The organism is Mesonia aquimarina (assembly GCF_003667275.1).
Lineage (GTDB): Bacteria > Bacteroidota > Bacteroidia > Flavobacteriales > Flavobacteriaceae > Mesonia > Mesonia aquimarina.
Genome location: NZ_RCNV01000011.1, coordinates 57,672 through 115,342, shown reverse-complemented (window position 1 = coordinate 115,342; position 57,671 = coordinate 57,672). Strand labels below are relative to the sequence as shown.

58 protein-coding genes (2 of these 58 cut by a window edge) are annotated in these 57,671 nt (G+C 33.9%); 39 read left to right on the top strand and 19 right to left on the bottom strand.

Going from position 1 to position 57,671, the window contains the following annotated elements:
* On the top strand, window positions 1-772 hold part of the coding region annotated (locus D9R05_RS13445; RefSeq protein ID WP_162984992.1) for a T9SS type B sorting domain-containing protein (this coding region is incomplete at its 5' end). The annotated region extends 1,344 nt beyond the left edge of the window; 772 of 2,116 annotated nt are visible.
* 381 nt (window positions 773-1,153) lie between these two features.
* Here D9R05_RS13445 and accD read toward each other — a convergent pair.
* From accD to tamL, 3 genes are read right to left on the bottom strand one after another with little or no spacing between them, the layout of a single operon-like run.
* Window positions 1,154-2,014 (bottom strand): acetyl-CoA carboxylase, carboxyltransferase subunit beta, encoded by an 861-nt coding sequence (gene accD, locus D9R05_RS13440; protein WP_121667746.1) that lies wholly within the window; start codon window positions 2,012-2,014, stop codon window positions 1,154-1,156.
* Window positions 2,015-2,061: 47 nt separating this feature from the next.
* Window positions 2,062-3,129, bottom strand: a complete 1,068-nt coding sequence (gene fbaA, locus D9R05_RS13435) for a class II fructose-bisphosphate aldolase (RefSeq protein WP_121667745.1) — start codon at window positions 3,127-3,129, stop codon at window positions 2,062-2,064.
* A gap of 47 nt (window positions 3,130-3,176) precedes the next feature.
* Window positions 3,177-5,747, bottom strand: a complete 2,571-nt coding sequence (gene tamL, locus D9R05_RS13430) for a translocation and assembly module lipoprotein TamL (RefSeq protein ID WP_121667744.1) — start codon at window positions 5,745-5,747, stop codon at window positions 3,177-3,179.
* Between the two features lie 35 nt (window positions 5,748-5,782).
* Here tamL and D9R05_RS13425 point away from each other — a divergent pair, with 35 nt between their 5' ends.
* Window positions 5,783-6,508 (top strand): TrmH family RNA methyltransferase, encoded by a 726-nt coding sequence (locus tag D9R05_RS13425; RefSeq protein ID WP_121667743.1) that lies wholly within the window; start codon window positions 5,783-5,785, stop codon window positions 6,506-6,508.
* A 2-nt stretch (window positions 6,509-6,510) separates the two neighbouring features.
* On the opposite strand, the gene porT is transcribed toward D9R05_RS13425, so the two are convergent.
* Both porT and ubiE read right to left on the bottom strand, forming a co-directional pair.
* On the bottom strand, window positions 6,511-7,206 hold the full coding sequence (gene porT, locus D9R05_RS13420) for a type IX secretion/gliding motility protein PorT/SprT (protein ID WP_121667742.1): 696 nt from the start codon (window positions 7,204-7,206) through the stop codon (window positions 6,511-6,513).
* 4 nt (window positions 7,207-7,210) lie between these two features.
* Complete coding sequence (gene ubiE, locus D9R05_RS13415) at window positions 7,211-7,939, bottom strand: bifunctional demethylmenaquinone methyltransferase/2-methoxy-6-polyprenyl-1,4-benzoquinol methylase UbiE (RefSeq protein ID WP_121667741.1); 729 nt, start codon at window positions 7,937-7,939, stop codon at window positions 7,211-7,213.
* A gap of 133 nt (window positions 7,940-8,072) precedes the next feature.
* On the opposite strand from ubiE, the gene trkA reads away from it, so the two are divergent.
* Window positions 8,073-9,422 (top strand): Trk system potassium transporter TrkA, encoded by a 1,350-nt coding sequence (gene trkA, locus D9R05_RS13410; RefSeq protein WP_121667740.1) that lies wholly within the window; start codon window positions 8,073-8,075, stop codon window positions 9,420-9,422.
* Window positions 9,422-10,918, top strand: coding sequence for a TrkH family potassium uptake protein (locus tag D9R05_RS13405; protein ID WP_121667739.1), 1,497 nt, complete (start codon window positions 9,422-9,424; stop codon window positions 10,916-10,918). Before trkA ends, D9R05_RS13405 begins: the two co-directional genes overlap by 1 nt.
* 180 nt (window positions 10,919-11,098) lie before the next feature.
* Here the strand turns inward: D9R05_RS13405 and D9R05_RS13400 are convergent, their stop codons facing one another.
* Window positions 11,099-11,476 (bottom strand): PH domain-containing protein, encoded by a 378-nt coding sequence (locus D9R05_RS13400; RefSeq protein WP_121667738.1) that lies wholly within the window; start codon window positions 11,474-11,476, stop codon window positions 11,099-11,101.
* A 126-nt stretch (window positions 11,477-11,602) separates the two neighbouring features.
* On the bottom strand, window positions 11,603-12,652 hold the full coding sequence (locus D9R05_RS13395; protein ID WP_121667737.1) for an NAD(P)-dependent alcohol dehydrogenase: 1,050 nt from the start codon (window positions 12,650-12,652) through the stop codon (window positions 11,603-11,605).
* Window positions 12,653-12,804: 152 nt separating this feature from the next.
* Here D9R05_RS13395 and D9R05_RS13390 point away from each other — a divergent pair, with 152 nt between their 5' ends.
* Window positions 12,805-13,488, top strand: a complete 684-nt coding sequence (locus D9R05_RS13390) for a hypothetical protein (RefSeq protein ID WP_162984991.1) — start codon at window positions 12,805-12,807, stop codon at window positions 13,486-13,488.
* Between the two features lie 72 nt (window positions 13,489-13,560).
* Here the strand turns inward: D9R05_RS13390 and D9R05_RS13385 are convergent, their stop codons facing one another.
* Together D9R05_RS13385 and D9R05_RS13380 are read right to left on the bottom strand one after the other, a co-directional pair.
* Entirely contained in the window at window positions 13,561-14,748 is a 1,188-nt protein-coding gene (locus tag D9R05_RS13385; protein WP_121667735.1) for a pyridoxal phosphate-dependent aminotransferase, read from the bottom strand.
* 20 nt (window positions 14,749-14,768) lie between these two features.
* Window positions 14,769-15,869 carry a fatty acid desaturase family protein gene (locus D9R05_RS13380; protein WP_121667734.1) on the bottom strand — a complete coding sequence of 367 codons (1,101 nt, stop codon included), beginning with the start codon at window positions 15,867-15,869 and terminating at the stop codon, window positions 14,769-14,771.
* Window positions 15,870-16,078: 209 nt separating this feature from the next.
* On the opposite strand from D9R05_RS13380, the gene D9R05_RS13375 reads away from it, so the two are divergent.
* Together D9R05_RS13375 and rsmG are read left to right on the top strand one after the other, a co-directional pair.
* Window positions 16,079-16,828 carry a TrkA C-terminal domain-containing protein gene (locus tag D9R05_RS13375; RefSeq protein ID WP_121667733.1) on the top strand — a complete coding sequence of 250 codons (750 nt, stop codon included), beginning with the start codon at window positions 16,079-16,081 and terminating at the stop codon, window positions 16,826-16,828.
* A gap of 62 nt (window positions 16,829-16,890) precedes the next feature.
* Window positions 16,891-17,520 carry a 16S rRNA (guanine(527)-N(7))-methyltransferase RsmG gene (gene rsmG / locus D9R05_RS13370; protein ID WP_121667732.1) on the top strand — a complete coding sequence of 210 codons (630 nt, stop codon included), beginning with the start codon at window positions 16,891-16,893 and terminating at the stop codon, window positions 17,518-17,520.
* A 47-nt stretch (window positions 17,521-17,567) separates the two neighbouring features.
* Here the strand turns inward: rsmG and pruA are convergent, their stop codons facing one another.
* A complete protein-coding gene (pruA, locus tag D9R05_RS13365) occupies window positions 17,568-19,196 on the bottom strand; it encodes an L-glutamate gamma-semialdehyde dehydrogenase (RefSeq protein ID WP_121667731.1) in 1,629 nt (542 codons plus the stop codon).
* Window positions 19,197-19,335: 139 nt separating this feature from the next.
* Here pruA and D9R05_RS13360 point away from each other — a divergent pair, with 139 nt between their 5' ends.
* Together D9R05_RS13360 and D9R05_RS13355 are read left to right on the top strand one after the other, a co-directional pair.
* Window positions 19,336-20,049, top strand: a complete 714-nt coding sequence (locus D9R05_RS13360; RefSeq protein WP_121667730.1) for an NRDE family protein — start codon at window positions 19,336-19,338, stop codon at window positions 20,047-20,049.
* Window positions 20,050-20,090: 41 nt separating this feature from the next.
* Window positions 20,091-20,969 carry a carboxypeptidase-like regulatory domain-containing protein gene (locus D9R05_RS13355; RefSeq protein ID WP_121667729.1) on the top strand — a complete coding sequence of 293 codons (879 nt, stop codon included), beginning with the start codon at window positions 20,091-20,093 and terminating at the stop codon, window positions 20,967-20,969.
* Between the two features lie 30 nt (window positions 20,970-20,999).
* Here D9R05_RS13355 and apaG read toward each other — a convergent pair whose 3' ends face one another.
* The 3 genes from apaG to D9R05_RS13340 are packed head-to-tail and all read right to left on the bottom strand — an operon-like array spanning window position 21,000 to window position 23,642.
* Window positions 21,000-21,386 (bottom strand): Co2+/Mg2+ efflux protein ApaG, encoded by a 387-nt coding sequence (gene apaG / locus D9R05_RS13350; protein WP_121667728.1) that lies wholly within the window; start codon window positions 21,384-21,386, stop codon window positions 21,000-21,002.
* 1 nt (window position 21,387) lies between these two features.
* Complete coding sequence (locus D9R05_RS13345; RefSeq protein WP_121667727.1) at window positions 21,388-22,392, bottom strand: DUF3667 domain-containing protein; 1,005 nt, start codon at window positions 22,390-22,392, stop codon at window positions 21,388-21,390.
* A gap of 2 nt (window positions 22,393-22,394) precedes the next feature.
* Window positions 22,395-23,642 carry a type IX secretion system plug protein gene (locus D9R05_RS13340; RefSeq protein ID WP_121667726.1) on the bottom strand — a complete coding sequence of 416 codons (1,248 nt, stop codon included), beginning with the start codon at window positions 23,640-23,642 and terminating at the stop codon, window positions 22,395-22,397.
* Window positions 23,643-23,825: 183 nt separating this feature from the next.
* Here D9R05_RS13340 and D9R05_RS13335 point away from each other — a divergent pair, with 183 nt between their 5' ends.
* From D9R05_RS13335 to D9R05_RS13265, 15 genes are all read left to right on the top strand, one after another.
* The gene (locus D9R05_RS13335; protein WP_121667725.1) at window positions 23,826-25,181 is read left to right on the top strand and encodes a Na(+)-translocating NADH-quinone reductase subunit A; all 1,356 of its coding nucleotides are present in this window, start codon (window positions 23,826-23,828) and stop codon (window positions 25,179-25,181) included.
* 15 nt (window positions 25,182-25,196) lie between these two features.
* On the top strand, window positions 25,197-26,363 hold the full coding sequence (locus D9R05_RS13330) for an NADH:ubiquinone reductase (Na(+)-transporting) subunit B (RefSeq protein WP_121667724.1): 1,167 nt from the start codon (window positions 25,197-25,199) through the stop codon (window positions 26,361-26,363).
* A gap of 3 nt (window positions 26,364-26,366) precedes the next feature.
* Complete coding sequence (locus D9R05_RS13325; protein ID WP_121667723.1) at window positions 26,367-27,122, top strand: Na(+)-translocating NADH-quinone reductase subunit C; 756 nt, start codon at window positions 26,367-26,369, stop codon at window positions 27,120-27,122.
* Between the two features lie 6 nt (window positions 27,123-27,128).
* Window positions 27,129-27,884 (top strand): NADH:ubiquinone reductase (Na(+)-transporting) subunit D, encoded by a 756-nt coding sequence (locus D9R05_RS13320; RefSeq protein WP_121667722.1) that lies wholly within the window; start codon window positions 27,129-27,131, stop codon window positions 27,882-27,884.
* Between the two features lie 22 nt (window positions 27,885-27,906).
* Window positions 27,907-28,524 carry an NADH:ubiquinone reductase (Na(+)-transporting) subunit E gene (gene nqrE, locus D9R05_RS13315; protein ID WP_121667721.1) on the top strand — a complete coding sequence of 206 codons (618 nt, stop codon included), beginning with the start codon at window positions 27,907-27,909 and terminating at the stop codon, window positions 28,522-28,524.
* A 16-nt stretch (window positions 28,525-28,540) separates the two neighbouring features.
* Window positions 28,541-29,833: an NADH:ubiquinone reductase (Na(+)-transporting) subunit F gene (gene nqrF / locus D9R05_RS13310; RefSeq protein ID WP_121667720.1), complete on the top strand. Its 1,293-nt coding sequence runs from the start codon at window positions 28,541-28,543 to the stop codon at window positions 29,831-29,833.
* Window positions 29,834-29,958: 125 nt separating this feature from the next.
* Complete coding sequence (locus D9R05_RS13305) at window positions 29,959-31,002, top strand: 3-oxoacyl-ACP synthase III family protein (RefSeq protein ID WP_121667719.1); 1,044 nt, start codon at window positions 29,959-29,961, stop codon at window positions 31,000-31,002.
* 7 nt (window positions 31,003-31,009) lie between these two features.
* Window positions 31,010-31,240 carry an acyl carrier protein gene (locus D9R05_RS13300; RefSeq protein WP_121667718.1) on the top strand — a complete coding sequence of 77 codons (231 nt, stop codon included), beginning with the start codon at window positions 31,010-31,012 and terminating at the stop codon, window positions 31,238-31,240.
* Window positions 31,240-32,295, top strand: a complete 1,056-nt coding sequence (locus tag D9R05_RS13295; protein WP_121667717.1) for a 3-oxoacyl-ACP synthase III family protein — start codon at window positions 31,240-31,242, stop codon at window positions 32,293-32,295. The genes D9R05_RS13300 and D9R05_RS13295 overlap by 1 nt, the downstream gene beginning before the upstream one ends.
* A complete protein-coding gene (locus D9R05_RS13290; protein WP_121667716.1) occupies window positions 32,292-33,038 on the top strand; it encodes an SDR family NAD(P)-dependent oxidoreductase in 747 nt (248 codons plus the stop codon). The genes D9R05_RS13295 and D9R05_RS13290 overlap by 4 nt, the downstream gene beginning before the upstream one ends.
* Before the next feature lie 9 nt (window positions 33,039-33,047).
* Window positions 33,048-33,965 (top strand): glycosyltransferase family 2 protein, encoded by a 918-nt coding sequence (locus D9R05_RS13285; protein WP_121667715.1) that lies wholly within the window; start codon window positions 33,048-33,050, stop codon window positions 33,963-33,965.
* Entirely contained in the window at window positions 33,962-34,618 is a 657-nt protein-coding gene (locus D9R05_RS13280) for a GNAT family N-acetyltransferase (protein ID WP_121667714.1), read from the top strand. Before D9R05_RS13285 ends, D9R05_RS13280 begins: the two co-directional genes overlap by 4 nt.
* The gene (locus D9R05_RS13275) at window positions 34,608-35,663 is read left to right on the top strand and encodes a cupin-like domain-containing protein (protein WP_121667713.1); all 1,056 of its coding nucleotides are present in this window, start codon (window positions 34,608-34,610) and stop codon (window positions 35,661-35,663) included. The genes D9R05_RS13280 and D9R05_RS13275 overlap by 11 nt, the downstream gene beginning before the upstream one ends.
* Complete coding sequence (locus tag D9R05_RS13270) at window positions 35,660-36,193, top strand: hypothetical protein (protein ID WP_121667712.1); 534 nt, start codon at window positions 35,660-35,662, stop codon at window positions 36,191-36,193. Before D9R05_RS13275 ends, D9R05_RS13270 begins: the two co-directional genes overlap by 4 nt.
* A gap of 22 nt (window positions 36,194-36,215) precedes the next feature.
* Window positions 36,216-37,271 carry a cupin-like domain-containing protein gene (locus D9R05_RS13265; RefSeq protein ID WP_121667711.1) on the top strand — a complete coding sequence of 352 codons (1,056 nt, stop codon included), beginning with the start codon at window positions 36,216-36,218 and terminating at the stop codon, window positions 37,269-37,271.
* Here D9R05_RS13265 and D9R05_RS13260 read toward each other — a convergent pair.
* Complete coding sequence (locus D9R05_RS13260; protein ID WP_162984990.1) at window positions 37,264-38,004, bottom strand: aspartyl/asparaginyl beta-hydroxylase domain-containing protein; 741 nt, start codon at window positions 38,002-38,004, stop codon at window positions 37,264-37,266. The genes D9R05_RS13265 and D9R05_RS13260 overlap by 8 nt on opposite strands.
* Before the next feature lie 155 nt (window positions 38,005-38,159).
* Here D9R05_RS13260 and era point away from each other — a divergent pair, with 155 nt between their 5' ends.
* The 3 genes from era (at window position 38,160) to D9R05_RS13245 (ending at window position 43,333) form a co-directional block, all read left to right on the top strand.
* Window positions 38,160-39,041, top strand: coding sequence for a GTPase Era (gene era / locus D9R05_RS13255; protein WP_121667709.1), 882 nt, complete (start codon window positions 38,160-38,162; stop codon window positions 39,039-39,041).
* A gap of 87 nt (window positions 39,042-39,128) precedes the next feature.
* A complete protein-coding gene (gene der / locus D9R05_RS13250; protein ID WP_121667708.1) occupies window positions 39,129-40,433 on the top strand; it encodes a ribosome biogenesis GTPase Der in 1,305 nt (434 codons plus the stop codon).
* Window positions 40,434-40,537: 104 nt separating this feature from the next.
* A complete protein-coding gene (locus D9R05_RS13245; RefSeq protein WP_121667707.1) occupies window positions 40,538-43,333 on the top strand; it encodes an outer membrane beta-barrel protein in 2,796 nt (931 codons plus the stop codon).
* Window positions 43,334-43,698: 365 nt separating this feature from the next.
* Here the strand turns inward: D9R05_RS13245 and D9R05_RS13240 are convergent, their stop codons facing one another.
* The 5 genes from D9R05_RS13240 to D9R05_RS13220 are packed head-to-tail and all read right to left on the bottom strand — an operon-like array spanning window position 43,699 to window position 46,880.
* On the bottom strand, window positions 43,699-44,526 hold the full coding sequence (locus tag D9R05_RS13240) for a TPM domain-containing protein (protein ID WP_121667706.1): 828 nt from the start codon (window positions 44,524-44,526) through the stop codon (window positions 43,699-43,701).
* A complete protein-coding gene (locus D9R05_RS13235) occupies window positions 44,526-44,963 on the bottom strand; it encodes a TPM domain-containing protein (protein WP_121667705.1) in 438 nt (145 codons plus the stop codon). The genes D9R05_RS13240 and D9R05_RS13235 overlap by 1 nt, the downstream gene beginning before the upstream one ends.
* 10 nt (window positions 44,964-44,973) lie before the next feature.
* Window positions 44,974-45,564, bottom strand: coding sequence for a LemA family protein (locus D9R05_RS13230; protein ID WP_121667704.1), 591 nt, complete (start codon window positions 45,562-45,564; stop codon window positions 44,974-44,976).
* A 12-nt stretch (window positions 45,565-45,576) separates the two neighbouring features.
* Window positions 45,577-45,906 carry a MerR family transcriptional regulator gene (locus D9R05_RS13225; RefSeq protein WP_121667703.1) on the bottom strand — a complete coding sequence of 110 codons (330 nt, stop codon included), beginning with the start codon at window positions 45,904-45,906 and terminating at the stop codon, window positions 45,577-45,579.
* Window positions 45,906-46,880: a M23 family metallopeptidase gene (locus tag D9R05_RS13220; protein ID WP_121667702.1), complete on the bottom strand. Its 975-nt coding sequence runs from the start codon at window positions 46,878-46,880 to the stop codon at window positions 45,906-45,908. The genes D9R05_RS13225 and D9R05_RS13220 overlap by 1 nt, the downstream gene beginning before the upstream one ends.
* Window positions 46,881-47,001: 121 nt before the next feature.
* On the opposite strand from D9R05_RS13220, the gene alaS reads away from it, so the two are divergent.
* The 12 genes from alaS to D9R05_RS13160 form a co-directional block, all read left to right on the top strand.
* The gene (alaS, locus tag D9R05_RS13215; RefSeq protein WP_121667701.1) at window positions 47,002-49,614 is read left to right on the top strand and encodes an alanine--tRNA ligase; all 2,613 of its coding nucleotides are present in this window, start codon (window positions 47,002-47,004) and stop codon (window positions 49,612-49,614) included.
* A gap of 195 nt (window positions 49,615-49,809) precedes the next feature.
* Window positions 49,810-50,760 (top strand): GSCFA domain-containing protein, encoded by a 951-nt coding sequence (locus D9R05_RS13210; protein ID WP_121667700.1) that lies wholly within the window; start codon window positions 49,810-49,812, stop codon window positions 50,758-50,760.
* Window positions 50,761-50,812: 52 nt separating this feature from the next.
* Window positions 50,813-51,427 (top strand): DUF4230 domain-containing protein, encoded by a 615-nt coding sequence (locus D9R05_RS13205; RefSeq protein WP_121667699.1) that lies wholly within the window; start codon window positions 50,813-50,815, stop codon window positions 51,425-51,427.
* A gap of 43 nt (window positions 51,428-51,470) precedes the next feature.
* Window positions 51,471-52,040 carry a TetR/AcrR family transcriptional regulator gene (locus tag D9R05_RS13200; protein WP_121667698.1) on the top strand — a complete coding sequence of 190 codons (570 nt, stop codon included), beginning with the start codon at window positions 51,471-51,473 and terminating at the stop codon, window positions 52,038-52,040.
* 69 nt (window positions 52,041-52,109) lie between these two features.
* Window positions 52,110-53,183, top strand: coding sequence for a 1,2-phenylacetyl-CoA epoxidase subunit PaaE (gene paaE / locus D9R05_RS13195; RefSeq protein ID WP_121667697.1), 1,074 nt, complete (start codon window positions 52,110-52,112; stop codon window positions 53,181-53,183).
* Between the two features lie 82 nt (window positions 53,184-53,265).
* Window positions 53,266-54,222, top strand: coding sequence for a 1,2-phenylacetyl-CoA epoxidase subunit PaaA (gene paaA, locus D9R05_RS13190; RefSeq protein WP_121667696.1), 957 nt, complete (start codon window positions 53,266-53,268; stop codon window positions 54,220-54,222).
* A gap of 107 nt (window positions 54,223-54,329) precedes the next feature.
* Window positions 54,330-54,632, top strand: coding sequence for a 1,2-phenylacetyl-CoA epoxidase subunit PaaB (gene paaB, locus D9R05_RS13185; protein ID WP_121667695.1), 303 nt, complete (start codon window positions 54,330-54,332; stop codon window positions 54,630-54,632).
* Window positions 54,633-54,746: 114 nt separating this feature from the next.
* Window positions 54,747-55,502: a 1,2-phenylacetyl-CoA epoxidase subunit PaaC gene (gene paaC, locus D9R05_RS13180; protein WP_121667694.1), complete on the top strand. Its 756-nt coding sequence runs from the start codon at window positions 54,747-54,749 to the stop codon at window positions 55,500-55,502.
* A gap of 193 nt (window positions 55,503-55,695) precedes the next feature.
* On the top strand, window positions 55,696-56,196 hold the full coding sequence (gene paaD / locus D9R05_RS13175; protein WP_121667693.1) for a 1,2-phenylacetyl-CoA epoxidase subunit PaaD: 501 nt from the start codon (window positions 55,696-55,698) through the stop codon (window positions 56,194-56,196).
* A 48-nt stretch (window positions 56,197-56,244) separates the two neighbouring features.
* Complete coding sequence (locus tag D9R05_RS13170) at window positions 56,245-56,616, top strand: four helix bundle protein (protein WP_240463079.1); 372 nt, start codon at window positions 56,245-56,247, stop codon at window positions 56,614-56,616.
* Window positions 56,617-56,689: 73 nt separating this feature from the next.
* On the top strand, window positions 56,690-57,472 hold the full coding sequence (locus D9R05_RS13165) for an enoyl-CoA hydratase-related protein (protein ID WP_121667692.1): 783 nt from the start codon (window positions 56,690-56,692) through the stop codon (window positions 57,470-57,472).
* A 52-nt stretch (window positions 57,473-57,524) separates the two neighbouring features.
* On the top strand, window positions 57,525-57,671 hold the beginning of the coding sequence (locus D9R05_RS13160) for a four helix bundle protein (RefSeq protein WP_121667691.1). It continues 222 nt past the right edge of the window; only the first 147 of its 369 coding nucleotides appear in the window; the start codon lies at window positions 57,525-57,527; the stop codon falls past the right edge of the window.

Genomic DNA, 57,671 nt, shown 5'->3' with positions numbered 1-57,671 from the left:
TTATGACGGTTTATATATTTGTGAAGACAGTAATCCACAAACTCCTGTAGAAGGCGGTAATTATGATCCTATTATAATAGATACCGGTTTAAATGAATCTGATTATAGCTTTGTATGGACCTTAGACGGGGTAACTTTAAATGAAGATGGTGCAAGTATAAGCGCAGATCAAGCCGGAACTTATGAGGTGACGGTAAGTGATCAAGATGGTAGTATTGTCTGTAGTACGAGCAGTAGTGCAACGATCACTGCCGGCAATCCACCAGAGTTTGAGGTGAGTCCGCTAACACTATCGTTTGAAGAAGATCATGCGATCTTGGTGAGTAATATCAGCGGTGAAGGAGATTATGAGTTTAGATTAGATAACGGACCTTGGCAGGCAGCTGCAGCAGACGGCACCTTGACTTTTACGGATGTGGAGCCAGGCGAACACTTGGTATATGGAAGAGATATTAATGGATGTGGAACTACGGTGAAGGTGATCTCTTTTATCGATTACCCAAAGTTCTTTACTCCTAACCAAGACGGGTATAATGATACGTGGAACATCATCGGATTGCAAGACCAGCCACAAGCGAAGGTGTATATCTTTGATCGCTACGGGAAATTGATCAAACAGATCAGTCCTGTAGGCGAAGGATGGGATGGAACCTATAATGGTAAGCCGATGCCATCGAATGATTACTGGTTCAGAGTAGAATACTCGGAAAGCTTACCCGATGGTAGTCAACAACCAAGAGAATTTAAAGCAAACTTTACACTAAAAAGATAAAAGAAGAATTATCAGCTTTACTACAAGGTCAAGGGATTATTTGGTATTGTACTTGTACTCTTCAATTAAGTAAAGTATATTTTGAATAGTTTAATTTTAAGGATTTATTTAAAAATAGAAAAAACAAACCCAAGTTATTAGCTAACTTGGGTTCTTGCATGAAAAAAGTAATATGATTGCGCTACATTATACGGTCTAAAATATAACAGTTAACAATCATGCTTTAAAAGCTATAATTATCTTATAACCTGTTTTTTAAAACAACTTATCGACAAAGTTATAAATAATTATGTTGAACTGCGTGTTTTTTAACGAAAAAGTAAGTTTTATTTACTGATGAGGGATTGAAATTGTAGTTTGTCGATTTAGAGAATTAAATTTTTAAACTCGAACCTCTTGATTTTGAATAAGGTCTAAATAAAGGTTTACTTTATTTTTCAGTTCCTTTCTTGGTGTTATAAAATCTAAGAATCCGTGTTCTTTTAAAAACTCTGCCGTTTGAAAGCCGTCCGGTAATTCTTTTCCGGTAGTGTCACGAACTACACGCGGACCCGCAAAACCGATTAAAGCACCTGGTTCAGAAATATTGATATCACCGAGCATCGCAAATGATGCGGTGGTTCCACCTGTTGTAGGATCTGTACAAAGTGAAATGTAAGGAATTCCGGCATCACTTAATTGCGCTAATTTTACTGAAGTTTTAGCCATTTGCATAAGCGAATAAACGGCTTCCATCATTCTTGCACCTCCAGATTTAGAAATAATCATAAAAGGAACTTTTTTCTTTAGCGAGTAATCTGCTGCCCTTGCAATTTTTTCTCCTACGACAGAGCCCATAGAACCTCCAATAAAACGAAAATCCATACAGGCGATAACCAATTCTTTACCTTTAGACTTACCTACGGCAGTTCTAATAGCGTCTTTTAAGTTTGTTTTGTCTTGCGCTTCTTTTAAGCGTTCAGGATACTTCTTTTTATCTTCAAACTTTAGCGGATCTTTTGCTGATAAATTTTTATCAAGTTCTTTATATTTATTATCGTCAAATAAAATACTGAAGTATTCGTGACTACCAATTCTTACGTGGTAACCATCTTCCGGACTTACGTAGAAGTTTTTTTCTAATTGCTCTGCATCAACAATTTTTCCTGTTGGTGATTTATACCATAAACCTTTTGGTACATCTTTTTTATCTTCTGTTGCAGTCTGTATTCCTTTTTTTGTTCTTTTAAACCAAGCAGCCATAATGTGTGGTGTTTAATAAATACTAATTGATAAGTAAATACGAGAAATTATAAAGTGTTTACGTTGTTAAGATCTTCAAAAGCTTTCTTTAATCTAGCTTTAAACGTTTTCTCACCTTCTCGTAACCATTTTCTTGGGTCGTAATATTTTTTGTTTGGTAAATCTTCTCCTTCAGGATTTCCTATTTGTGTTTTTAAATAGCCTTCGTATTCTTTCATATAATCACGAACACCTTCTAAAAATGCATATTGTAAATCAGTATCAATATTCATTTTTATCACGCCATATCCAATTGCTTCTCTGATTTCTTCTACGGTAGAACCGCTTCCACCGTGAAAAACAAAGTCGATATGATTATGTTCTACGCCATATTTCTTAGTAATATATTCTTGAGAATTCTTTAAGATTTTTGGTGTTAACTTTACATTTCCAGGTTTGTAAACCCCGTGAACATTTCCAAAAGCAGCGGCAATGGTAAATTGATCGCTTACTTTGCTCAATTCTTCATAAGCATAAGCAACTTCTTCTGGCTGAGTGTAAAGTTTAGAAGAATCTACATCTGTATTATCAACACCATCTTCCTCACCTCCGGTAATGCCTAATTCAATTTCCAGGGTCATTCCCATTTTGCTCATTCGAGCTAAATACTCTTTACAGATTTCAATGTTTTCCTCAAGTGGTTCTTCACTTAAATCAATCATGTGTGAGCTGTAAAGTGGTTTTCCGGTTTCCTTGAAAAACTTTTCTCCTTCAGTTAATAAACCGTCAATCCAAGGAAGTAATTTTTTCGCGCAATGATCAGTATGCAAAATTACGGTAGCACCATACGCTTCAGCTAGGGTGTGAATATGTTTTGCTCCGGCAACACCTCCTAAAATTGCTGCTTTCTGGTTTGTATTATCTAAGCCTTTTCCTGCATTAAAACCAGCGCCTCCGTTTGAAAATTGAATAATAACAGGCGAATTTAATTCTGCTGCAGTTTCCATAACAGCATTTATGCTATCTGAGCCAACTACATTTACAGCGGGTAAGGCATAGTTATTTTCTTTGGCGTGATTAAAAATTTCTTGAACTTCTTTTCCGGTTGCTACACCGGGTTTTATATTGTGACTCATGCTATTGATTTAAATTTAACGTTACAAAATTAATAAAATAAAACTGCTTAGAACGGATAATTAATACCAACATTATAAACAGCGTTTCCAAAATTATAATCTCTAAACCATTGTTGATCCGAAGCTGCAGGATTATAGGTCTTAAATCCTATATCTAAACGAATTACGAAAAAATCGAGATCGTATCGAAACCCGAAACCGGAACTGACAGAAAGTTCTTTTATGTCTGAAAGTGACGAAAAAACTGCTTTTTCATCTTCTACGCTGTCCCAAATATTCCAAATATTTCCTACATCTACAAATACCGCACTGTTTAATGCGCCAAACAAATTAAAGCGGTACTCAGTATTAAAAGTTAATTTCATGTTGGCTTCGTTAAACTCATTAACTCCCCCGGTACTTCCCGGGCCTAAATCATATGCTTGCCAACCCCTGTTATCATTAGCGCCACCGGCAAAAAAACTACGAGCAAAGGGAATGCTGTTAGAGTTACCGTAGGGAATAGCGATTCCTCCTAAAGCTCTAATGGCAAGAATATTTTTCTGTCCTAAATTCCAATGTTTTATAAAGTCTATTTCTGTTTTTACGTATTGTGAAAATTGAACACCGAATAAATCATACGTATTGTTATCGTTTTCTTTTAAATTTAAAACGGGGGCTAATAAAGAAAGTGTGTTACCTACGGCTTCTAACTTTACTCTAAATTGTGTAAACTCTTCATCATAAATATTTTCACGTGTATTTTTGATGAAATTGAAGTTGGATCCGATAATTAAATTGTCTTCTGTTAATCGGTCTTGACGTTCTATAATATTGCTGGCTTCTTGTTCTTCATCACTATTTAAACTTATAGCATTATTGTTGATATCATTAATAAAACCGCTTGTTCCATCGGGAATTATCAAATCTGGCGGATTGTTATCTGAAGGGTCAATAGGTTCAAAATAATCTGGATTTACTTGATCTATATTATTCTGTGCAATTTCATTTAATCGATTATAGGAATTTCGGTAAACATTAAAATAATTTCCGGTGTTTAGGTTTCTTACATATTGTAAATCTAGCAATTCAAAGCGGTGTGTTAGCTCTTCTGAAGGATACCAGCGATAGAAATATTTTCCGGTAACATTTTGTTTGTCTAGACCGATGTTGTTTTGCGTACTTACCCCAACGCTTAAAGTGGTAAAAGGCGACATAGATTTTGGGATAATTCCTTCAGTATTAAATAAAAATGCAATTTTAGGAAAGGTGAGTTTTACATCGGCACCAACTTCAGAGATATTAAAAAAACGATCTTCGCTATCTGCGGCATCTTTAGAAGAACCAATACTTGTTCTTCCGGCGACTTCAAAAATTTCGGCACCTCCAAAAACATTTCGTATTAAAAGCGAACCACCAAAACCAATTCCGAAATCTTGAATATTACTCTGAGAAACATCAAAATTAAAATCAACACCAAATTTTGGTTTGGGTGTTAAAAAAATATTGCTGATTAATTTTGTTCCGGTTGTATCTCTCGGGTCAGGCATATATTGAATATTCGGATATTTAAAAATCCGTAATTCATTCATTCGTTTATAGGTTAACGATCGATCTAAATCTCTATAAACTTCTCCTTTCTTGATAAAAACAGCATCGGTAATAGCTTCGGGTTTAAACTCCATTTCGTCAAAACTGTAGACATTGTAAGTTTCTACTTGTGCAGAATCTGTAATAGGAGAACCGCGTTTAGCATATTCATAATCAAGAAAAATATTGACTTCACTTATTTTATGAATTTTGTAAGGAACTCGATAAGTAGTGTCTTCTTTTTGAACTTCTCGATTGGCAACAACTAAATCTATATTGGCTTTATGATTGGTATTAATAGTATCGGCATCAAAAGAAACATAATCTTGTTCAAAATGAAAAAGTCCGTTGTTTCTAAATAGTCGTGTTATGCGTTCGCGTTCAGCTTCAAACTTTTGTGTATTAAATTGCTCGCCAGAAATAATAAGGCTTTCATCTTTATGGTTTTGATAAATAGAATCAGCAACCGGGGTTACAATTCTATTTTCAATAGAATCTAGAATGTAGGCTTGGTGTGTTTTTACATAATAATCTATACTGGCACGCTTATTTTTACTTTTAGTGATTTCAAAATCTGTTTCGGCATTAAACCAACCGTGATTCCAATACCAAGCGCGTAATTGATTAGCAGAATTTTCAGCTTTATTTTCATTTAAAATAACGGGTGCTTCTCCGGTTTCTTTTAAAAACTCATTAAAATTTACGTAGCTGTTTCCTAAACGTTCTACTTGTTTTTTCGATAAAAATTTAATGAGTCGTTCTTCTCGTTTTGGTTTTTTATAGAGCCAATTGTAAAAGGAAGAATCGGGTTCTGGTTTTGCTGTATTATAAATATGCAAGCGCAATGGCACACCAATTAATGGCAATTCTATATTTGGTCTCTGAGAAAGTTGTCCGTAAATTTCTTTGGTTGATATTTTTTCGCCGTCTTGATATATGCTATTTTCGGTCAGTAAATGTTCATTCTCATCAACTCTTTTTACCGCATTACAGCCTAGTATAATTCCTACTAAAAGAATTAATGATATTTTTGTAGCAACTGATCTCAAATAGGAAAATTTACAGGTCAAAAATACATCATTTTATGATTAGCAAAAGCCAAATAAAGTTAATAAACAGCTTATCACAAAAAAAGTACCGAAATAAATATGGGCTTTTTGTTGCTGAAGGAATAAAAGTAATTAAAGAACTTTTAAATTCTAATTTTGAATTGGAAGTTCTTTTTGCTGAAGCAGATATTTTTTTTACCGAAAAAAATAAATCAGAAATTATTTCATCGGCAGAATTGAAGAAAATATCTAAACTGAGCACGCCACAGACTGCTTTGGCTTTATTTAAAATTCCACAATACGAAGTTAAACAAGAGCCTTCTTTTTCTATAGCACTAGATGGAGTGCGTGATCCGGGAAATTTAGGAACCATAATTAGACTTTGTGACTGGTTTGGAGTTTCTCATTTAATTTGCTCTACCGATACGGTAGATTGTTACAATCCTAAAGTAGTGCAAGCTTCTATGGGTTCTATAACGCGCGTAAAAATTTTATATACCGATTTGCCTGAATATTTACGCCAAACAAAACTTCCTGTTTACGGAACTTTTATGGACGGTAATTCTATCTATAAAAAGAATTACACTCCTAAAGGAATTTTGGTGATGGGAAATGAGGCTAACGGAATTTCAACACAAGTTGAAGCTTTTACCACCGAAAAAATTAGCATTCCTCAGTTTGGAGAAAACCTAAAAACCGAAAGTTTAAATGTAGCCACTGCTAGCGCAATTTTACTAAGCGAATTTAAACGTAGTTTATAAAATTATTGAAAAGTAAAGTTGATAAACACACCTCTTGTTGCCATTTTATCAATATTTCCGGTATAAGGGCTATTTGGGTCTACATCTCTTTTTAATTCATCATTTATAGCGAAAATCCCTCGAATGGATGGAGTGAATTTAAAAAAGAACAAGTAAAAATCAACTCCAAAACCTACTTCGTAGTAGTACGTGGTGCTATTCATTCTAAATTCTCCAACACTGTTATCATCAGGGTTATCCTCGTTACTGGATAAATTGATTGAAGTCGAAACGCCGCCAACCACAAAAGGTTTGAAATTATTGAGTCGTTTGGTAGAAAATTTCACCAATAACGGAATGTGGACATAAGTAGATTTTACTTCTCTAAAATTATCATCAGGAATTTCGGGGAAGGTTAAGTTTCTGTTAGCAAACATAACTCCCGGTTCTAGACGTAAATCAATATAATCGTTAATTCGCAAATTTCCGATTAGACCCACATTAAAACCTATGCTTTTTTCAACAAGAATATCTCGAGCTTCTTCTTTATAATCAAATTTAAAATCATAAGAGTTAAATCCTAAAAAATATCCCCAAGACCAACGTTGTTTATCAAAGTTGTCTAAGTTTTTAATTTTTGATCCATCTCTAAAAAACCCTTGTGCTTGAATACCTTGCAGCGTTATAAAAAAACTTAAAATAAAAAATACTTTCTTCATACACTTATTTTGATGCCGTATAAATTGTTGCTACGCCAAGCGTTTGTGGCTTATCTTCTATACTAGTAAACCCAACTTTTTCTAAAATATTGTTGAACTTTTTTCCATAAGGAAAAACGGCGGCACTATCGCTTAAATATTTATAGGCTACTTTATCTTTTGAAAAGAGTTTTCCGATAATAGGAAGAATTAATTTTGAATAAATAGTATATCCTTGTTTATAAGGCACCTTGGTAGGTACAGAAGTTTCTAACACAACAAAAATTCCGGTAGGTTTTAATACACGTCGAATTTCGGCTAAACCTTTTTCCAGGTTTTCAAAATTTCGAACGCCAAAAGCTACAGTAATGGCATCAAAAGTATTATCGCCAAAAGGTAAAGCTTCAGAATCGCCCTGTACCATTTCAATTTTTTTGGTAAGATTTTTTTTCGCAATTTTTTCTTTCCCAATATTCAGCATGCCTTGAGAAAGATCTAAGCCCACAACTTCTTTAATACCGGCTTCAGCTAAACTAATGGCTAAATCTCCGGTTCCAGTAGCAATATCTAATGCATTTTTTGGATGCGTATCGCAAACCAGATTTATAACTTTCTTTCGCCAAGAGGTGTCAATTCCAAATGAAATCACACGATTTAATCCGTCATAATTTTCAGAAATCTTATCAAACATTTGCTCAACCTGCTTCTTTTTTGTCAGTTTAGAGTCTTTGTAAGGAATTACCTTTTTCGCCATTACAAAATTTTTGGCAAAGATACATTTTATAGCTTAGATTCTAAGCTTAGCGCTAAAAAATTGCTTTTTAGTTACTTACCTAATTCTATTAAAATACCCTATCTTTGTTGCGGTAGAAAATTTCATCTTTACTATGAAGATTATTATAGCGGGCGCTGGAGAAGTTGGTTTTCACTTGGCAAAATTATTGTCTTTTGAATCTCAAGATATTACTCTAATAGATAGTAATAAAAAAAATCTAGAGTATGCCGATACGCATTTAGATATTCAAACTATAAAAGGAGACGCTACTTCTATAAAAGTACTGAATGATGCACAAATAAACGGTTCAGATCTTGTTGTTAGTGTAACTTCAAGCGAAACCACCAACATTACCGTTTGCGTTTTGGCAAAACAATTGGGTGCAAAACGTACGATTGCCCGTATTTCTAACACAGAATTTTTAGAGCATAAAAGTGAAATCGGATTTAAAAAATTTGGTATAGATGAATTAATTTCTCCCGAGGCTTTGGCTGCAAAAGAGATTGAACTTTTACTAAATCAATCTGCTTTTAATGATACTTTTCAGTTTGATGATGGCGCTTTAACAATGGTAGGTTTTAAACTTTCCAGAAACGCCTCTTTTGTTAGAAAAACAGTACAAGAAGCAGCCGAAATTTTTCCAGAATTACATTTCGTACCTATCGCTATTCAACGGTATGGGACGCAATATACTTTGATTCCACGTGGAGATACCCAGTTTAAAGAAGGTGATCAAGTTTATTTTGTAACTACCGAAGATGGCGTAGATGAATTATATAAACTTACCGGAAAAGTAAAGCAGGAAATTAAAAATGTAATGATTCTTGGTGGAAGCAAAATAGGGCGACGAACCGCTAAAGATTTAAGTAAAGCAAAATTTAACGTAAAACTGATTGAAACCGAGCGCGATAAAGCCTACGATCTGGCAGATGAGCTTCCAAAAGTTTTAGTGATTAATGGCGATGGAAGAAATGTAGAGTTAATGGAAGAAGAAAATATCCATGATATGGATGCCTTTATTGCGCTGACCGGAAATTCTGAAACTAATATTATTTCTTGTTTGGTTGCAAAATCTAAAAGTGTACCCAAAACAATTTCTTTAGTAGAAAATATGGATTATTTTCAGCTGAGTCATTCAATCGGAATAAATACACTTATCAATAAAAAACTTTTGGCTGCAAACACAATTTTTAGATTTGTGCGAAAAGGAGAAGTTGTGGCAATGACAAAGCTAAACAGTATGAATGCTGAGCTTTTAGAATTTATTGTCAATAAATCTTCTAAAGTTGCCAATAAAAAAATTGTACAAATAGATTTACCGCGTTCTGCTATTATTGGCGGTGTTATTAGGGAAGGTGAAGGGAATATTGCTTTAGGTGACTTCTTGATCAAGCCAGGCGATAGAGTAGTGGTTTGTTGTTTACCACGTTCTATTAGAAAGGTTGAAAAACTATTTTTATAATGCCAAAACTTAACTTCCGTATCATTATTCATATCATGGGCTTGCTATTACTTTGTAATGGAGGCTTTATGCTTATTGCAGCCCTGGTAAGTTGGTATTATGCAGATGGCGTAACCATGCAAATTACTGCAGCTTCATTAACCACAATGTTTACCGGAGTTTTGCTGATGTTTATTACGCGAAACCATCAAAAATTGATGAAACAGCGCGAAGGCTATATAATAGTAACATTAGGCTGGATTTCCATGGCGCTAAGCGGAATGTTACCTTATTTATTTTCTGAAGCAATCCCCGATGTAACTGATGCATTTTTTGAAACAATGTCCGGTTATACCACAACCGGAGCAACTATTCTAAATGATATTGAAGTAATTCCTGAAGGTATTTTGTTATGGCGTAGTTTAACACACTGGATCGGCGGAATGGGAATTATTGTATTGGCAGTTGCTATTTTGCCACTCTTAGGAATTGGCGGAATGCAGCTTTTTGCAGCAGAAGCTCCCGGTCCAAGTGCCGATAAGTTAAAACCCAGAATTGCCGACACAGCAAAACGTCTTTGGTTTATTTATGTGGGCTACACGGTTGCTGAAACCATTTTATTGAAAGTAGCGGGAATGAGCTTTTTTGATGCAGTAAATCACGCATTAAGTACACTTTCTACCGGTGGTTTTTCAACAAAAAATGCAAGTATCGCTTATTGGAATGATCAGCCGTTGATACAATATATTTTAATTCTCTTTATGTTTTTAGCGGGAATGAATTTTGTAATGAGCTATTTTAGTTTTAAAGGAAAAATTCAGCGCGTATTACAAGACGAAGAATTTAAGTGGTATTTTATTTTTATAGCCTCGTTTACCCTTATCGCTTCCTTACTGATTTATTTTGAAGCTGATATAGGTTTAAGTTCTATAAAGCACCCTATGGTTTTAGGTGAAGCTGAAAGTGCTTTTAGGCACGCACTTTTTCAGGTTTTATCGGTGATTACTACAACTGGTTTTGTTTCGGCAGATTTTACCATGTGGACCCCATTTTTAACTATTTTCTTTTTTGGAATGTTTTTTCTAGGAGGTTCTGCGGGTTCTACAGCGGGTGGAGTAAAAGTAGTTCGTCATATTATTATGATTAGAAACGGGATTACTGAGTTTAAACGCGCTTTGCACCCCAATGCTATTTTACCCGTTCGTTTTAACGGAAAAATGATTAAAGAAAGTATAGTTTTTAATATTCTAGGTTTCTTTGTTTTATATATGCTAGCCTTTATTATTGGTGCGGTGGTACTCGCTTCTATGGGCTTAGATTTTAAAACTGCAATTGGTGGAGCAGCATCATCTTTAGGGAATATTGGTCCTGCATTTGGTGCTTTAAGTCCGGTGAATAATTTTGATGCGCTTCCTGCACCCGGAAAATGGTGGTGCGCTTTTTTAATGCTAATCGGGCGATTAGAATTATTTACCGTATTAATTTTATTAACTCCTTTTTTCTGGCGTAATAGATAGCTTTAATTATTCCTCTTCTTGTGAATTTTGTGAATCCCAATTGCTAAAAGATTAAAGCCACTATAAGAATTGTAGCTTTAATAAACGTTTCTTCGTTTGGAACATATTTATTTGAAATTAGCAAAAGTACACAGGTAACTCTATAAATATTCCATTTTTTGGTTAATTCTTTCATTAAAATCATAAAGTATATTCTGCTAGAATCTTCTGTACTTCGTAAATGTCTACTTTTTTATTAAATTTTTTAGCGATACTAGGGTTTTGCTCTCCCGAAATCCAGATTTTTAATTCGGCATCTAGATCAAAACTTCCTGCGGTTTCTATGCTAAAACGCGTAATGCTTTTATAGTTTACAGAAAAATATGATACTTTTTTTCCGGTTAATCCTTGTACATCTATAATGATAAGTCGTTTGTTGGTAAAAATAAATGTATCTCTAATTAATTTAAAACCAACTTCAACTTGTTCAGAATCGGTAAAGAGTTTACCATATTTAGTTAGAAGTTCATCTTTTTCGATGTTGGCAGCATTGCCTAATAGTCCTGAAAATAGTCCCATTTTCTTATTTTTTTGCGCGAGGGATTGAACGTTTGTTTGAGCTCTTTTGAGATTCCTGTTTAAAGGAATAGAAAAAAGCGAGTAGTGAAAGCCCGACCCCTTTTTTGGGGTCGCGCCCAAATGAGTTTAATTTTTTAAGCTTTTCATATCAATCACAAAACGATATTTTACATCAGATTTTTTTACGCGTTCAAAAGCGTTATTGATGTCTTGCATGTCGATAAGTTCGATATCTGAAGTAATATTATGTTTGCCGCAAAAATCTAACATTTCTTGCGTTTCTTTAATTCCGCCAATAACCGATCCGGCTACACTTTTACGTTTTGAAATTAAAAGACCGCCATGCATTTCTTCTAAGGGCTCTATGGCGCCAACCAAAACCATAGTTTTGTCGCGTTTAAGCAATTGTATATATGGATTCAGGTCGTGTTTAACAGGGACAGTATTTAATAAAAAGTCAAAAGAATTGGCATGTTCTTTCATCTGCTCTTTATCTTTAGAAATGAGCACATCGTGGGCGCCTAGTTTTTTTGCATCTTCTTTTTTATCTGGCGATGTGGTTATCATGACAACTTTTGCGCCTAGAGCTGCAGCAAACTTTACGCCCATATGACCTAAACCGCCAAGCCCAACAACGCCAACTTTATCTCCTTTTTTTACGTTCCAATGACGTAGTGGTGACCAAGTTGTAATTCCGGCACAAAGTAATGGTGCGGTTGCTTTGGTGTCTAAGTTTTCAGGAACAGATAATACAAATTCTTTGTCAACTACAATTTTTTCGGAATATCCTCCAAATGTATGTCCGCCTAAATGTTTGTCTTTAGAATTATAAGTGAGTGTTGCACCTTTTTCGCAAAATTGCTCAAGATTTTCCTTACAAGAATCACATTCTTGACAAGAATCTACCATACAACCTACGGCAACTAAATCGTCTTTTTTAAAGTTTTTTACGTTATCGCCAACTTTAGTTACGCGACCTACAATTTCATGTCCTGGTACTACGGGGTAATTAGAATTTTTCCAGTCATTTTCTACTTGGTGAATATCGCTATGGCAAACGCCGCAATAATCAATCTCTATTTGTACGTCATCTGCTAAAATATCTCGGCGTTTAATTTCAAAAGGTTTTAAATCTGCTTTGCTGTCTTTTGCAGCGTATGCATTTACAGTTTTCATAGTTATTTATTTTACTGTAGTATACGGCAAATTTTACTTATTGAAGGAGAAAAAATTGACTTTAGAATTTTTTTAACGTGAGTTCTTATAATTGCTTTATGTTGCTGATATTCATACCTTAGTAGAATAATCAACCAAAAAAATTAGAAATTATGAAAAAAGTTATATTGTGGCTTAGTGTTTTATCACTTATGAGTTGTAAGCCAACAAGCTTTGCACTTGTAGAGGCAAATGATGATATTCATCGATTAATTATTAGTGAAAAACCACCAAAACGAGTTACCAATACTCAAAAAGTTACTCGTATTGCGGGTTGGTCGTTAGAATCAATGACTATTAGCCCTAATTGCGCGTATGGCGTAATTGGACTCTTAGATCGGGATGATTTTGATGGTCATAAAACCGATGCTGAAGTTAGAATTTATAATCTATTGCAAAACAAGCAGCTTAAGGTTTTGGATAATGACGATCTTACTCAATTAATAAAAGATGGTACAGGTTTAAAATATGATGATCGTGATATTGCCTATGTTGTATTTGGTTTGGCTTGGAAAACAAAGGATGAAGTTATCATGGAAATACAACCTATTTTGCATCCATCAATAGAGTCTTTACCGCAAAATGTGAGTTTAGTGTACAATGTTAAAACAAAACAAGTAGTAGATGCTCAATTTTATTCACGTACGGCAACTTCACCAATTAGTGCGGGAAATTTCCCTGATAATTATGTGTATTCTTATTCAGTGGATAATGGAAATCTAATTATTGCAGGAAATACAGTGCAAAATGATCCTAACGGAATAAAAAAAGCCGCTGTTGCAACCCTTAGAAAGTAAGTAGCATTATCTAGTAAAAAAACCTTCAGTAATAAATCTGAAGGTTTTTTAGATAAATGATAAACGGTATTTTTAAGCTAAAGCTTTTTTAATCCGTTTAACAGCTTCTTTTATATTTTCTTCACTTGCTGCGTAAGATAAACGTAAACAATCCGGGTTACCGAAAGCTTCTCCGGTTACGGTGGCAACATTAGCTTTTTCTAATAAATACATAGAAAGATCGGTTGCATTTTCTACTCTTTTTCCGTTATATGTTTTTCCGAAAAAGGCTGAAACATTTGGAAAAACATAGAAAGCACCTTCCGGTTGGTTGCACTGAAAACCTTCTACATTATTTAAGAGATCTAAAATTAAAGATCTACGTTCTTTAAATTTATCAATCATAAATTGAATTTTACTTACCGGAGCTTTCAGTGCTGTAATTACGGCGCGTTGTGCAATGCAATTAGCACCACTGGTTATTTGGCCTTGCATTTTTGTGCAAGCCCTAGCAATTTCAGTAGGAGCACCAATGTAACCAATTCGCCAACCTGTCATAGCAAAGGCTTTAGAAACTCCATTTACCGTAACTGTACGATCGTACATATCATCAAATTGAGCCATAGAAACATGTTTTCCAACAAAATTTATGTGCTCATAAATTTCATCGCTAACAACAATAATGTTAGGGTGTTTTTTTAAAACATCGGCTAAGGCTCTTAACTCTTCTTCGCTATAGGAAGAACCACTAGGATTGCAGGGAGAGCTAAACCAAATCATTTTGGTTTTTGGAGTTATAGCTGCTTCTAGTTGTTCTGGTGTCATTTTAAAATCGTTCTCTATAGAAGTTCTTACTTCTACAGGAGTACCTTCAGCAATTTTTACAATATCTCGGTAACTTACCCAATATGGGCAAGGTAAAATAACTTCGTCTCCAGGATTTAAACAAACTAAGGCAACATTAGCAAGCGATTGTTTTGCACCGGTAGATACTACAATTTGGGAAGCATTGTAGGTTAATGAATTATCTCGTTGAAACTTTTCGATAATAGCTTCTTTCAATTCTGCATACCCGTCAACCGGGGTGTAAGAATTATAATTATCATTAATCGCCTGAATGGCCGCTTCTTTTATAAAATCTGGTGTGTTAAAATCTGGTTCTCCTAAACTTAAACTTATAATATCTTTACCTTCAGCTTTTAACTCTCTTGCTTTAGCTGCCATGGCAAGCGTAGCGGAAGTCTGTAATTTGTTTATTCTATCTGATAAAAATGATTGCATGGAGTTGATTTGTTAGTTTTTTAAATTGAAATTGCAGGTTTTGCTCCCATTTCTTTTAAATGCTCAAAATGGGCTATTATTGCTGCACGGGTTGTCTTATATTCATGATAGGGTAAATTAAATTCGTTAGCTGTTTCTCTAACAATTTTAGAAATTTTACTGTAATGAATGTGACTAATGTTGGGGAAAATATGATGTTCTACTTGGTGATTTAAGCCTCCTGTAAACCAATTAACCACTCTGTTTTTTGTTGAAAAATTTACCGTAGTAAATAATTGGTGAATTGCCCAAGTATTTTTCATAGAGCCTTTTTCATCAGGTAAGGGCATTTCGGTTTCTTTAACCACGTGTGCTAATTGAAAAACAATACTCAAAATAAGTCCGGCGGTGTAATGCATAATAAAAAAGCCTAATAAAATTTTCCACCACGCAATGCTTAAAATCAACATTGGAATGATAATCCATATTGAAATGTATAAACCTTTTGTTACCGCTAAAGTGCTCCATTGTTTAACTGGACTAGGCATTTTTCCGTAAGCCAATTTCTTTTTTAAATAACGTCTAGTTTGTTTAAAGTCTGTGGTTATTACCCAATTGAAGGTTAATAATCCATAGAGAAAAATAGAGTAATAATGTTGAAATTTATGAAAGCTTCTCCACTTAGAATGTTCGCTAAAACGAATTACACGCCCGGCTTCTAAATCTTCATCATGCCCATGTATATTAGTGTAAGTGTGGTGTAATACATTATGTTGTACTTGCCAGTTATAAACATTTCCGGCTAAAATGTACATACTGCCGCCCATAATTTTATTAACCCATTTTTTTGAAGAGTAGGAACCGTGATTTCCATCGTGCATCACATTCATGCCCACACCAGCCATGCCAATGCCCATAACAATGGTTAATAAAAGCATCCACCATTGGGAAATAGGGAGCGTTAAAATAATAAAATACGGACTTAGAAAAAGCGAAAACATAATTATAGTTTTCAAATGTAATTTCCAATTTCCGGTTTTACGAAGTTCATTTTCTTTAAAATACGTGTTTACACGCCTATTTAAAGTTCTAAAAAATTTTGCTGAATCTACTCGAGAAAATCTAACGCTATGCTGTTTCATTTATTTGATGATGAGGTAAAACTCCAAATTTAAAAATTAATAAGCTTATTTTAGTATAATATTGTAAAACTTACTGAAGTAAATTGATTTTTTTCATTTCTTAATATACGAAATAATTCAAAAAAAGTTTACATTCATATCAATTTCAAAAAAGTAAAGTTTATTTTACCGTTGTAAACGAATTTTTCAGCATTAAATTGTTATCAAGTATGATTGCAGCAATCTCTCTTTTTGTCATTATTACCATTTCAGCTTTAATAACAAAAGTTGCGGCTATAGCACTTATGCATACCGGCTTATCTACTGAAGCTGCAAAATTTCAGGCACGATCTGTATACACAGGTACCGGCTTTACCACACAAGAATCAGAAAAAGTTATTAATCATCCCGTAAGGCGAAAGGTTATTTACATTTTAATGCTAGTTGGTAATGCCGGAATTGTAACAACTATTTCTTCATTAATGTTAACTTTTTTAATTCCTAATGATAATAATTCACTTTTATATAGTGTTATTTTTATTGTAGTTGCTTTAACTGCCTTGTGGTGGGCCATACAAAGTGATGTCGTAAATAAATGGTTAGCCAAAATCATAGATAAAGCATTAACGAAATATACCGATATTGATGTAAAAGATTATGCTGCTATTCTACATCTTTCTGGGGAATATCAGATTTCTGAACTAAAGGTGCGTAAAGATAGTTGGTTAGCAAATAAAACATTAGAAGAATTAGAATTGAGAAAAGAAGGTATAAATTTATTGGGGATTGAACGGGAAGGTGAAGAATATATAGGATCACCAAATGGAAAAACAAAAATAAGAATTAACGATATAATTACCATGTATGGTCGTGATGAAGTATTTAAAAACTTAGACGAGCGTGAACGTAATTTTAGAGGAGAAATGAGTCACCAAGAAATAATAAAACGTCAAAAAGAATTGGTAAAACAAAAAGATTGAATATTTTTTATTTAGGCTTTTTATTAATTTCATTGCCTTATTTTTGCTGAAAAATTTTCATTTTGAAAGAAATACTTCAACATTTTCCAGAATTAACCGAACACCAAAAAAGTCAGTTTGAAGCTCTTGCCGGACTTTATAAAGATTGGAACCTGAAAATAAATGTGGTTTCCCGTAAAGATATTGATGAAATTTATCTACGTCACGTATTGCATTCTCTAGGAATTGCAAAAATACAAGTTTTTAAACCGGGAAGTAGTGTCATGGATGTTGGTACCGGAGGCGGATTTCCCGGAATTCCTTTAGCCATTCTTTTTCCTGAAACACAATTTCATTTAGTAGATAGTATCGGTAAAAAAATAAAAGTGGTTAATGAGGTAAAAGAAGGTTTAGCATTAGAGAATGTAAAAACTTCTAATTGTCGGGTAGAAGAAATTGATGAGCAATATGATTTTATTGTGAGTAGAGCAGTAGCACAAATGGAAACTTTTGTACGTTGGGTAAAAGGCAAAGTGAAGAAAAAAAGTGAACACGAATTAAAAAACGGAATTCTTTATTTAAAAGGTGGCGATCTTACCGAAGAACTAGCCAAATACCAAACCGCAAAAATTTACGAATTATCAGATTATTTTGATTCTGAATTTTTTGACACCAAAAAAGTAGTTCATCTCCCGATGAAATTTAAAGGATAAAAAAAAGCCTCAAGAAATTGAGGCTTTTTTTACAATATCATTACAGATTATTCTCCCATAAAAGGATATCTGTAGTCGGTTGCAGGAACAAAAGTTTCCTTGATTAATCGTTGAGAGACCCAACGCTGTAAGTTCAATTTAGAACCGGCTTTATCATTGGTACCACTATTTCTAGCACCACCAAATGGTTGTCTACCTACAACAGCTCCGGTACATTTATCATTGATATAAAAATTACCGGCAGCATTTTGTAAAATATCTGTTGCTTGTGCAGCCGCATAACGATCTTTAGAGAATACAGCCCCGGTCAATGCATATTGACTTGTATTATCAACAGTTTCTAAGGTTTCTTCCCATTTATTATCGTCATAAACATAAATAGTAACAACCGGTCCAAATAATTCGGTTTCCATAGTTGTATAATGTGGGTCTGTAGTTAAAATCACAGTTGGTTCTACAAAATAACCTTTAGATTTATCGTAATTTCCACCGATAATTACTTCAGCTTTTTTATCTTTTTTAGCTTGATCTATATATTTCGCAAGCTTGTCAAAAGAACGCTCATGAATTACAGCATTTATAAAATTGCTCATATCTTCAGGAGAACCCATTTTAAAAGATGCAATATCTTCTTCTAATTGTTCTCTAATTTCAGGCCATAAACTTTTTGGTAGATAAATACGTGAGGCAGCACTACATTTTTGCCCTTGAAATTCAAAAGCTCCTCTAGAAATTGCGGTAGAAACTTCTTTCGTGTTTGATGATGGGTGAGCAATTATAAAATCTTTTCCCCCGGTTTCTCCTACAATTCTTGGGTAAGTTTTGTAATTATGAATATTATTTCCAATTTTAGCCCAAATGTCTTTAAAGATTTCTGTACTTCCTGTGTAGTGAATTCCAGAAAAATCTGGACTTGCTAAAACAGTATCGGTAATCATTTCAGGATCGCCCATAACCATATTAATTACCCCATCAGGCACACCTGCTTCTTTAAATACATCCATTAAAATTTGAGCAGAAAAAACTTGGCTATCACTCGGTTTCCAGATTGCTACATTTCCCATTAAAGCTGGTGCTGTTGGTAAATTCCCTGCAATTGCTGTAAAATTAAAAGGTGTTATAGCATAAACAAATCCTTCTAACGGACGGTGTTCTACACGATTCCAAGCAGTTTCGTCAGATTCGGGCTGGTCGTCATAAATTTCAGACATGTATTCTACGTTAAAACGTAAAAAGTCGGCAATCTCGCAAGCAGAATCAATTTCAGCTTGAAAAATATTTTTTGATTGCCCGATCATAGTAGCTGCATTCAATTTATATCGGTAAGGACCAGAAATTAAATCGGCTGCTTTTAAAAATACGGCAGCACGCTGTTCCCATTCGAGTTTCGCCCATTTCTTACGAGCTTCTAAAGCTTCATCAATTGCTTTTTCGATATGTTTTTTTTCAGCTAAATGATAAACACCTAAATTATGTTGATGATCATGCGGCGGGTGCATAGTAGCTGTATTTTTAGTTCTGACTTCTTCAGAACCTATATACATCGGCACATCTGCTTTTTGATTATATAAATCTTTATACGTTAGTAGTACTTCTTCTCTTTCTGGAGTTCCCGGCGCGTAACTTTTAATTGGCTCGTTTACCGCTGGCGGGACGTGAAAAAATCCTTTCCCCATAATTTTATCTTTTTTTTTAGTTTTTAATTAATTTCGAGTAAATATAGAGAAAATAAAGCAACTGTGCTTTCGTAATTCTGTAAGGTTTTATTAAATTGTGTTAAGTTGTTTTTAATGTTATAAAACCCTTAAAAAACTCATGTGTACCATTACGTTTATTCCAATTTTAACCGAAGAAAAAAGCTTTATTATTACCTCTAATCGTGATGAAGCTTCTAATAGAAAAACGCTTCCGCCGAAACTGGTAGAAGAAAATGGAGTGCGCTTGTTGTATCCTAAAGATGATAGAGCTGGTGGAACTTGGATTGGAGCAAGCGGACAAGATAGATTGGTTTGTTTGATGAATGGTGCCTTTAATGCACATGAACGCAAAGAATCTTATAAGAAAAGTAGAGGTGTAGTAGTGAAAGATTTTTTGCTTACCAGTGATGTGTTAAATAAAGCTGAGCAATATAATTTTGAGGGAATCGAACCTTTTACCATGATTATTGTAGTTTGGAAAGTTGGCTTAGAGTTATATGAACTTATTTGGGATGAAACAAAAGTGTATTTTAATAAGCTTGATAATGTGCCACATATTTGGTCGGCTTCTATGACCTATACTGATGAGATGAAAAAAACTAGAGAAAACTGGTTTAGAGAATTTTTAGAAAAAGAAAATATTACAGCAGAGCAACCGGAAAAAATGTGGGATTTTCATCAAACAAGAAATGAAAATAAAAATGTGGGTTTTATTATAGACCGCGGCTTGCTGAAAACTACAAGTATCACTCAGTTTGTATATTCAAATGAAAAAACCGGAATGCGATATAAAGATTTAATTGATAATAAGGAGACTCGGGTTGAATTTTAAATAACGAATTATATATTTAAATCCTCGCTCAAAAATTATTTATGAAATATTTATCCTTATTATTGATTTTTACAATTTCTCAACTCAGTTTCTCCCAAGATTTTATACTTCTTGATAAAGAAACAAAAGCGCCTTTGCCTTTTGTCTCGGTTTACACCACAAATACCGGTGTTTATTCAGATGCTGATGGAAAAGTGAAATTAACTCAAGACTTTAAAGAAACAGACACCATATCAATTGAAATGCTCGGTTTCCAAGTCAAAAAAGACGTGGTGAATAATATAGAAAAATTAGACACTATTTTTTTAGAATCTAAAGTTGAAAGTCTTTCTGCTGTAGAGTTAAAAGGAGAAACTAAAACCGTAGAAATAGAAGGTACAGATAAGGGGGGTAATGGTTTTGGTGGTCCTTCTTTGACTGAACTTGTATGCGTGGTGAATCCTAATGAAAAAATTAATAAAACTTTATTGAATAAAGTTTCATTTTATTTTAAGAAAAAAAGAGGTTTTCGACATTTAAGAGATGAGAACGAAGGACACTATTTTTTATATCGATTTAATATTTATGAGCAAGATAAAGGAAGATTCATTAAAATTTATAATAGTGAGCCGTTTAAAGTTGATTTTTTCGATAAAAAAGAGATTGTGGTTGATGTAGATAAATATGTGCTTATGCAGGAAAATATTGCATTTGGTGTTGAGTGTATTGGTTTTTTTAATGAAGTAGATGAAAGGTTAGAAGAAAATACAATTAGAAATGTAGCAATGACTACTAAAAAGAATGATTTTTACGATACTGAAATGTTTATTAAAGTTCCGTATAAAAAAGATAAGGAATTATTTAGAAATTTGGATGATCTTCCTATAGAATCAGGAATGTATTTACAATTTGATCTTGAGCTCGTAGAAATAAATGAATAAAAAAGTGTTCTTGTTTTAAACAAGAGAATACTAATTCAACGCAAAAGGAGCGCTTAATTTAAAGCTAGGGATAGCCACTCTAAATTTTCTGGTGGAGGTAAAATTAATCATATTATAATGACCGCTCATAGAACCAAAAGGAGAAGTAAGTAAACAACCGCTGCTATACGTGTGCGAGTCGCCGGGTTTTAAAACCGGTTTTTTGCCAATAACACCTTCGCCTTTAATTACTTCATTGTTATTTAAAGCATCTTTAATCTTCCAGAACCTAGAATTTAGCTGTACAGAATCGTTACTTTGGTTTTCAATGGTAATTTGGTAACCAAAGGCAAAATGAATCTTGTAGTTCTTCAAGAAAGTGCCTTGAAAACTAGTGTTTACAGAAATCTTTATACCTCGTGTTACTTGTTGAATCATTTTAATATACTGCAAAGGATGCTAATACAGCAAGTCCTGTTGTTGTGAAAGCTAAGATAATAAATATAACATTTAAAAACACAAATTTGATAAAGGTTTTTATTATTGATTGTCCATAGTATTTTCTTAAAGCTTGAAATAGATAAATTCCGTAACCTAAAAGAAATAAAATAGTTATGATGGAAGAAGTGTGTATCATATTAAAAATTACACTAAAGATCATAAGGAAAAACAACATGGTTTGCGAATGGAAAGCAAAAACCAGATGTTCCATATACGTGTAATAACATCTACCAAAAGTAAGCCATAAAATTAAGGTGAAAACAGGTATAAAGAAGAAGATGATAAACGGTAGTTTGCTCATTGCATATTTACTGAAATTATAGGGGTTATCTGTAATCTTCTCAATGGCAATGGCGCGTTTGTACAGCCATTTATTATAAAGACTTCTTTCGTGTTGAAGATTTTTTAGGGATTCTGAAATAGATTTTGCCGAATGTGTTTCATCATAAGCTAAGTAAATTTTGACTTTAGCTACAGATTTTTCAGCAAATGTTAAGGAGTCTAATTCTTTTTCTGAAAGTAACTTTATATCAGAATAATCTCTTTCCTCGGTATCATTTTCTTTCCCGATTTTAATGATTCCTGCTTTATCTTCATCGCTTAAAGTGAGTTCTGTAGAAAGACCGTAAAGTAAAAAAAAGATAATGGAAACGCTTAAATAAAACCTAAACGGATTGGCGTATTTGGTGCGTTTTCCATTAATATATTCTAGAGAAATTTTTCCGGGTTTAAAAATGAGCGTGTTCAACGTTCGGTAAATTCTAGAATCATAAGAAAATAAACTTCCAAAAAACTCCTTAAAAAAATCAGTAAAACTTAATTGTTTTGTAGAGTTTAATTGTCCGCAATAATGGCAATATCTGTCTTCGCGCTCTAAAGGTGTATTGCAATTTAAGCAAACAGTACTTCTGTATTTTTTTGCAAAGCGAGAAGATTCTTTCATTTTTAATTGCTAATATTTCTGCTGCTGGCGCTTCCTACACCAATAATTCTATCATAGCGAGCCCCAATATCTCTATAGTAGACTAAGATAGTATAAACATTTTCTGTTTCATCAAAATTACCGCTAATAAAACCTTCGTCTATTGTCCCGTCTTTGTTTACCAAAACGTATTTGTAATTATAAAAACCTTGTTTAAATAATCGCTTGGTTTCATACAATTCAGTTTCTGTATTATAGGTGAGTTCTGTAGATTCGTCTAAGGTAAAGTTGTTGAAATTTCCATAGAGGTGAAGTTTTCCGCCATTGAGTTCTTGGTAATTTTGCAATGCAAAATGAACCCAAGTGTATTCAGCTTCAATAGTAGGATTTTGCCCTTGTAAGGTTCTTACCACAAAATTCCCGTTAATGTCTGGGTTGTAGGTGTAGGGTTCAAAAGCACGAACTCCGTCAGTATATAAATAGGTGTTGTAAATATCTTTTAATTGAATATTTCTGATATTCATCGTCGCAGAACGAACATCTTTGCTGTCAAAACTTAAATATTCATTTCCACCCCAAAATGCTGCCGGCTGATCGTACCGATAAATAAATTCATTACCTAAGGAATATTGCGGTTTAAGATTGTAAATAGAATTTTGGAGGTCATTATTTTTGATGATTAAGGTTTTTAGATTTTTGTCTGGGTTTCTAAAAACTATTCTATCGCTGCCATCTATTGTAAAGTTTACCACTTGTTTGGTGTCTATAAATTCTAAATCTCTAGATCGTTTAATTTGAGCGCGAACAATAGCAATATCTTCATAAATCATAAATTTTCTTGAAAAAACCAATTCGTCATTTTCATTATAGATGCTAAGCAAATAATTACCACTCTTTTTTAAGCCCTTTGTGTTTCTATTGGGAATAGTTAAGTTATAATGAGAGTATATTTGAAGGGTATTAAATGAGTTCTGATAATTTAAAATTCTAAGATCATCAAAACCATCCATATATTCGTTTTTTGACAAATTAGAAGGAGTCCAATCAAAGTCATAATGTTCTATAGTGTAAAAATAATCGGCTTCATCGCCAATTAAATCATCAAATTCTATAGAAATTGGAGCACCTAATTTTACAATTGGTGTACCGCTAAATTCAGTTTCACCGTTAAAGGAAATGGTTCTAATATATTCAGGTGGCATTGTTTCATGTACCTGTGCATTCAAAAAGTAACTGCAAAATAATAATGAAAAGGCTAAAAAATATCGCATAATTAAAATGAAAATTGGGGCTAAATATACGTAAAATCTCTTGTGCTACCGTTTTTCTTTTTTGCTAAAAATAATCGCTTTATTTAGAATCTATATAAATAAATAACTTCATTTTCAGTTCGCTAAAAGATGAAGATTTAATTACTAAATTTGCAACCGCGAATATTAACTGATAATTGTATTATGTCAAGAGACATTAAAGTTAAAAAAGGGCTTGATTTGCGGCTTAAAGGCGAAGCTGAAAAAACCGTGGTCGATGCCCCTAGATCGAAGACCTTTGCGATAAAACCTCCAGATTTTCATGCGGTTGTTCCTAAAATGCTTATTAAAAAAGAAGGAACTAAAATTTTAGCCGGTGAAGAACTTTTCTTTTCTAAATATAATGAAGCTGTTCGTTTTACCTCTCCGGTAAGCGGAACGTTAAAAGAAATTGTGAGAGGAGATAAGCGTCGTATTTTAGAGATTGTAATTGAAGCTGATTCGGAAAACTCCTACAAAGATTACGGTAAAATGAATGCATCTTCTGCTAGTTCAGAAGAAGTGAAAAATCGTGTTTTTGAAAGTGGTTGTGGTGCTTTTTTAAAGCAACGCCCGTACGATATTGTAGCAAATCCAGAAGATGAGCCAAAAGCAATTTATGTTTCGGCTTTTAATTCAGCTCCTTTAGCAGCAGACCTTGATTTTATTCTTGGTGATAAAAAAGCAGCTTTTCAAGAAGGAATTAATGCGCTGAAAAAATTAACACCTGGAAAAGTTTACTTAGCGGTCAACAAAAAAGTGGCTTCAAATTTAACCGATATTCAAGGGGTAGAGTTGTTAACAGTTTCTGGTCCGCATCCTGCAGGAAACGTAGGGGTTCATATTCAGAATACAGATCCTATTAATATGGGAGATCGTGTTTGGACTGTTGGTGCTGAGGATGTTTCAATTATTGGAAACTTGTTTTTAACTGGTCAGTATAGAGCAGAACGTACTATTGCAGTTGCAGGAAGTGCATCAAAAGAGCAGGATCGAAAATATTATAAGACATATATAGGAGCTAACATTGAAGATTTAATAGGTGAAGTAAACGATGAGCAGACTAGAGTTATTTCTGGTGATGTGTATACAGGTCTGCGTTTGTCTAATAAACAATATGTTAGTTTTTACGATAATACGCTGACTTTAATTCCTGAAGGGAATAATTACAGAATGTTTGGTTGGTTGCCATTTACTTATAACGGAATTCCATCGATGTCAAAAACATCACTTTCTTGGATGTTTCCTAATAAGAAATATGAGGTGGACACTAACTTAAATGGCGAAGAACGTGCTTTAGTGGTAACTGGAGAAATGGAAGAGGTTATGCCTTTAGATGTTTTTCCAATGCAACTACTAAAAGCGTGTATGACTGGGAATATTGAGAAAATGGAGAGTCTGGGGATTTATGAAGTAATTCCTGAAGATTTTGCATTAATAGATTATGTGAATACTTCTAAACTTGAGGCACAAGAAATTATTCGTCTAGGTTTAGATTTAATGATCACTGAAGTAGGATAAAAGTATCATAATACTATGGAGTGGATTAGACAAAGGCTCGATAAGATAAAAGAGCCATTTTCCAAAGGAAAAAAGTTTGAAAAGTATGCGCCGGCAGTAAATGCTTTAGACACATTTTTATTTGTGCCTAACCATACTACAAAAAAAGGAGCACATATTCGTGATGCGGTAGATTTAAAGCGTGTTATGATTACTGTGGTGTTAGCTCTTATTCCGGCACTTATTTTCGGAATGTGGAATGCTGGTTATCAGTATTTATCACAAATACAAGCAGAAGTTGGTTTTTGGGAAGCATTAGGTCACGGGGCAATAAAGTTGATTCCTATGATCGTGGTTTCTTATGCTGTTGGTCTTGGAATTGAGTTTGCTTTCGCAATTTTTAGAGGGCACGAAGTAAATGAGGGTTACCTGGTAACCGGATTGTTGATTCCGATGATTATGCCAATAGATATTCCATTATGGATGGTAGCAATATCTGTTGTTTTTGCAGTATTAATTGGAAAAGAAGCATTTGGTGGGACAGGAATGAATATTCTAAACCCGGCTTTAACAGCACGTGCTTTCGCATTCTTTGCGTATCCTACTTATATGTCAGGAACAAAAGTTTGGGTGAGTGAAGCTAGTGATGTAGATGCGGTTTCTGGTGAAACAATTTTAGGTAAGTTAGCTTCAGGAAATGAAGTTGCGTATAGTTCTATGGATATGTTCTCAGGATTAATTCCTGGTTCTATTGCTGAAACATCAACCATCTGTATTTTAGCTGGAGCTTTATTGTTGATTTTAACCAAAGTAGGAAGTTGGAGAATTATACTGAGTGGTTTTATCGGAGCTGCAATAATGGGGTTAATATTTAATTCACTTGGTGGTTCTTTCCCAGATAATGACTTAATGAATTTTGAGTGGTACAATCACTTGATTATTGGAGGGCTAGCTTTTGGAATTGTGTTTATGGCGACAGATCCTGTATCTGCTGCACAGACAACAAAAGGAAAATGGATATATGGTTTCTTAATTGGGCTTTTTGCTGTAATGATTAGGATTTTTAATCCGGCTTATCCAGAAGGGATTATGATGGCTATTTTATTGATGAATGTTTTTGCTCCAACAATAGATCACTATGTGATTCAAGGAAATGTAAAAAAACGTAAGAAAAGAGTTAAAGCACAAGTAAAAACTGCATAAAGAATGGATAAGAATAGTAATGCATATACATTTATTTTTGCAATCATAATGGTTGTTGTTGTAGCCGCTATTTTAGCTTTTACATCAACTTCATTGCAAGAGAAGCAAAATGCAAATGTGCGTCAAGAAAAAAAACAAAACATCTTATATACTGTTGGTGTAGATTCAGTAATGGTAGATGGAGAAAAGCAAGAATTAACTCGTCCGTTAGCTGAAGCTAATTTCGATAAGTATATCAAGAAAATGGTAGCGCTAAATAAAGATGGAGCTGTTGCTGAAGATGTTGATGCTTTCAAAATTGATTTAGCTAAAGAGCTGAAAAAACCTATAGAGGAACAAGTTTTTCCGCTTTATGAAGCAGAAGTACAAGGAGAAACCTATTACATTATTCCTATTAGAGGTAAAGGTCTTTGGGGAGCAATCTGGGGGTATATATCATTAAAAAATGATGTGAATACAGTAAAAGGAGTTATTTTTGATCATAAATCTGAAACTCCGGGATTAGGTGCTGAAATTACAAAGGCTTGGTTTGAAGAGCGTTTTAGTGATGAGCGTATCTTTGATTCTTCAGGAAACTTAGTAGGTGTTTCTGTAGTGAAAGGATACGGAGGTGGAAATGACAAAGAAGATAATGCTGTGAATGCAATATCTGGAGCAACTGTTACAGGAGATGGTGTTTCTGATATGATTGAAGAGCGTTTAAGTCATTATTTGCCATATTTTAAGAAACAAGAAAATTTCAAAGTAGCAGTAAAATAGAGTTTTATGGCTAAAGAAAACAATACACAAGAAAAAGTTTCTTCAAAAGAAGAAGCTAAAAAGAAAGAGATGATTCTGTTTCTTTCAAATTCTGAAGAAAAGGAACATTTTCTTTCTAAGCAAAATAGAAAATTACTGAGTGATCCTTTAAATGACGATAACCCGATTACGGTTCAAGTATTAGGGATATGTTCTGCGTTAGCAATTACAGTTCAATTAGAGCCGGCAATTGTTATGTCAATTGCTGTAATGGCTGTAATGGCATTTAGTAATATGATTGTTTCGATGATTCGTAATTTAATTCCAAGTAGAATTAGAATTATTGTACAATTAGTTATTGTTGCAGCATTAGTAATTCTAGTAGATCAAATACTTAAAGCCTATGCTTATGATGTTAGTAAGCAGCTTTCGGTTTTCGTAGGTCTTATTATTACAAACTGTATTGTAATGGGACGTTTAGAAGCTTTTGCTTTAGGAAATGGTGTTTATAAATCATTATTAGATGGTATTGGAAATGCTGCCGGTTATGGTTTTATTCTTATTGTGGTAGCTTTCTTTAGAGAGTTGTTAGGATCAGGTAAGTTATTTGGTTATGAAGTATTAGGTCATAAAGGAGTAACTGTGGCAGAATCTTCAGGACTTTATGCTTTGGGTTATGAGAATAATGGTCTTATGCTATTATCGCCGATGGCTTTAATCATAGTGGGTATCATTATTTGGATTCAGCGTTCAAGAAATAGAAAATTAATTGAAGAAGCATAGTAGCTGCTAAAAAAATAAGATTATGCAAGAATTATTAAATTTATTTGTACGAAGTATTTTTATCGAAAATATGATTTTCGCATACTTCCTAGGAATGTGTTCATATTTAGCAGTTTCAAAAACAGTTAAAACTGCGGTAGGTTTAGGAGCAGCGGTAATATTTGTATTAACAGTTACCGTTCCTATTAACTTTTTTATGGATAAATATTTACTAAGACCGGGCGCTTTAAGTTGGTTAGACCCTTCTTATGCAAGTGTAGATCTTAGTTTCTTAAGTTTTATCATGTTTATTGCTGTAATTGCATCGATGGTACAACTAGTAGAAATGATTGTAGAAAAATTTGCTCCGGCTTTATATGGTGCTCTAGGAATATTTTTACCACTAATCGCTGTAAACTGTGCTATTTTAGGAGGCTCGTTATTTATGCAGCAAAAAGATTTTGGTGGAGTAGGAGAAGCATTAACCTATGGGTTTGGAAGTGGAATAGGATGGTTTTTAGCAATATTAGGTATTGCAGCAATCCGAGAGAAAATTGCTTATTCAAATGTACCGGCACCATTAAAGGGATTAGGAATTACCTTTATCATTACCGGGCTTATGGCAATTGGATTTATGAGTTTTATGGGAATCGAATTATAGTTGAAAAAAGAACACTATGACAGTTATAATTGCAAGTATCGTTGTATTTTTAGCATTAATCCTTTTGTTGGTTGGTGTATTATTAGGTGCCAAGGCAAAATTAATACCTTCTGGACCAGTAAAGATTAATGTTAATAATGAAAAAGATATAGAAGTAGGTTCTGGAGGTACATTACTTTCAACCTTAGGAGACAACAAGTTATTTTTACCATCTGCTTGTGGTGGTGGTGGAACTTGTATTCAATGTAAATGTATCGTAAAAGAAGGAGGTGGAGCAATTCTTCCTACTGAGGAGCCACATTTTACACGTAAAGAAATTGCTGAAGGTTGGCGTTTAGGTTGCCAAGTCAAGGTAAAGCAAGATATGGATATTGAAATTCCAGAAGAAGTCTTTGGAATTAAAAAGTGGGAAGCTACTGTAGTTAGAAACTGGAACGTTGCTTCCTTTATAAAGGAATTTGTAGTTGAGCTTCCGGAAGATATGGACTATAAAGCCGGTGGATATATTCAGATAGAAGTTCCTAAGACAGAAGTTAAATTTGAAGATATTGATATTAAGGCACATCCTGAAGAACATCCCGGTGAACCTGATAAGTTTAAAAAGGAATGGGATAATTTCGGATTATGGCCTTTAGTGATGAAAAATCCTGAAACTGTAGAAAGAGCCTATTCCATGGCTTCTTACCCTGCGGAAGGGAGAGAGGTAATGCTTAATGTGCGTATTGCTACTCCACCTTGGGACCGAGCAAAAAATACATGGATGGATGTGAATCCTGGTATTGCTTCATCTTATATTTTCGCTAAGAAAAAAGGTGATAAAGTTACTATTTCAGGTCCTTATGGAGAGTTTTTCATAAACCACAGTGAGTCTGAAATGTTATATGTTGGTGGTGGAGCTGGAATGGCGCCAATGCGTTCGCATTTATACCACTTGTTTAAAACCCTTAAAACAGGAAGGAAAGTTACTTACTGGTATGGAGGGCGTTCTAAAAGAGAATTGTTTTATATTGAACATTTTAGAGAATTAGAAAAAGAATTCCCTAATTTTAAATTTTATATGGCACTTTCTGAGCCAATGGAAGAAGATAATTGGAAAGTGAAGAAAGATATACATGACGAAGAAGGAGATGGTTTTGTAGGCTTTGTTCATAATGTGGTGATTGATAATTACCTGTCTAAACATGACGAGCCGGAAGAGATTGAATTATACTTCTGTGGACCTCCATTGATGAATAAGGCAGTGCAAAAAATGGGAGAAGATTTTGGAATTCCTGATGAAAATATTCGATTTGATGACTTTGGAGGATAAACGGAAATAACATAAAATTTATAAAAGCCGATGATTTTTCATCGGCTTTTTTTATTCAATTTAAAAAAATACCTTTATCAAAATTTTATTAAATTAAGTTAATGTCTTAATTTTTCAGTTTGATTATGGGGTACATAAATGCAATTAGTTATTATTTTCCTGAGGACTTTATATCTAATCAAGATATTATTAAGGACTATCAAGTTTTTGCTAAACAAAAGGAAAAAAGAATAACTGCTGATGAATTATATCAGCAAAATTGGATACGAAAGCGTTACCAAGCAAAGCTTTCTGTTACTGCGAAAGACCTAGGGAATTATGCTGCTAAAAAAATATTTTTAGAGTGGGACATTGATAAAGATGATGTTGAATATATTATTTTTGTTTCTGACGCTTTAGAATATAAAGGACCGACTACTGCCTGCATTATTCAAAATGATTTAGGTTTAAAAACTACTGTAGGAGCAATTGATATTTTGCATGGGTGCACAGGTTTTGTTTATGGCTTAAGTATTGCTAACGCACTTATTGTTTCTGGACAAGTGAATAATGTTTTACTAATTACAGCAGATACACCTACAAAAATTATTCATCCTTCAGATATAGAATTGCGCTCTATTTTTAGCGATGCTGGTGCTGCAACACTTGTCAGTAACCAGAAAATTAAAGAGGGAATTAATGCTAGTTTAGGCAAATTTACTTTTGGTACAGACGGCTCAGGAGAACACCTTTTAAAAGTTGAGCGTTCAGGAACACGTCATCCAGCTGATGTAGAATGGTTACGTCAGTTTTTAAATGATCGTCACAATAATTTAGGAGGGCGATTAATTATGAAAAGTTCAGCAATATTTTTATTTGCTTTACGAACCGTTCCTCGGTTAGTAAAAAAATTATTAGAAATTGAAAATTTATCACAAAATGATATTTCTTTTTTTATATTGCATCAGGCAAACGGACAGATGCTAGATTTTATAAGAAAACGCATGAAAATTCCTTCTGAACAGTTTATTGTCAATATTGAAGAAATAGGGAATACTGTTTCAGCCTCAATTCCAATTGCTTTATGTGATGCTTTTAGAGAGAATAAATTTTCTCAAGGTGATAAAGTTTTATTAGCAGGTTTTGGAATAGGACTTTCTTGGGGCGGAACGATTATTAATTTTGAATAAATTAACTATGAATATAAATACTTTTATTGAAAAAATAGAAGCTGAGTTTGATGAGCTTGAGCCAGGAACACTTCAAAAAGAAACTAGCTTTAAAGATTTAGATGAATGGAGTTCTATGCACGCCCTTATTATTATAGCGCTTATAGATACAGAATATGATGTTGTTTTAACAGGAGAAGATTTAACACGACTTTCTAGCGTAGAAGATTTGTACACTATAGTTAAAGAACGTAAATAATGCCTTTTTTTTCTATTTCTGATGTTAAGATTTCAGGGATTGCAGCAGCGGTTCCTAAAAATACCGAATCTAATTGGGATTATGATAAATTATCTGCTACAGAGAAAAAGTTATTAGTAAAAACTACTGGCGTTGAAAATAGAAGAGTAGCTCCTAAAGGATTAACAACTTCAGATTTATGTTTAGAGGCGGCAAAAGTACTTTTAAAGGAACTTGATTGGAAAAAGGATGAAGTAGATATACTTGTTTTTTTATCGCAATCTAGAGATTATTATTTACCAGCCACATCAATTATTTTGCAAGACCGCTTAGGTTTATCAACTAATTGTATGGCTTTTGATATAGGCTTAGGATGTTCAGGGTACCCTTACGGAATTTCTGTTGTTAGTAGTCTTTTAAAAAATACCGGCTTAAATAAAGCTTTATTGATGATGGGTGATATATCTTCTGCAACTTGTGCTAAAGAAGATAAAAGTACTTATCCTTTATTTGGTGATGCAGGTTCTGTAACTGCATTGGAATATGATGAAAGTGCAAAAAAAATGTGTTTTCAATTAAATAGCAAAGGCGAAGGTTATAAGTCTATCATTATAAAAGATGGTGGGATTAGAAATTTGATAAATGAAGAGTCTTTTATAAAAAAGGAAATTGCAGATGGAATAAAACGTTGCAATTTAAATTTAGCATTAAACGGACTTGATGTTTTTAATTTCTCAATAACAGATGTTCCTAAAAGTTTAAAAGAGTTTCTTAGTAAAACAAATTCTAATCCAGATGATTATGATTATTTTTTAATGCATCAAGCCAATAAATTAATGAATGAAACGATTCGTAAAAAATTAAAATTTCAAGCGGAAAAAGTTCCTTATTCAATTAAAAATTTCGGTAATACAAGTTCAGCCTCCATTCCTTTAACACTTGTCACGCAACTTAACGATCAGGCAAAAAAGAATAGGTTACGTTTATTATTGTCGGGTTTTGGAGTTGGTTTATCATGGGGAATAGTAACTTTAGAAATAAATAAAATTGCTTGTCCCAAATTAATTGAAGTATGAGTGAGTTTCGTTTAAATAAAAAAAACATTCTTGTAACTGGAGCATCTTCAGGAATTGGTGCTCAAACTGCAATTACATTAGCTAGTGTGGGGGCAACACTTATTATTTTAGCAAGAAATAAAGATAGATTAAATGATGTTTTTAATCAATTAAAAGGCGAAAACCATCGTGTTATTTTAGCTGATTTAACTAACGCAGTTCAACTTGAAAATTTAATAGACCAGCTGCCAAAATTAGATGGAATTGTTCATAGTGTTGGTATGGTTCGTCCTTTTCCAATTAAATTTATTGGTCAAAAACAGATTAATCAATTGTTTGAGGTTAATTATACAGCCTCTGTGTTATTAACAAGTAAACTTTTTAAGGCTAAAAAAATTAATAATACCGCTTCATTGGTATTTATGTCATCTATATCCAGTCATTTTGCTCATAAAGGAGGAGCGTTATACGCAGGAAGCAAAGCGGCAATAAATGCATATAGTAAAACAATAGCTTTAGAATATGCTCCTCAAAAAATACGTTCTAATGTAATTAGTGCGGCTATGGTAAGAACACCCATTTTTGAAGAAGCTGAAAAAGCAGTAAGTAAAGAAATGATGGATAAGCATGGAGAACATTACCCATTAGGATTTGGAGAGCCAGAAGACGTTGCTAATGCAATTTTATTTTTATTATCTAATGCTTCTAAATGGATAACCGGAACGGAGTTGGTTATGGATGGAGGTTTAACAGCAGGTCATTAATTTATAGCTATGGATTATTCTGTAATTATTCCTGTTTATAATAGTGAAGATAGCTTAAAAGAGCTTTCTTTAAGACTGATTTCGGTTTTTAATTCTATTAAAAATATTTCTTTTGAATTAATTTTTGTAGACGATTTTTCTAGCGATAATAGCTGGAAAATTCTTAAAGAAATAAAAAAGAAATATCCAGAATCTGTAAAAATTATTCGACTTTCAAAAAATTACGGTCAGCATAATGCTACTTTTTGTGCTTTCAGTTTTGTAAAAAGTGATTACATAATTACTATTGATGATGATTTACAACACGCCCCCGAGGATATTGTAAAACTGATCGATAAAATTAAAATCGATTCGTTAGATTTAGTTTACGGAATTGATAGAAATATAAATAATTCTATAAAAAATGCTGGAAGTCAGCTCTGGAAAAAAGGAAGCAAGGCTGTTGAAGGAGCTTTAGGAGAAGGTTCTTCATTTAGAATCTTTAATTCTTCTTTAGTTGAAAAGATCAGAAATCATAAACAACATTTTATTTTTTTAGATGAATTATTCTTTTGGTATACCAATTACATTGATTTTGTTCAAGTAAAAAAGCACCCCAGAAAACATGGAAAGACGGGTTATTCATTAAGAAACACCTTTAGGTTTATAACCTCTATTACATTACTTTACGGTACTTGGCCCTTAAAATTAATGACGTATGGAGGGGCTTTTTTTTCATTTTTGTCGTTTATTATTGGTTTATTTTTTATCTTCAAAAAGATTTTTCTAGGAATAGATGTAGCAGGATTTACTGCTATAATTGTTGCTATTTCATTTTCAACAAGCTTGATTTTACTCTGTTTTGGAATAATAGGAAAATATTTAAACAACATTTATATTGTCTTAAATAATAAACCAAGTTTTTCTATTAAAGAACGGTATTTATGATTATCGAAAAATACGGTATTACACTTATTCGCCTTCAGAAAGCAGACTTAGAACTTGTTAGAAAAATGCGAAATAAGGCAGAGATAAGTAGTAAAATGTTTTTTCAAAAGAGAATATCAAAGAAGGATCAACAAGAATGGTTTAAGAAGATTAATACCGCACATCATTATTATTTTGTAATTAAATATAAGGATAAAAAAATAGGTCTTATTCACGGGAAGGTACACTCGTATAAAAACAAAACTGCTGAAGGAGGAATGTTTATTTGGGATGAAACTTATCAAAACTCTCATCTTCCAGTAATCGCTTCAATTTGTTTAGCTGATATTACTTTTTTAATTATGGGTATGCATCTTACCATGGCTGAAGTAAGAAAAGATAATACAAAAGCAATTGCTTACAATTTAAAATTAGGTTATTCTATAACAGAAGAAATAGAAGATGAACAAAAAGTGAAAATGGAATTAACAAAAAAAGCATATCTTGAAAAAGCATCTTTGCTTAGGCTAACGGTAAAAAAACTGACAGGAGAAACAAAAGATATTAGTTGGGACGATGTTTCATTATCAAAACAAGATATGGAGGAACTTTATCCAAAACTTCCTGTATATTTAAAAAAAGTAATCGATAAAAAAAGAAGCCATGGGGAATAATGATGGTATAAAAATAGAAGATCATTTAAAATACGGTTATTTCCAAACTTTAGATCATTTTATTGGTCGTTATAATACATTTAAACTTCATAATAAATCTCGACGAAAACTTTATCAAAAACTTCATATTCAACTTAAAAAAAAAGGAGAAGGGAAAATACGTCAAGTAGAACGAAAGAAAAATTTAACCAAAAAAGAATTTAAATCTTATTATTTAAAAAAGGGTATCCCAGTAATTTTAGAAGGAGCTGCTAAAGAATGGGCCTGTGTACAAAAATGGAGTTTAGACTATTTTAAAGAACTCCATGGAGATGATGAAATTTTAATTTCTGGTGATAATATAAGAGAAAAGGCATTTGAAGTTTTACGGCTAAAAGAACTAATAAATAATATTCAACAAGGAGGGTCTAAGTATTATCGTTTTTACCCTTTACTTACAAGACATCCAGAGCATATAAAAGATTTTGATTACAAATGGCTTAGAAATAGAAAAGCAAATTTAAGTTTAGGCGAATTTTTTCAAGTTTTTATTGGAGGTAAAAACACTAGCACGCCGATGCATAATTCTACCGGGGGTAATCTTTTTACACAGGTTTATGGCGAGAAAAAGTTTATATTGTATCCGCCAAACAAAACTATCATAGTAGATCCGGATCCCGGAAAAAACCTTCATAGATCAGCTCCTTATAAAAAAGCTGAAGGTTCTTTTGATCCTTTTAATCCTAATTACGAAACACCTTATACATTATTTAAATATATAGATAGCTTTGAGGCACATTTAAAACCTGGAGATATATTGTTTAACCCACCACATTATTGGCATACTGTGACAAATTTAACTGATTCTATAGGAGTTGGCTATCGTTGGTGGTCTCCACTAAACTCTATGAGAGTTTCTTTTTTATATAGTTTTTTAGATATGTGTGTACTGAATCCTCCTTTCTGGAAATTAAAAAAGATGTTTGGTACAGATTATAATATTCTTCATTTAATGGAAACAGGTAATTTTGAAGATTATAAAAAATCCTTAAAAGAAAAAAAATGAGCTTTCCTTTTCTATATAATATCAACACTAGAAGGGCATTTTTTATTCAAGGTAAAATAGAAATAAATTATACAAAAGAAAAAATATGGCATATTATTACTCAGCCAGGCCATTTGGAAAATTATCACCCCTACTGTAAAAAACATATAAAAACAACTTCGTGGAAGCAAATTGGTGATACAGATCAAGGTTTTTTTTATAGTGGTAAATCTATGAAGCGGGAAGTAATAGATTGGCAAGAAGAGAAATCTTATAAAGTTAAGATTGACAATGACGACGAAAACCTTAGTGAAGTAAAATTTTCTATAGAAAGTAAAACAACAGAAATCTCAATTTTTACAATAGAAATATTTACTGATTCATATAAAAAAATACCTCGTCCCATTTGGTACTTTTTTGCTTTCATTTTTTTAGTGCCATCTTATAAAAAATACTTAAATTCGATCTTAAAAGGGTTGAAATATTATAGCGAAACTGGTAAAAAAGTGAGTAAAAATCAATTTGGGTCGCATAAGATTTTTTCACCTTAGTAAGAATTTTATAATTAAAAATATGGAAATCAGAGAAAATCTTAAATTCTCTCAACGTTTTGAATATGGAATTTATCAGGTCTTAGATCATTTCTTTACACGAAAAATAGCGTATTCATTAACAGGAAAACTTAGACGAAATCTTTATAAAAGAATAAAAAAAACATTAGAGAAATCTGGAGAAGGGAGAGTTTTAGATATTGAGCGAAGAAAAGACATTTCAATAGAAGAACTTCAAAATCACTATATAAAAAAAGGTATTCCTTTAATAATAGAAGGCGGCGCAAAAAATTGGGACTGTGTAAAAAAATGGTCCTTAGATTATTTTAAAGATTTACACGGCGATGATGAAATTTTAGTAGTAAACAGTAAACATATAGATGCTCCTTATGAAAAAATAACTTTAGCAGATTTAATTGAAAATATTCGTGAAGGCGGAACAAAATATTATCGGTTTTACCCACTTTTATCAGAACATCCAGAGCATTTAGCAGATTTTGATTATAATTGGCTTAAAAAAGCAAGGCATAAAAAACCTTTTTTTGAATCGTTTCAAGTCTTTATAGGGGGTAAAACTACAGAAAGTCCATTGCATAATGCTATGGCCTGTAATTTGTTTGTGCAAGTTTGTGGAGAGAAAAGGTGGTCATTAATGTCGCCAAAACATTCGGCAATTGTAGATCCAGACCCTATTAGAAATGTGTATCGAGGCGCTCCTTTTAGAAAAAATAATTATCCTTTTAATCCGTTTGAGCCTGATTTTGAAAAGCCCTACGAGCTTTTTAAGTATGTAGATAGATATGATTTTGTTTTAAGACCAGGAGATATTTTATGGAACCCTCCCTTTTGGTGGCATGCAGTAAACAATCAAACCGATTCTATAGGTGTTGGTTATAGATGGGTGCCAACAGCTTATAGTTTTAAGCAAAATCCGCTTTATGCTTTCTTAGATCATTTTGCTATGAAACCGCCAATGTGGAAAAGCTACAAGTTATCAAAAAAAGATACTAATTTAATTCACCTTGCTGAAGATGGACGTTTGCAAGAGTTTTTAAAAAAGAAGAAAGAGACTATTTAAATATATTATTTATTCGTAAAAGACAATTAATTATCAAGGCAAAAGAGGTAATAAAATAATGCTTCATTTTTTTATTAAACGATTGGTTTTTTCCAAACTTATGAAGTAGACCATTAACAAAAATACTCGTTAAAACTTTACTGCATATAGTGTATTTTTTATGAGAAAACTCAGGTTTAATAATATCAAAGATTAAAATAATTCTTCTTTTTTCAGATTTGTTCCAAGCGGTATGCCAAGCGGCATCATTAAAAGCTAGTAGTTTGCCATTTATCCAAGAGCGTTCTTCATATTTTACTTTCATTCCACAAAGCGGTAATTTTTCGGAGGCTTGTAATGGCAAGTGACATCTAATAATAGCGTTTGTGTCTCCACGATGAGGTTTAATTGTAGCACCAGGCTCTAACACGCTAATAGAAGCAGAAACTAAATCAGGAAATTCAGAAAGTATTTTTAATGTTTTTGGACATGATTTTATATTACTGTATTTATTCCAGTTCCAAGCTATAAAAGTAGCTATTTTCCAACTTTTTTGTTGATTTACAAGACTGGGATCAAAATAGGGGGAAAGTTTTTTTCTATTATTTTGGAGGTAATCTTGTATTTCCTTAGCAATTTCTTTCCAATTTTTTTCAATGACTAGTAAAGAAACTATTTGCTTAGGGTTATAAAACCCAATATCATCATCTTCAGAAATTCCTCCTTGGTATGAATACCATATTTTTGATGTCAAACTAATAATTTTCTATAAAAATACTATTTTCTGAAAAAAGGAGACTTAAATTTAGAATTTATAATTACTCGTGCAATATTTATTGGAAGAAATGAACATATTCTCTTTTTACACATAAGCCACTTTAATATACTATCTTTGCTGAAAAGTTTTCTATGGAACACAAAGCAGGTTTTGTAAATATTATCGGAAATCCCAATGTGGGTAAATCGACTTTGATGAATGCCTTTGTAGGTGAGCGCCTTTCTATTATTACCTCTAAAGCACAAACTACTCGGCACCGGATTTTGGGTATTGTTAATGGAGAAGATTTTCAGATGGTATTAAGTGATACTCCTGGGATTATAAAACCGGCTTATGCCTTGCAAGATTCGATGATGGATTTTGTGAAAGCGGCTTTTCAAGATGCTGATGTCTTAATATACCTGGTTGAATTGGGCGAAAAGGAGCTAAAGGATGAAAAGTTTTTTCAGCAAATAACCAGTTCGGAAATTCCGGTGATTTTATTGTTGAACAAAATTGATAAGGGAGACCAAACTTTAGTAGAAGAACAAATTAATTTGTGGAAAGCTCGTGTTCCTAATGCCGAAGTTTTTGCTATATCTGCTTTAGAAAATTTCGGAGTTCCTGAAGTATTTAATCGTATATTGGAATTATTACCTGTTTCTCCTCCGTTTTATGATAAAGATGCATTGACTGATAAGCCGGAACGCTTTTTTGTCAATGAAATTATTCGGGAAAAAATATTGATGCACTATAAAAAGGAGATTCCGTATAGTGTAGAAATTGAAACCGAAGAGTTTTTTGAAGATGAAAATATCATTAGAATGCGAAGCGTGATTATGGTAGAACGTGATTCGCAAAAAGGAATTATCATCGGTCATAAAGGCGCTGCTATTAAACGTGTGGGGACGGAAGCCAGAAAAGATTTAGAAAAATTCTTTGGAAAACAAGTGCATATCGAATTATATGTGAAAGTCAATAAAAATTGGCGAAACGATGATAGGCAATTAAAGCGTTTTGGGTATAATCAATAATTCAGCCTAATTTTAGTTTGCTTATTTTTGAATAAGTACCGAATAACTCCATTTTAACATGTATTTTTGCAGCCTAAATAAATTATTATGAGCAGCATTGTAGCCATTGTAGGAAGACCCAATGTAGGAAAATCTACCTTTTTTAATCGATTGATTCAGCGTAGAGAGGCTATTGTAGATTCGGTAAGCGGTGTAACTCGCGATCGTCATTACGGAAAATCAGATTGGAACGGTAAAGAATTCTCTGTGATTGATACCGGAGGTTATGTTGTGGGAAGTGACGATGTTTTTGAAGCCGAAATCGATAGGCAAGTAAAATTAGCCATTGATGAAGCCGATGCCATTATTTTTATGGTTGATGTAGAATTTGGTGTTAATCCAATGGATGAAGAAGTTGCTAAATTGCTTAGAAAAGTAGATAAACCCGTTTTTTTAGCAGTGAATAAAGTTGATTCTGCGATGCGGGAAGAAGACGCAATCGAGTTTTATTCCTTAGGTTTAGGGGAGTTTTATACCATTGCAGGAATCAGCGGGAGTGGTACCGGCGATTTATTAGATGCTGTGGTGGCAGCTTTGCCTGAAGAATCAGAACATAAAGAAGAGGATTTGCCGCGTTTCGCAGTGGTTGGTAGACCAAACGCAGGAAAATCTTCGTTCATTAATGCGCTAATTGGGGAAGAACGTTACATTGTTACCGATATTGCGGGAACTACACGAGATTCTATAGATACCCGTTACAATCGTTTTGGATTCGATTTTAATTTGATAGATACCGCAGGAATCCGAAGAAAAACCAAAGTAAAGGAAGATGTAGAATTTTATTCGGTGATGCGAAGTGTGCGCGCTATTGAACATGCGGATGTTTGCTTAGTGATATTTGATGCACAACGTGGTTTTGACGGCCAAGTTCAAAATATATTTTGGCTCGCGCAGCGCAATAAAAAAGGAATTGTAATTTTAGTGAATAAATGGGATTTGGTGACCAAAGAAACCCAAACCTTGAAAGAATATGAAGCTAAAATCAGGCAAGAAATAGAACCGTTTACCGATGTGCCGATTGTCTTTATCTCTGTGTTGAATAAACAACGAATTTTTAAAGCCATCGAAACAGCGGTTGAGGTTTATAAAAATCGAAGTAAGAAGATTAAGACGCGTAAACTGAACGATGTTATGCTTCCGCTAATTGAGCATAACCCGCCACCGGCGACTAAAGGGAAGTATGTGAAAATTAAATTTGTTACGCAATTGCCAACGCCAACGCCACAATTTGCATTTTTCTGTAATTTGCCACAATACGTAAAAGATCCCTATAAGCGATATTTAGAAAATAAACTCCGTAAAGAATTCGATTTTACCGGCGTACCGATTAGCGTTTATATGCGGAAGAAATAAGCTGCTATTTAAACTCAGTTTAAATATCGGTTTAATATATACTACAATGCAACGTTTTTAAGTTATAGAAGTCTATACATCGGCCAAACTAACTTAACGCTATTATGAATCAATTTTATCGCTCAGCCTTTTTAGGAATGATGTTTTTTGCTTTTGCAGTATTTACTACACAGGCGCAAGACTTTTCAATATCGGGAACCATTACCGACGATCAGCAAATAGCGCTAGAATCGGCTACTGTATACGTAGAAACGGCAAAAGACAGTACCTTGGTTACTTATACAATTACCGATAGTAAAGGAGCTTTTAAAATAGAAGATCAAACCGATGCAGAAAAAGTCAATCTGTTTATTTCCTTTACCGGTTTTCAGACCTTTAAAAAGACGCTGTCTTTAAGCGATAAACGAAATTTTCAATTAGGAACTATTCCCTTAAAATTCTCTACGAATAATTTAGATGAAGTAGTCGTAAAAGGCTCGCGTGCACCGGTCACTATAAAAACCGACACTTTAGAGTTTAATGCCGCTTCGTTTAAAACCCGTGATGATGCGAACTTAGAAGAGGTGCTCAAAGAATTACCCGGGGTTTCGGTAGATAGTGACGGCAATATTACTGTAAACGGAAAAACGGTTTCCCGAATTATGATTAACGGAAAAGAGTTTTTTGGTGATGATCCTAAAATTGCTACAAAAAATTTACCGAAAGAAATCATCAATAAAATTCAGGTGGTTGATACCAAAACAAAATCAGAAGAATTTACCGGAAAAGAAGGCGATTCAGAAAATAAAACCATTAACATTACCATTGATGAGGATAAAAACAAAGGTTATTTTTCCAGAATTACGGCCGGGGGCGGAACTGATGAACGTTATGAGCTTAGCGGAATAGGAAATTACTTTAAAGATGAATTGCGGGTGAGTGTATTGGCCAGTTCCAATAATATTAACTCTTCAGGTTTTACCTTTGATGAAGTCTATGATGCCATGGGAAGAAATGCATATTCAATAACCAGAAGTAGTAACGGGTCTTTTTCTATTAATGGAGCCGGGTTTGGAGGAGGAAATGGCGGAATTACCAAGTCTGATAATGCCGGAATTAATTTTGTAAATGAATGGGATAAAGATGCAGAGTTAAATACCAATTACTTTTTTAATCGTGCCGATACGCGAACAGAAACTAAAGTAGAGCGTGAAAATATTTTGCCTGATCGCCGTTATTTTAATAATTCCGTTTCCAGTTCAGAGCGACAGAATGACAATCATCGTGCTCGTTTATCCTTTGAAATTGAACCCGATACGATGACGCGTATTTCTGTACGTCCAAATATGACGGTCAACAATGGTTTTGCAAAAAGTAATGCATTTACCGAATCTTTTGAAGCAGACGGAACCGCCATTAATACCGCTGAAACAGAACAATTCTCTGAAGTGTTTACTACTAATTTCAGTAATAATTTTGATGTCACGCGAAAGTTTGGAACCAAAGGCGCTTATGTACGATTAGGCTTTGATAATACAAATAACGAGTCGCAAGATGATTCACAATACTTTTCTTCAAGAGATGTTTTTGATGCTGATGGAAATTTGGTAGAGACTACGATACAAGATCAATATATAGATCAAGATGAACAAGAGGATGAGTACAGTTTAAATTTTGGAAGTCGTTTCCCGCTTTCAGAGAAATTGTTTGTGGACCTTGAATATGATTATACCAAGAATAATTCAACCAATACACGTTTGGTTTATCGTGCCGATCAAAATACCGGTGATTACACTATATTGATTGATGAATTGAGCAATGATTTTGAATCCGAAAGTTTTAATCACCGTCCTGATGTCGGCTTGGTTTATCGCGGTGAAAAGTTACGCGCTAGTGTCTCCGGGGGGATTCAAAATATCCGGCTAAAAAATGAAGATTTATTCACCGGAAGCTCGTTTGATAATACGTATAATAACTTTTTTTCCAATGTTTATTTTCGGTATAAATTGAATAAATCAAAGCGCATTTATTTTAATTACCGTACCACGCGAGATGTCCCTTCCATAAATCAATTACAACCGGTTGTAAATACGACCAATCCCTTAAATATAGTGACGGGTAACCCTAATTTGAAACCAAGTTTGCAGCATCGTGCTTATATGAATTTTAATAATTATGATTATAAGACCCATTCCGGTTTTTATACGTATTTAAGTGCGAGTTTAACAAATGATCGAGTGGTGTCTATCACCACAACCGATGATGATTTGGTAAGAACAACTACTTACACAAATGTGGACGGAGCCTATACAATAAATGGTGGAGGAAGTTTGAATAAAACCTATGAGCTTAATGAAACTCATAGTGTAAAACTCGACCTTGGTTTGTATGGAAATGCGAATAAAAATCTGGGTTTTTCTAATGGGGTGAAATTTGAATCTACAAATCAGTCGCTAACTCCGCGTTTAGAATTGGAATATGATATAGAAGAGATTTTTAGGTTGGAGCCAAGTTATTCCATGAATTTGAATTGGGCGCAATATAGTTTAGATGATACCAGAGATGAGATATATACAAACCATAATGTAGGCGTAGAAATAACTTCTTTTTGGCCTAAAAAATTGGTCTTTGGAAATGATATTTCATATCGCTATATCGGTAATACGGCACCGGGTTTTAAAAACTCTTTTGTGTTATGGAATATGAGTTTGGGTTATAAAATTTTAGGTGAAGACGGAATTGTAAAAGTAAAGGTGTTTGATGTGTTAGATGAAAACGTATCAACTACACGTAACACCGGAGAGGATTTTATTCAAGATACACAACAGCTGGTGCTAGAACAGTACGTGATGTTTAGCTTTACGTACAAGTTCAGTAAATTTGGAGGTAAAGATCCTAATAACAAACGCGGTAGATTTTAAGTCAACCAAATAAGTCATGCAAGCTAGCATGAACTAAACATTTATTTGTCCGTCCATTTTGTAATAATGTTTGTTTTTTATTACTTCTGACATCCAAAACATTAAATTTTTAGATTTTCTTTTAAAAGAATAATTGTTTCTTTTAACCTGCAAATTTTCATGGTAAAGACTTAACATATGTGTTTATTTTTAGGTTAGGACTATAAAAATAAACTAATGTTTTTTATTAATTAAATAAAATTCGGTGTTTTTGTAAAAATTTAGCGTTTTGCGTATTTATTTATGATATATATTACATTTATGTTAAGTAAACTTAATAAATATGTAAATTAACATATAATGTTAAGGTTTTGAGTGTTTGCGCTTTACCAGCTGCCACCGGCACCGCCGCCACCGAAGCCACCGCCGCCAAAACCACCGCCGAAGCCTCCACCGCCAAAGCCGCCGCTTCCGCCTCCAAAACCGCCAGATGAACCGCCACCAAAGCCACGCCCGAGACTACTTAATAGAATAACATCAAAAAGTGTATCGGCTCCGCTTCTTCGTCCGCCGTTTCTTCCGCCGCCTCGACCTTTTTTGATGATCGAGATGATGATAATGATAAAAATAAAAATGAAAAATAGCGCCTTAATGGGAAAGCCATTGCTTTTGCCTTGACGTTGTTGCGGACTCCCTTTAAAACTTCCGTTTAATACTTGAAAAATAGCCGTGGTTCCTTTATCTAAACCGTTATAAAAATTACCCTTTTTAAATTCAGGGGTAATGATATCGTCGATAATCGTATTGGTGGTCGCGTCGGTCATATATTCTTCTAAGCCATAACCGGTGGTAATCCAAATCTTTCGGTCTTGTTTTGATAATAAAATCAGTAATCCGTTATCTTTTTGGCTTTGTCCAATTTTCCAATTTGCTGCCCATTCTACAGCATAGGTGCCAATGTATTCCCCTTGTAGAGAGGGAATGGTGGCAATTACAATTTGGGTCGAGGTTGTATCGGCATAGCGAATCAATTTTTGTTCTAGCTGCTTTTCTTCCGCAGAACTTAGCATATCACCCTTATCATACACGCTGGTTTCAGTAGCGGGTTTTTTAGGAATGCTTAATTGGCTGTAGCTTGAAAATGAGCTTAGGCCAATGAAAAGTATAAAAAGTGAATGTAAAAAAGTTTTGTACTGCGGAGTTGTAAATGTCATTATCCTCTAGAGATTTCGTCTGAAAGTTCGTTAATGTCGTCTTCGGCTACCGGGAAGTGTTTTTTGAGTTGTTCTCCGGCTTTTAAAATACCGTCTACTAAGCCTTGTTTAAAACGGCCTTGCTTGAAAAGCGCTTGCATGATGTCTTTGGTGCTTTCCCAGAAATTATCGGGGACAACCTTGTCTATACCGCTGTCGCCCATAATGTAAAACTTATGATCTTCGGCTGCTAAATAAATCAGCACCCCATTTTTTAATTGGGTTTCGTCCATTTTTAATTCCTCAAAAATAGTTTTTGCACGATCAAAAACAGCATCCGGGCAATTGGCTTCTATATGAACACGTATTTCTCCGGAAGTGCTATTTTCGGCAGTTTGTATAGCTTTAATAATCTCTTGCTCGTCACTTTTTGTGATAAACTTATTAGTAGAAGACATAGAATTATTTTTAAAATTTTACTTCAGGTGCGTTTTCAGCTCCTTCATCTGCTTCAAAAGCAGCCATACGCTCAAAGCCAAACATTCCTGCAAAAATATTATTCGGGAATTTTCTGATATAAGTATTGTAGGCGCGAACATTTTCATTAAAACGATTGCGTTCTACATTTATTCTATTTTCTGTCCCCTCTAGTTGCGATTGTAAATTCTGAAAATTTTGGGTAGCGGTTAATTGCGGATAACGTTCTACACTTACCAATAATCGTGATAAGGAAGAAGATACTCCGCTTTGTGCTTGTTGAAACTTTTGAATGGATTCAGCATCTAAATTATCGGCATTCACATTCACTGAAGTTGCTTTAGCACGTGCTTCAATAACTTGGGTGAGCGTTTCTTGCTCAAAATCTGCTGCTCCTTTTACGGTATTTACCAGGTTAGGAATTAAATCGGTTCTACGTTGATACGCACTTTCTACATTTGCCCAAGAGGCTTTTACTTTTTCTTCAAGTTCAACTGCGGTGTTATTTACCCCTGCCGTTAAACTGTAAGCGATAATCCCAAGAATTACAATAACTACTATGGCAATAATTCCTTTTTTCATGTATTTAATTTTTTAAAGTTGATTTTTGATGTTATTAAGTTCGTTTTTTATGAGTTCTAATTTACGAATAATTTCAAAGTTAGTCAGTGTTTTATGCCGCTCTTCTTTTAAGTGCGTTTTGGCACCTTCTAAGGTAAAACCACGTTCTTTAACCAAATGATAAATCAGTTCTAAATTTTTAATATCGTTTGGAGTGAATTTCCGATTTCCTTTAGCGTTTTTTTTGGGTTGAATCACATCAAATTCTTTTTCCCAAAAGCGAATTAGGGAAGCATTTACTTTAAAGGCTTCGGCTACCTCGCCAATGCTATAGTATAATTTATCGGGTAAAGAAACGCGCATTAATCTAGGGATTGATTTTCTAAAGCAGATTGATTCAGCATAATATCATACTCCTCAGCAGTTAAATCGCCATGATAGAAGTTAATCGGATTTACTACTCGATCGTTTTTATGAACCTCGTAATGTAAATGTGGAGCCGTGGAGAGTCCGGTACTTCCAACTTCGCCAATGATTTCGCCACGCTTTACTTTTTGTCCGCGGCGTACGTGAAATTCATTTAAGTGCGCATAATAGGTTTCGTAACCAAAGCCATGGTCTAGCACAATTAAATTTCCGTACCCGGTTGTTCTACGCGCTTTTTTGACTACTGCATCGCCGGTTGCAAAAATATCAGAGCCGGTTGGAGCGCTAAAATCCATCCCGTTATGCATTCTTCTGTATTTTAAAATCGGATGCATGCGCATACCGTAACCAGAAGCCATTCGTGTTAAATTTTCGTTTTTGACAGGCTGAATGGCGGGAATTGCGGCCAATAATTTTTCTTTTTCTCTGGCTAGTGTGGCAATTTCATCTAAGGATTTAGATTGTACTACAATTTGTTTTTGCAGAACATCCATTTGTTTGCTTGTCTCTATAATTAAATCGGAATTATCGTAGCCTTCTAAATTTTCATACCGATTAATTCCTCCGAAACCGGCTTTGCGTTGTTCATCAGGAATTGGATTTGCTTCAAAATAAACACGGTAAATATTGTTGTCTCTATTTTGAACGTCAGCCAATACTTTTTGGGCTTGATTCATTTTTTTGTCTAAGACTTCATATTGCAACTGCATGTGTTGCAATTCGCGTTTTAGCGCTTTCTCCTTTGGCGTTTCAATTTGCGGAAGGTTGAGGTAAACCAACAAAAGCACAAAACCCGCTAAAAAACTGCCCACTACGGCAAGTAAGGCAAAGCCTAACCTGCGGCCTTTTTTGCGTTCTATTTTTCGGTAAGAAAGCGTTTCGCTATCGTAATAATATTTAACCTTCGACATTCGTTTAAATTATGCTATTTTTGCGATCTATTTACTAGTGTTTTCTACTAGTAAGACGAACAAAGATAGAAATTGTTTCACTAGAAACATAATTATAACCATTTAGGCAGACAAATAGCTTATGAAATCTAAAGAAATCCGTTCTAAATTCCTTGAATTTTTTCAATCGAAAGCGCATGAAATTGTTTCTTCGGCACCGATGGTGATGAAAAATGATCCTACCTTGATGTTTACCAATGCTGGGATGAATCAATTTAAAGAATATTTTTTAGGGAATGCAACGCCAAAAAATACCCGGGTAACCGATACTCAAAAATGTTTGCGTGTTAGTGGAAAACACAATGATTTAGAAGAAGTAGGGAAAGATACTTACCACCATACCATGTTTGAAATGGTAGGAAACTGGAGTTTTGGTGATTATTTTAAGAAAGAAGCAATTGCTTGGGCTTGGGAATTGTTGACGGAAGTGTACAAGGTAACTCCCGAAAATTTATACGTGACAGTTTTTGAAGGCGATAAAAAAGACGGCATCGGGCTAGATGAAGAAGCTTATAATTTGTGGAAGGAGATTGTTCCGGAAGACCGAATTTTATTAGGTAATAAAAAAGATAATTTTTGGGAAATGGGTGATCAAGGTCCGTGTGGTCCTGCTTCAGAAATCCATATTGACATTCGTTCAGAAGAAGAAAAAGCGAAAATTCCTGGAAAAGATTTAGTCAATCAAGATCATCCGCATGTGGTTGAAATTTGGAATTTGGTATTTATTCAATTTAACCGAAAAGCCGACGGCTCATTAGTGGAATTGCCGAATAAGCATATCGATACCGGAATGGGCTTTGAGCGTTTATGTATGGTTTTACAAGGAAAAAACTCTAATTACGATACCGATGTTTTTACGCCTATTATTCGTGAAATAGAAACCATTACCAACTCTATCTATGGAAAGAATGAAGAAACAGACATTGCTATTCGTGTTATTGCCGATCATTTACGAGCGGTAAGTTTTGCAATTGCCGATGGACAATTGCCGAGTAATAATGGCGCAGGTTATGTGATTAGAAGAATTTTACGCCGTGCTATTCGTTACGGATTTACTTTTTTAAACACCAAAGAACCTTTTATTTATAAATTGGTTGCCACCTTGAGCCAGCAAATGGGCGAAGCTTTTCCTGAACTTCAAAAGCAAAAAAATCTTTGCGAAAATGTAATTCGCGAAGAAGAAAGTTCTTTCTTAAAAACGTTGGATCAAGGATTAGTATTGTTAGATAATATTATTACCAACAGTAAATCAAAGAAGATTTCAGGAAAAAAAGCCTTTGAATTATATGATACCTACGGGTTTCCGATTGATTTAACCGCTTTAATTTTAGAAGAGAAAGGCTTTACATTAAATGAAACGGAATTTGAAGAAGAGCTTCAGAAACAGAAAGAACGATCTAGAAGTGCCGCACAAACAAAAGCTGAAGATTGGGTGGTTTTACAAGAAGATGACGAAGAAGAATTTATAGGATACGATCATTTAGAAGCTGATGTAAAACTGACGCAATACCGAAAAGTAGAAAGCAAAAAAGAAGGAGAGTTATACCAGTTGGTGTTTAATTTAACACCATTCTACCCTGAAGGCGGTGGTCAAGTAGGCGATAAGGGTTATTTAGAAAGCAGTAACGGTAATGTAACCTATATTATTGATACCAAAAAAGAGAATAACCTGATTATTCATATCACTAAAAACTTACCTGAAAATCTCGATCAGAAATTTAAAGCAGTTGTTGATGAAAAACAACGCGCACGTTCTGCGGCAAATCACTCGGCTACACATTTATTGCATCAAGGTTTACGAAGTGTTTTAGGAACGCATGTGGAGCAAAAAGGGAGTATGGTACACAGTGGTTATTTACGTTTCGATTTTTCACATTTCAGTAAAGTCTCATCGGAAGAATTAACCGAAATAGAAAATTTTGTGAATGCTCGTATTCAGGAACAATTAAGCTTAGAAGAGAATAGGAAAATTCCTTATGATGAAGCAATTAAACAAGGTGCGATTGCTTTATTTGGTGAAAAATACGGCGATGCGGTACGGACCATTAAATTTGGCGATTCAATGGAGTTGTGTGGCGGAACGCACGTGAAGAACACTTCTGAAATCTGGCACTTCAAAATAATTTCTGAAGGTGCTGTTGCTTCCGGAGTTCGTAGAATTGAAGCAATTACAGGCGATGCAGCAAAAGATTATTTAACACAGCAAAGTGAAAATTTTTCAACGATAAAAAGTTTGTTGAAAAATGCAAAGGATCCTATAAAATCGGTAAGCGATCTGCAAGAAGAAAATGCCAAGCTTAAAAAAGAGATTGAAGGTTTATTGAAAGAGAAGGCTAAAAATGTAAAAGGCGATTTAAAAAATGCAATTACCGAAATTAAGGGTGTAAAATTTTTAGCAACAACAGTTGATTTGGATGCAAGTGCTATGAAAGATTTGTCGTTTCAATTAGGAGGCGAGGTAGATGATTTATTTATGGTTTTGGGTTCTAAAGCTAACGGAAAAGCTTTACTTTCTTGTTATATCTCGAAAGAATTAGCGGAAGAAAAGGAATTGAATGCCGGAAAAATTGTTCGAGAATTAGGAAAGTTTATTCAAGGTGGCGGTGGCGGTCAAGCTTTTTTTGCTACAGCAGGCGGTAAAAACCCTGAAGGAATTGAAAAAGCTTTAGAAGAAGCTGAAAAATATATTAAATAAGCTGAAAATTTGATGATATGTTAAAGCTTATTAAAGATTTAAACTGAGTTTATCGAAGTTTATTCTTAATAATAGAAATGGATGTGATCCCGGATCGAGTTCGGGATGACGTTTAGTGAAAAATAGAGTTTCGTCTTGCTGAACTTGATTCAGCATCTCATCCTGATAAGTGATCTCCACTTCAATTTAAATGATATGAAATTACAAACCCCGGTAAGAATTCCTGAAGGCGAGCCAAAAATTGGTTATGATTCAAAGGTGTTTTTATTGGGGTCTTGTTTTTCAGAAAATATAGGCGATAAATTTCAGTATTATAAATTTCAATCGCTTCAAAATCCCTTTGGCATATTATTTCATCCCTTTGCGATCGAACAGTTTTTAGAAAGGCTTGTCAGCGAGAAATTTTATACAAAAGAAGATCTTGTCTATCATAACAAGCATTGGCATTGTTTTGAAGCTCATTCGAAATTAAGTGCTGGAAGTTGCGAAGAAATTCTAACGAATTTGAATACGGCTGTTCAGGAAACACGACACTTTTTGACCGAAGCCTCGCATGTAATTCTAACTTATGGAACTGCTTGGGTTTATAGATTTATTTCTACCGATCAATATGTAGCGAATTGTCATAAAATTCCACCACAAAAATTTCAGAAGGAAATTATTTCGGCAGATCGAATTCAGCAAAGTATTGAGAAATCAATTTGTTTATTGCGTAAAATTAATTCAAGTATCAAACTTATTTTTACCGTTTCGCCGGTGCGTCACGCTAAAGATGGTTTGGTGGAAAATTCGAGAAGTAAAGCTAATTTACTAAGTGCGATTCATCTTGGTATTGAAAAAAACCTGGAGCAAAATTCTTATTTTCCTTCTTATGAGCTAATGATGGATGAATTGCGTGATTATCGTTTTTATAAAGATGATTTATTACATCCATCCGCGATGGCGATAGATTATATTTGGGAGAAATTTTCGGCAAGCTGGTTGGAGGCGCAAAGTTTTGAAACGATGAAACAAGTGGCGGAAATTCAACGCGGCTTACAGCATAAAGCTTTTTATCCGGAAAGTGAAGCGTATCAAAAATTCCTGAAAAAATTAGCGTCAGACAAATCCGAACTAGCGCAAAAATGGTCTCATATTACATTTTAGTTTTTATGACTCTTTTGTTCTAAAAAACTGTATTTTAGATAAAAAATGTACAATGAAAAAGTTTTTTCTTGGGGTTGTCGTAGCAATTTTAATAGCCATAGCTTATAACTATATCAGCAATCGGTTTTCTGAAAAAGAATCTTTAGCAGAAGCTTCTCAGCTTATCGAAAAAGAAATAAAGAACGTAAGTAAACTCATTGTTTCAGAAGGTAGTTACGCACAAATTTATAACTACAAAAATACGGAGAGTTTTATTTTTGATTTTTTATCGGCGCGAAAAAAAGCCTTGGTTGTTGTAAATGCAAAAGCTGTTGTTGCCTATGATTTGTCTAATCTCAACTATCAAATAAATAAAGAAACAAAGACTTTGCAAATTACAACTATCCCTGAGCCTGAATTGAGTATCAATCCTAATATTGAGTTTTACGATGTAACACAAGATTACCTCAATCAATTTGAAGCTGCCGATTATAATACAATCAAGAAAAAAATTACACAAAACCTTCGCAAAAAAATTCAGGCATCTAGCTTGATGAAAAATGCAGAAAATCGGTTGATTTCTGAACTGCAAAAACTTTTTGTATTAACCAACTCTATGGGGTGGACATTGGTGTATAACAATGAAGAATTAAGCAGTTCTTCAGGCTTCAATGAGTTGAATTTATAAGGAAAAGTATAATAAAATCGGCTAAAATATTATCTTGCCTTTTATGAAAACAGAACGTAAAAAAGAAATCATTCATACCGCAGCCCGGTTGTTTAAAGAAAAAGGCTACAATGCGGTATCTATGAGAGATTTAGCAGAATCATTAGGTATAAAAGCTTCTAGTTTATATAATCATATTGCATCAAAACAAGAAATTTTAGGATACATTATTTTAGACGTAGCCGAAAATTTTACCGAACACATTACCCGCGTTTTTCCACAGGAAATTTCCACAACAAAAAAATTAGAAGCAATTGTAGAAAATCATATTGAAATCACCCTAAAAAAAACAGATTTTCTAGCTTGTATGAATAATGACTGGATGCATCTAGATAAAGCTAATAAACAACAATATTTAACATTACGTAATGCCTACGAATTTAAAGTTCGAGAAATTCTAGGAGAGGGAATGAAGCAAAACGAATTAAAAAGTACAGATCTCGAAATCACATTATTTTCATTACTTTCCACTTTGCGTACCTTATATTTATGGTACTCAAAAAATAATAATTTTAATGAAGAAAAAATAAAGCAAGATTTAAGGCAAATACTGCTTTCAGGAGTCATTAAATAATATTTAACACCTATAATTTGCAAACAAAACTAACAATCGTTAGTTTTGTTTGTCACTATAAATAAACGCATGGCAAAATTTTACGAAATACAAGTAAAAGACGTTTACAAAGAAACTTCAGATTGTACGGTTGTTTCTTTTAACGTACCCGATAATTTAAAAGAAGAATTTACTTATCACCAAGGGCAACATTTAACCTTAAAGAAAATTATTGGTGGTGAAGATGTAAGACGTTCTTATTCATTATGTTCAAGTCCTGTTGACGATGAGTGGCGTGTAGCGGTAAAACAAATTCCTACCGGTAAATTTTCAACCTATATCAATGAAGAGTTAAATGCTGGCGACAAGTTAGAGATAATGAAGCCAAGCGGAGAATTTGGGGTTCATGTTGATGTTGAAGACGAGAAGAACTATATTGTTTTTGCAGCGGGAAGTGGGATTACGCCAATTCTTTCGATGATAAAAACGCATTTGGCTTTAGAGCCCAATAGTACCTTTAAGCTATTTTATTTGAATAAAAATGCAAAATCCATTATCTTTAAAGAAGAATTGGAACAGCTTAGAAATAAGTATTTTGGAAGGTTTGAGATTTATTATTTTCTAACCCGCGAGCAACGTGATATTCCATTGTTTAATGGAAGGTTTGATGAAGAAAAAATTCAGCAATTAACACGTTCACTTATTGATATAGAGGATACAGCCGAATGCTTTATCTGCGGACCCGAGCAAATGATTTTTCTTATCCGTGACGAACTTCAAAAAGCAGGTTTGTCAAAAGAAAAAATTCATTATGAGTTATTTGTTACCGGGCTTTCTGATGAAGATAAAAAGCGTGCAGCAAAAGCGATCGAGCATAAGTTTGAAGGAACAGAAGTAACGGTTCTCGATGGCGGAAAAGAATTCCATTTTGGAATGACGGACGATTACGATAATATATTGGATGCTGCTTTAGGAGCTGGGGCAGATTTGCCTTTTGCTTGTAAAGGTGGCGTTTGCAGTACTTGTAAATGTAAGTTGGTTGAAGGTTCTGTAGAAATGAAAACTAATTATGCCTTAGAAGATGATGAGGTTGCAGCTAATTTTGTGTTGAGTTGCCAATCGGTACCAACTTCAGAAAAAGTAGTTGTAGATTTTGATGTATAATCTGTTCAAAGTCGCAAGTTTAAGTTTGAAGTGTAAAGCTTTAAACACTTAACTTAACACTTTAAACATAAAACAAAAGAAGATGAGTGAGAAAGAAGTGAAAAATTTAGAAGAAATTTTCGAAGCAAAAATTGCTCGAGATGAAAAAATAGAACCCAAAGATTGGATGCCAGAGAAGTACCGAAAAACCCATATTCGACAAATGTCTCAGCATGCGCATTCAGAAATTGTAGGGATGTTACCCGAAGGAAATTGGATTACCCGAGCTCCCTCTTTAAGAAGAAAAGTGGCTTTATTGGCAAAAGTTCAAGATGAAGCCGGTCACGGGTTGTATTTATATAGTGCAACAGAAACCTTGGGAATTTCGCGAGATGAGATGTTTGAGCAATTGCATTCTGGAAAAGCAAAATACTCCAGTATTTTTAATTACCCAACTATTACGTGGGCAGATATTGGTGCGATTGGTTGGTTAGTCGATGGCGCTGCAATTATCAATCAGGTTCCCTTATGTAATACTTCATTTGGACCATACGCGCGGGCAATGGTGAGAGTATGTAAAGAAGAAAGTTTTCACCAACGTCAAGGTTATGAAATTATGCTAACCTTGTGTAATGGAACCGAGGAGCAGAAACAAATGGCGCAAGATGCGTTAAATCGCTGGTGGTGGCCGTCTTTAATGATGCTTGGTCCAACAGATGATGCTTCTACGCATACCGAACAATCTATGAAATGGAAGCTAAAACGTAAAACCAACGATGAATTACGTCAGCAGTTTATTGATCAGACGGTTCCACAAGCCGATATTTTAGGAATTACAGTTCCGGATGAAGATTTAAAATGGAACGAGGAAACGGGTCATTATGATTTTGGAAAAATAGACTGGGATGAATTTTGGCAAGTTGTAAAAGGTCATGGTCCTTGTAATAAAGAACGTATGCAAACTAGAGTAAATGCCTGGGAAAACGGTCAGTGGGTAAGAGATGCAGCAATGGCTCATGCAGATAAGCAAGCTGATAAAAAAGTGAAACAAGCAGTTTGATTAAGTACTGAGAATTGAGTAATGAGTAAAATATTAATTTTTCAAAATAAGGGAAATATAGCTTAAGAACTCAATTCTAAATTCTAATCACTAAATACTAAAAATATATGTCAGATAATAAAAAAAATAAAAAAGAATGGCCGCTTTTTGAAGTGTTTGTTCGAAGTAAAAACGGTTTAGAGCATCGTCATTTTGGAAGTTTACATGCTGCAGATGCAGAAATGGCTTTAGAGAATGCACGCGATGTGTATACCCGAAGAAATGAAGGCGTAAGCATTTGGGTGGTTGAAGCCAAAAATATTAAAGCTTCTAATCCTGATGAAAACGGAGAAATGTTTGAACCTGCTTCAGACAAAGTCTACCGTCACCCTACATTTTACGATTTACCGGATGAGGTAAAACATATGTAAAACGCAAATTTTAAATGAAAAATAACAAATGTAAAAGTTAAAAGTGTTTTCGTTAATCGGATTTTGAGCTTAGCGTTTTACATTTTAAATTTTTCGGTTTGAAAATTAATCAAAATGAATAAAGATTTTTTAATAAAATACATCTACGGCATTGCCGATAACGCATTAATTCTTGGTCAACGTTTAGGAGAATTAACCGGGCATGGACCGACTTTAGAAGTGGATATTGCTACAACTAATATTTCCTTAGATTTATTTGGGCAAGTGCGCAGTTATTTTCAATATGCCGCTCAACTTTCTGAGAAAGAAATAACCGAAGATGATATTGCTTTTTTGCGTACAGAACGTGAATATTTAAATGTATTGTTAGTAGAGCAGCCTAACCGTGATTTTGCATTTGTGATTGGTAGACAGTTTTTGTTTGATCATTTTCACTTTTTATTACTAACTGAAATGCAAAAAAGTCACGATCAGACTCTAGTAGCTATTGCAAAAAAGAGCTTGAAAGAAGTAAGTTATCATAAACGCTTTTCTTCAGATTGGATTAAACGTTTAGGCGATGGAACCGAAGAAAGCAAGCAGAAAATACAAACTGCAATAGATGATTTATGGCGATTTACAGATGAATTATTTCACCTGACTGAAGATGATAAAAAAGCAGTTGAAGAAGGAATTGGAGTAGATGTTTCAAAATTAAAAGAAACCTATTATAAAAATGTAGCTGAAATTTTAGAAGAAGCTACACTTGAAGTTCCAGAATTAAAATATTTTCAAGAAGGCGGTAAAAAAGGAATTCATTCAGAACATATGGGGTATTTGTTAACTGATATGCAATATATGCAACGAACCTATCCCGGAATGAAATGGTAAAATTCCTGCATAGACAGGAATCTAAAAAGTATAGAAAACAAAAGAGAGTTATAATTAAGTGTCATGCTGAGCTTGTTTCAGCATCTCATAAATAAAATATAAATCCGAAAAATGTAAAAGTTTTCCAACAAGCGATCTAAATTGATTTTACTTTTATATTTAAAATTCATCATTTATAATTTAAAATTTTTTAATGGTAGAAGAAAAAGTACATATTGAAGAAGAATTAGAACCGATTCTTAAACAAGTTTCGGATCCTGAAATCCCAGTACTTTCTATCATCGATTTAGGAGTTGTTCGGTCCGCAAACTTAGACGGTAAAAAAGCCAAAATTGAGATCACCCCAACCTACAGCGGTTGTCCTGCGATGGATGTAATTGGTGATGATATAAAGGCAGCTTTAAAAGAAGCAGGTTACGAAGCTGAAGTTAACTTAATTTTAGCACCCGCGTGGTCTTCCGATTGGATTACAGAAGAAGGTAGAAAAGCTTTGGAGGAATATGGGATTGCTCCGCCAATGGATGCAACTTCAGATAAAAAAGCCTTATTAGGGGAAGAGCAAATTGTAAAATGCCCGCAATGTAAATCCACAAATACCCATATGGTAAGTCAGTTTGGTTCTACGGCCTGCAAAGCATTATTTAAATGTAATGATTGTCAAGAACCATTCGATTATTTTAAATGTTTAATTTAAAGAACCGAAAAACAGAAAAATGTAAAAGTAGAAAGTGAAAAGTGGTTTATGAATAATAAAATGCAAGATTACGATTTGCAGCAGCGTTTAGTGAATTTTTCGGCAGAGGTGATTAAAAATGTTAATGCGCTTCATAAAAATTATGCGGCAGAACACTTAATCAAACAATTGATAAGGTCTGCATCTTCTTCGGCTCTTAATTATGGCGAAGCACAAAGTGCGGAATCAAGAAAAGATTTTATTCATAAAATGAAAGTTTGCCTGAAAGAATTAAGAGAATCTCAAGTGAATTTGGAAATTTTAAATCAAGCAAATTTAATTCAATTCCCCCATAAATTTGAATTTATAATAAAAGAAAACAAAGAACTTGTAGCGATTTTCACCACAAGTATAAAAACCTCAAGCCAAAAAAGAATTTAAAATTTAAACCGAAAAATGTAAAATTTAAAGACTTTAGACTTTATCATTTTACATTTAATATTTATAATTTCCCATGAGTAAAAGTATTCAAGTTGAAATTCAGAATAAAGTTGCAAAAATAAGTTTAAATCGACCGGAAGTTTTTAACAGCTTCAATCGGGAGATGGCTCTTTCTTTACAAGAAGAATTAAAAAAATGTGCTGAAAATAATGAAGTTAGAGCAATTTTACTAAGCGGTAACGGAAAAGCATTTTGTGCCGGTCAAGATTTAAAAGAAGTCACCGATCCTGATTTAAATCCGGGGTTTAAAGCTATTTTAGAAGAGCATTATAATCCGATTATTCAGCTAATCCGATCAATTGAAAAACCAATAGTTGCAGCGGTAAATGGAGTTGCTGCCGGAGCCGGAGCTAATATCGCTTTGGCTTGTGATATTGTAGTCGCTTCAGAACACGCCGCATTTATTCAAGCTTTCAGTAAAATCGGTTTAATTCCCGATAGCGCGGGAACGTTCTTTTTACCGAGATTAATCGGTTTTCAAAAAGCGTCTGCTTTAGCGATGTTAGGCGATAAAGTTTCAGCGCAAGAAGCGGAAGAACTCGGAATGATTTACAAATATTTTTCAGCGGAAAATTTTGAAGAAGAAAGTACAAAAATAGTTGAAAAATTAGCGAATATGCCCACGCGTGCTTTAGCCTTAACAAAAGAAGCGCTCAATCAGTCGTTGACAAATAATTTAGAAGAACAATTAGCTTTGGAGTCAAAAAATCAAATTGCAGCAGCTTCAACAGCCGATTATAAAGAAGGCGTAAATGCCTTTGTCGAAAAAAGAAAACCTAATTTTAAAGGAGAATAAACTATTTCAAACTTAGAAATTGTAAATTTTATATTTCAAATTTGAATTAAATATGACCTCGGAAGAATTAGAAAATAGATTAATTGATTTTGCTATACGTTGTATTAAAGCAACGAAGCATTCAGATGAAAGTTTTGCATCTCAACATTTATGTGGTCAATTAATACGTTCAGCTACGAGTGTTGCATTAAATTATTCT

Coding starts and splice junctions, on each gene's coding strand:
- accD (WP_121667746.1), bottom strand. CDS start 2,014: ATGGCTGCTTGGTTTAAAAGAACAAAAAAAGGAATACAGACTGCAACA.
- fbaA (WP_121667745.1), bottom strand. CDS start 3,129: ATGAGTCACAATATAAAACCCGGTGTAGCAACCGGAAAAGAAGTTCAA.
- D9R05_RS13425 (WP_121667743.1), top strand. CDS start 5,783: ATGATTAGCAAAAGCCAAATAAAGTTAATAAACAGCTTATCACAAAAA.
- porT (WP_121667742.1), bottom strand. CDS start 7,206: ATGAAGAAAGTATTTTTTATTTTAAGTTTTTTTATAACGCTGCAAGGT.
- ubiE (WP_121667741.1), bottom strand. CDS start 7,939: ATGGCGAAAAAGGTAATTCCTTACAAAGACTCTAAACTGACAAAAAAG.
- trkA (WP_121667740.1), top strand. CDS start 8,073: ATGAAGATTATTATAGCGGGCGCTGGAGAAGTTGGTTTTCACTTGGCA.
- D9R05_RS13405 (WP_121667739.1), top strand. CDS start 9,422: ATGCCAAAACTTAACTTCCGTATCATTATTCATATCATGGGCTTGCTA.
- D9R05_RS13400 (WP_121667738.1), bottom strand. CDS start 11,476: ATGGGACTATTTTCAGGACTATTAGGCAATGCTGCCAACATCGAAAAA.
- D9R05_RS13395 (WP_121667737.1), bottom strand. CDS start 12,652: ATGAAAACTGTAAATGCATACGCTGCAAAAGACAGCAAAGCAGATTTA.
- D9R05_RS13390 (WP_162984991.1), top strand. CDS start 12,805: ATGAAAAAAGTTATATTGTGGCTTAGTGTTTTATCACTTATGAGTTGT.
- D9R05_RS13385 (WP_121667735.1), bottom strand. CDS start 14,748: ATGCAATCATTTTTATCAGATAGAATAAACAAATTACAGACTTCCGCT.
- D9R05_RS13380 (WP_121667734.1), bottom strand. CDS start 15,869: ATGAAACAGCATAGCGTTAGATTTTCTCGAGTAGATTCAGCAAAATTT.
- D9R05_RS13375 (WP_121667733.1), top strand. CDS start 16,079: ATGATTGCAGCAATCTCTCTTTTTGTCATTATTACCATTTCAGCTTTA.
- pruA (WP_121667731.1), bottom strand. CDS start 19,196: ATGGGGAAAGGATTTTTTCACGTCCCGCCAGCGGTAAACGAGCCAATT.
- D9R05_RS13360 (WP_121667730.1), top strand. CDS start 19,336: ATGTGTACCATTACGTTTATTCCAATTTTAACCGAAGAAAAAAGCTTT.
- D9R05_RS13355 (WP_121667729.1), top strand. CDS start 20,091: ATGAAATATTTATCCTTATTATTGATTTTTACAATTTCTCAACTCAGT.
- apaG (WP_121667728.1), bottom strand. CDS start 21,386: ATGATTCAACAAGTAACACGAGGTATAAAGATTTCTGTAAACACTAGT.
- D9R05_RS13345 (WP_121667727.1), bottom strand. CDS start 22,392: ATGAAAGAATCTTCTCGCTTTGCAAAAAAATACAGAAGTACTGTTTGC.
- D9R05_RS13340 (WP_121667726.1), bottom strand. CDS start 23,642: ATGCGATATTTTTTAGCCTTTTCATTATTATTTTGCAGTTACTTTTTG.
- D9R05_RS13335 (WP_121667725.1), top strand. CDS start 23,826: ATGTCAAGAGACATTAAAGTTAAAAAAGGGCTTGATTTGCGGCTTAAA.
- D9R05_RS13330 (WP_121667724.1), top strand. CDS start 25,197: ATGGAGTGGATTAGACAAAGGCTCGATAAGATAAAAGAGCCATTTTCC.
- D9R05_RS13325 (WP_121667723.1), top strand. CDS start 26,367: ATGGATAAGAATAGTAATGCATATACATTTATTTTTGCAATCATAATG.
- D9R05_RS13320 (WP_121667722.1), top strand. CDS start 27,129: ATGGCTAAAGAAAACAATACACAAGAAAAAGTTTCTTCAAAAGAAGAA.
- nqrE (WP_121667721.1), top strand. CDS start 27,907: ATGCAAGAATTATTAAATTTATTTGTACGAAGTATTTTTATCGAAAAT.
- nqrF (WP_121667720.1), top strand. CDS start 28,541: ATGACAGTTATAATTGCAAGTATCGTTGTATTTTTAGCATTAATCCTT.
- D9R05_RS13305 (WP_121667719.1), top strand. CDS start 29,959: ATGGGGTACATAAATGCAATTAGTTATTATTTTCCTGAGGACTTTATA.
- D9R05_RS13300 (WP_121667718.1), top strand. CDS start 31,010: ATGAATATAAATACTTTTATTGAAAAAATAGAAGCTGAGTTTGATGAG.
- D9R05_RS13295 (WP_121667717.1), top strand. CDS start 31,240: ATGCCTTTTTTTTCTATTTCTGATGTTAAGATTTCAGGGATTGCAGCA.
- D9R05_RS13290 (WP_121667716.1), top strand. CDS start 32,292: ATGAGTGAGTTTCGTTTAAATAAAAAAAACATTCTTGTAACTGGAGCA.
- D9R05_RS13285 (WP_121667715.1), top strand. CDS start 33,048: ATGGATTATTCTGTAATTATTCCTGTTTATAATAGTGAAGATAGCTTA.
- D9R05_RS13280 (WP_121667714.1), top strand. CDS start 33,962: ATGATTATCGAAAAATACGGTATTACACTTATTCGCCTTCAGAAAGCA.
- D9R05_RS13275 (WP_121667713.1), top strand. CDS start 34,608: ATGGGGAATAATGATGGTATAAAAATAGAAGATCATTTAAAATACGGT.
- D9R05_RS13270 (WP_121667712.1), top strand. CDS start 35,660: ATGAGCTTTCCTTTTCTATATAATATCAACACTAGAAGGGCATTTTTT.
- D9R05_RS13265 (WP_121667711.1), top strand. CDS start 36,216: ATGGAAATCAGAGAAAATCTTAAATTCTCTCAACGTTTTGAATATGGA.
- era (WP_121667709.1), top strand. CDS start 38,160: ATGGAACACAAAGCAGGTTTTGTAAATATTATCGGAAATCCCAATGTG.
- der (WP_121667708.1), top strand. CDS start 39,129: ATGAGCAGCATTGTAGCCATTGTAGGAAGACCCAATGTAGGAAAATCT.
- D9R05_RS13245 (WP_121667707.1), top strand. CDS start 40,538: ATGAATCAATTTTATCGCTCAGCCTTTTTAGGAATGATGTTTTTTGCT.
- D9R05_RS13240 (WP_121667706.1), bottom strand. CDS start 44,526: ATGACATTTACAACTCCGCAGTACAAAACTTTTTTACATTCACTTTTT.
- D9R05_RS13235 (WP_121667705.1), bottom strand. CDS start 44,963: ATGTCTTCTACTAATAAGTTTATCACAAAAAGTGACGAGCAAGAGATT.
- D9R05_RS13230 (WP_121667704.1), bottom strand. CDS start 45,564: ATGAAAAAAGGAATTATTGCCATAGTAGTTATTGTAATTCTTGGGATT.
- D9R05_RS13225 (WP_121667703.1), bottom strand. CDS start 45,906: ATGCGCGTTTCTTTACCCGATAAATTATACTATAGCATTGGCGAGGTA.
- D9R05_RS13220 (WP_121667702.1), bottom strand. CDS start 46,880: ATGTCGAAGGTTAAATATTATTACGATAGCGAAACGCTTTCTTACCGA.
- alaS (WP_121667701.1), top strand. CDS start 47,002: ATGAAATCTAAAGAAATCCGTTCTAAATTCCTTGAATTTTTTCAATCG.
- D9R05_RS13210 (WP_121667700.1), top strand. CDS start 49,810: ATGAAATTACAAACCCCGGTAAGAATTCCTGAAGGCGAGCCAAAAATT.
- D9R05_RS13205 (WP_121667699.1), top strand. CDS start 50,813: ATGAAAAAGTTTTTTCTTGGGGTTGTCGTAGCAATTTTAATAGCCATA.
- D9R05_RS13200 (WP_121667698.1), top strand. CDS start 51,471: ATGAAAACAGAACGTAAAAAAGAAATCATTCATACCGCAGCCCGGTTG.
- paaE (WP_121667697.1), top strand. CDS start 52,110: ATGGCAAAATTTTACGAAATACAAGTAAAAGACGTTTACAAAGAAACT.
- paaA (WP_121667696.1), top strand. CDS start 53,266: ATGAGTGAGAAAGAAGTGAAAAATTTAGAAGAAATTTTCGAAGCAAAA.
- paaB (WP_121667695.1), top strand. CDS start 54,330: ATGTCAGATAATAAAAAAAATAAAAAAGAATGGCCGCTTTTTGAAGTG.
- paaC (WP_121667694.1), top strand. CDS start 54,747: ATGAATAAAGATTTTTTAATAAAATACATCTACGGCATTGCCGATAAC.
- paaD (WP_121667693.1), top strand. CDS start 55,696: ATGGTAGAAGAAAAAGTACATATTGAAGAAGAATTAGAACCGATTCTT.
- D9R05_RS13170 (WP_240463079.1), top strand. CDS start 56,245: ATGAATAATAAAATGCAAGATTACGATTTGCAGCAGCGTTTAGTGAAT.
- D9R05_RS13165 (WP_121667692.1), top strand. CDS start 56,690: ATGAGTAAAAGTATTCAAGTTGAAATTCAGAATAAAGTTGCAAAAATA.